Raw genomic sequence first — 57,671 nt, 5'->3', positions numbered from 1 at the left:
TGGGGCGAAGATTTCTCTGGTGCCGACAACACGGTCATGGTACACATGCGCCGACTCCGAGAAAAAATCGAACCGAACCCGTCCCAACCGACCTACATCAAGACGGTCAAAGGGCTCGGCTACAAGTTCGAGGCATAGGAGGCGCTCACACGTGAAATGGAAACTGACCGGCAACTATTTGGTATCGATCCTGGCCATCGTCGCCATCGTCGTCATCTTGAACGTCATCATCCTCGTGACACTCCTCATCAATCAGCGGACCGGGATTGATGACGTCGAGAGCAGCTCCGGCGAGACGTTCACGCGCACGTTCAACCAATATATGACGCTCGAGGACGGTGAACCGGTCGTCAGTCCGGACGGGGTGCGCGCGCTCGAGGCGAACAACGCGTTCCTGCAAGTGCTCGACGAGTCGGGCCGTGTCGTCAGTGACATCGATGCGCCGACGACGGCACCGGACGCGTACTCGCCGATCGAATTGATTCACATCTACAAATATAAGGACGACGACCTCGTCCTCTATTTCATCGGCGAGTTCGAGGACTACAGCTATCTCGTCGGCTTCCCCGAGGCGACCGAGGGCCGCATCGTCACGATGATCGACCCCCAGTCCGTCCTCGCCTACTTGTCGAAGGCCGGGCTCATCTTGCTCATCGTCGATCTCGCCGTCGCCGCGCTGATCGGACTCGCCTTCACCTCGATTTTGACGAAACCCGTCTATCGATTGACCGAACGGATCGCCCAGTTGAAGGCGCGTGATTTCTCGACCGTCGAACCGAAACGACCCGGCATGTATCGACCCGTCTTCGCCAACTTGAACGACGTGTCCGAGACGTTGACGACGTACGAGTCGGAACGGGAAGAGCTCGAGACACGCCGGAAAGAGTGGATGAGCAACGTCTCGCACGATTTGAAGACACCGCTCGCCTCGATCCAAGGCTACGCCGAACTGCTCGACGATCGTGACCTCGAGGAAGCAGAGCGACGACAATACGCCGAAGTCATCGAACGCCAAGCCTTGTATATGAAAGAACTGATCGACGACTTCAACTTGACGATGCGGCTCCAGCACAGTGACTTCCCGCTCGAAACGATCGAGACCGGACTCGAGCCGTTCGTCCGTGAGCTCGTCATCGACGTGTTGAACGACGCGCGGTTTTCCGAGCGTGACATCTCATTCGCGAGCACGGATGCGGCCACGCGGAACATCGACCGGCACTTCATGAAGCGGGCGTTGCTCAACTTCTTGTATAACGCCCTGCTCCATAACGACGACACGGTCGCGGTCCGTGTCACCGTCGCGCACGACACGATCACGATTCAAGACGATGGCACCGGCATCGATGCGAAGGACCTCCCGTACATCTTTGAGCGCTACTATCGGGGCACGAACACGACCGATGCGCTCGGGAGCGGGCTCGGGATGGCCATTTCCCGGGACATCATCAAAGCGCACGGCGGCGCCGTCACGGTGACGAGTGAACGCGGGTCCGGGACGACGATTCGCATCGAGTTGCCGGCATGACACAATCAATTACAGATTTTACGAGCGGGAAAGCCCATACCGGGCATAGCCCGCCTTTAGGCATGGGATGAAAGTGAGTTCGGATGTGAAAAACATCCGACATTCGGGTATATATATCCCATAGACAAGTACAAGTCTCTAAAACGCCCGTGTCCATCGCTCCTTGAGAATCGTATCCGGTTCGGTCACGAAAACATGTGACCGGTAAAACGATGCCTGTCGTCACGTAAAAGACGCTAAAACATCTGGTGGACACAACTGCAACGACCTGTGGTGGGTGGTAACAGTCTATCAGCCTGAGAACCTATAGGGTCTGTCTCAGGAGGGGTGGTGACACACCCTCAACTGAAGGCTTGAGCAAAACAGAAATGGACTGCGCTCGCACAAGCACTTCAGAATCCCACGGTTTCAATCGTGGGAGTGTCAAAGACAGTTAGCCCGACCAAGGACACGAATCGACTTCTAGGGGATTAGCAAGCAAAGGGAGACCCGGCAGCGACAAAGTCGCAATACGGCTCCCTGCTTGCCCCCAGAAAAGCGAGTCGGGTCTAGGGGGCAAACAAAAACCGCAGACATTTGATATGTCTACGGTCCAGTCAAAAGGATCCGCTCAACGGAGCGAATCCTTCTTTGTCGTTTCATAGTCTTCGATCCACATCTCGAGTTCGTCGATCGGGAGCGGACGCGAGAAGTAATACCCTTGCATCTCGTCACAGCCGAGCGAACGGAGCGTGTCGAGCTGTTCCGGCGTCTCGATGCCTTCGCACACCGTCTTCAGTTCGAGCCCGCGAGCGAGCTCGATGATTGACTGGACGATGACGTTGCCGGTCGGGTCGTTGTCCGTCACTTGGATGAACTGACGATCGATTTTAATCTCGTGAATCGGATAGTGCTTCAAATAGACGAACGCCGAGAAGCCGGTCCCGAAGTCGTCAATCGAGATCGAGAAACCTTGTTCCCGGAAGGCGATGAAGCGTTCGATGACGTGCTGTTGATTCTCCATCCCGACGCTCTCGGTGATCTCGAACGTCAAATAGTTCGGACAGACGTCCATCTCTTTGACGATTTGGCCCAACTTCTCGACGACCCCGTCCGATAGAAAATGACGAGCCGACAAGTTCAGTGCGAGTTGATACATCCGTCCCGAGGCGTGCCACGTTTTCAACTGACGGCATGCCTCGGCGAGTGCCCATTCCTCGAGGGCGATGATGACGCCCGTCGACTCAGCGATCGGGATGAAGTCGAGCGGTGGGATCAACCCGTGTTTCGGATGAATCCAACGCATCAATCCTTCAAATCCATTCAGTTTTCCGGTCGCCGCTTCGATCTTCGGCTGATAGTAGAGTGTGAACTCGTTCAAGGCGAGCCCTTTACGGAGGTTCATCTCAAGCGTCAGGCGTGCCGTCGCTTTCTCGCTCATCTCTTCTTCGTAAAAAGCGATCCCTCCACGCTGCACGTGACGCTCATTGGCCGTGATCCGAGTCGTGTCCATCATCTCGAGCGTCGAACGTGACTTGTCCTCGATCGAGATGAAGGCGCTCATCGTCAAGACGACATCGAGTTCCCCGACCGCGAACGGCTCGTTCGTCACCGTCTCGCAAATCAAATCGGCATATCCTTTGACTTTGATTCGGTCCCCGTAAGGCGTCCATAGCAAGAAACCGGATTGAGAAATCCGCGCCAAGAGCGAGACGTCGACGACTTGCTGGATTCGTTCTGACAGTTCGATGACGATCTCGTCTGCCCGTTGGATACCGATCGCCGTCTCGACGGAGCGGAACTCGTCCGCCCGCAAATAAATCAATGACCCGAGCTGATGCGGTGTCTGCTCCCGGAGCGCGTCCACGCGTTCGATGAAGCCGTTCAAGTTCATGAGTCCGGTCTGTTCATCCGTATAGGCGAGCTTGGCGAGATGGTCGTCGATCTCTTGACGGTCGAGCCGGAGATAAAGGATGGCGATAAAATCGGACAGCGTGCTGACAATCAATTCCTCGATGAACGTCCATTGCCGCGGCTCAAACGTCTCGCAACAGATGACCCCTTTGGCCCGATTGTTCGCATAGATCGGCGCGTCGAGCATCGAGTAGACCCGCTGCCCTTCCACGAAATGTTGCTGGTACAAGTCCTTCACCCACTCATGGGTCCGGACGTTCTCAAACGGCAACACCCGGTTCGTCCGCAGGGCGTCGAAGTAGACCGGTGCGTCCCCACGCATGACCGTCAATGCCGGCTCACTCGGGCCACTCTCTTTCGAATAGGCGACTTGGCAACTGATCGATGCGTACGTCTCGTCAAAGTGCCAAATCGAGACCGTATCGACGTTGAGCATGTCGGAGACGACTTCGCACATGTAATGAAGCGTCTGTCGCACCGCTTCCTCCGTCACGTCGGGCATCCGGACGAGTTCGAACAGTTTCTCTTGATGTTGTCGGTATGTTTGTGATGAATTGTTCCCCTCGTTCATAAGTCCCCTACTCTCGTTCAAACGTTTTGCATTCATGATAGCACGAAAAGATATATAAATAGGTTTCCAAAATTCAACAGAAAGTCAATTTTCGATTCCCCTGTTTCTTTAGTACTTCTTCTTCGTCCACGCCCAAAATTATTGACCTTATTTTCAACGGAATCCACTGATTGAGCCATTTCCACCATTGCTTGCCGTATGTGTAAACCCTACAATAAACTTGTATCGTTTTACCTGTCGATAATTGTCAATTGAAATTGAAGAGAAGGAAGTGACCCCATGTCCCCTAAGTCCGGCCTCATGTACTCATTCGCAGCCATCGCCGCCGTAAGCATCATCGCCCAGGCCGACGAAGTCGCAGCAGCCAGCACACACGTCGTCCGTGCCGGTGACACACTTTGGTCGATCAGCCAAACACATAACGTGTCGGTCGCCCAGTTGAAAGCAAGCAACAACTTAAGCTCTGACCGTCTCGCCATCGGCCAAACGCTCAAATTGAGCGGGAGCGCCCCGAGCACATTAAAACCCGCCGCTACAACGGCGACGTCAAGTTCGACGCAAGTGACGACAGACGCCTTGAACATGCGCCTCGCCGCAGGCACATGGCATAAAGTGCTCGTCACGATTCCGAAAGGCCAGGCGCTCAAGCCGATCAAAACGAGCGGTGCCTGGACGAAAGTCAGCTATGGCGGAAAGACCGGGTGGGTACATAACGGCTACTTGACGACCGCATCCGTCAAACCGGCCACACCGAGCACACCGACTCCAGCCACACCGTCTACACCGGTCACATCAAGCGATGCTACCGTGACGACAGCCGACTTGAACCTGCGCCGCGCCGCAGGGACGTGGCACGACGTACTCGTCACCATCCCGAAAGGCCAAGCGCTCACACCGATCAAAACGAGCGGAACTTGGACGAAAGTCAGCTATGCCGGGAAGACCGGTTGGGTACATAACGGCTACTTGACGAATTCATCCGTCAAACCGACTACTCCAACGACGCCGATCCAACCGGTCGCACCGTCGAAGCCGGCCATCAAAGAAGAGAGCATCAACCAGTCTTACGTCACGACGGCGAATTTGAACGTCCGTCAAGGCCCAGGGATCGGTTACGCCCTCGTCACGAACATCCCGAACGGCACGACCGTCAAAGCGACGAAACAAAGCGGCACGTGGGTGTACGTCACGTATAACGGCAAGAGCGGTTACGTCAGCACCGGCTACTTGAAACAGACAACGACGGCACCGAGCGCGCCGGTCACTCCGAACGCCGGAGACGGCGGTGCGGGCAACGAATCGTTCGACTATGTCGTCAATACACCATCGCTCAACGTCCGCGCCTCGGCCTCGACAAGCTCTGCCGTCATCGGCAGCGTCACGGCCGGACAGACGCTCCGGGTCGTCCAAACGTCGAACGGCTGGCATCAAATCTATATCGGCAACACGACCGGTTTCGTCGCGGCGTCATACGTCAAAGCGGTGCCGAAAGGTTCTACGACGGCACCGTCAGGCTCGTCTGACGGACTAGCGAAGAGTCTTGCCGCCATCGCGGTCGCCAAGAAATATGTCGGCACGCCTTACATCTGGGCGTCCTCGAACCCGGCCAACGGTGGGTTCGACTGCTCTGGACTCATCTATTACGCCTACAATCAGGCAGGCTACAGCGTGCCCCGCACGAACGTCGCCACGTATTGGTCCGGGTCTTATTTCGGGACACAGCTCAGCAAGACGTTCGTCCCGAAAGCAGGCGACCTCGTCTTCTTCGAGAACACGTACACGGCCGGCCCGTCACACATGGGCATCATGATCGATTCGGACACGTTCATCCATGCCGGGACGTACGGACTCGGCTACAACACGATCAGCAAAGAGCCATATTGGAAATCACGCGTCATCGGCTACAAACGACCGTGACCTTCGGCGCATTGGAAGACCCGACCTTTGTCGGGTTTTTTTTCGTGGGGCAGGATTTCCCTCGAAAGACTCGAACACGAAAGATAGAATGGGAAGAGAAAGAAGGAGGTGTCCGATGGGAAATAATCGATTCGCTAAAATTCCGTACCGAACTTACACGATGGCCCTTGCCGTCGCTTGTCTCATCGGCGTATTGTTATTCGGGCTCGGACTGAGCTATTACTGGAAAGAAAAGCACGTCGCCGTCGCTGAAACGGTGCGCGACTTGAATCATGCCTCTGACTTGGCCGGGGTCGAGTCGTACCTCGTCTTGCATCACGCAGCCAAACTGTACGAGGCGAACTCCGAGCAACCGACCGCCCTGTTGTCGGCCCCGTACCGTGAACGGGCGCTCCAATACAATATCCAATTGCTCGACGACTTCGAGACCGGGGTCGATGAGCGTGAACGGGACGCCCTGCTCCGTTTCTCTGAACAGCTCGAGGACACGTTGAACGAAGACGGGTCGAGCCGATTCGAGGCTGTACCGTTCGACGTCATCGAGTCGATCAATCGGCGCTGGCTCTACCAAGGTCTCGAGCGGACCGCCCAGGCGAACACCGCCTATGAATTGACCGACGCCGTCATGCGGATGCAGATGGCGTTCGTCGAAGGTGTGACGAACCTGCTCGCCGAGACGCCGGACCGAGACCAGCTCGACTTCGAGGTCTCGACGATCGCGAACGAGGCCCGGCTGATCGAAGACATCGTCGCGACCGATCCGTCGCTGAAAACCAAATCGGTCGAAGACTTGATCGAGAGCGCGCTCGCACTCGGACGGGTGACGGCCGCCAATTCGACGCTCGAGGCCCGTTACGTCAACGGGACGAGCTTTTATGAGGACTCACACGCCGCCCTTCAAACCGTGCGGTCGACGGCAGATGACACGCTCATGGCCGAGCGCGACCGTTACGGTACGCTCGCCATCGCCGCCCTTCTCATCACGATGCTGTTGTCGGCGGGTCTTCTGCTCGCCCTCTGCTACACACGCAAGATGTATGCCCACGACTTGGCACACTTGAAGGCCCGTGCCCTCGCCATCGACCCGAGCACGGAACCGGTCGCGGAATCGTTCCCGCCGAATCATGACTTCCGCGGCATCGAGGACGAACTCCGAGAGATTGCCGTCAGTGTCCACTCGACGGTGCACACGCTCGAGACACAATCGGACGACCTGCTCCGGTATCACGAGCGCTGGTCGTCGCTCTTCTCCGAGACGGGACTCGCCATCGCCTTGATCGATGACACGTACGACTTCATCGAACGAAACGATGTGTTCCGCCAGTTCTTTGGGGAACGCAACTTGTATGAGATCAACCAACTATTCACCGACACGGGACGCCGCCTGTTGCGCGAGGCGCTCGCCGGGGTGACGGAGAACGGGACGAGCGCGCAGTTCATCTTGCACTTGAAAGGTGAGCATGTCCGCTTCTTGAACGTCAAAATCATCCCGCTCAAGCGCGGCGAGACGCTCACGTATTACCTCATCCTCGAAGATGAGACCGAGCGCGTCGAGCGTGAGCGCAAAGTCGACCGGCTCGTCCGCTTCGACCTCGCCACCGAGCTCTATAACGAGTACGGTTTCCTCCGCGCGTGGGAGAAACAAGACATCGACGGCACGTTCCTGTTGATCAAACTGAACGACTTCCACCACCTCGTCGACTGGTATGACCCGACGTATGCCGACCTGCTCATGACCGAGTTCGCCCGACACGTCGAGGAGCGGCTCGAGAAGTACGCGCACCACTTGTTCGGCCGCTACCGTGACGATACGCTCATGCTGTATGTGAAAGGGCTCCGTAACGTCGACGAGACCGAGTTGCTGGAGCTGTTCCCGACCGAGCTGTTGATCAACCAGAAACGCCAGACCGTGCATCTTCAAATCGGGGCGACGCATACGACACCGAACTACAACGACTGCCTGTTCGAGGCGACGAAGGCGCTCCAACACGCCAAAGAGACGCGGACGCCGTTCGTCTGGTACGATTCGAGCATCCTCGCCCAGCTCCAATGGGCCGCCTTGATCGAACAGGCGCTCCCGGAGGCGATCGAACAAGGCCATATCACCGTCGCCTATCAGCCGCAAGTCGAGTTGAAGACGGGCCGTGTCGTCGGGGCCGAGGCGCTCGCACGCTGGCAGCACCCGGACATCGGCTACGTGCCGCCGAACGAGTTCGTCCGCATCGCCGAACGGTCCGATCAAATCCTTTGGTTATCGCATTCGATCCTTGATTTGGTCGTGCAACAGCTCGTTTCCTGGCGCGATACCCCGTTCACGGATATCTCGTTGTCGTACAACTTGTCGGCCCATTCCGTCGACCCGTCGATCGTCACGAAGCTGCGTGACTTGGTCGAGACGTATCCATGGCTCCCGGACCGGTTGAAGATCGAGCTGACCGAGTCGGCCGACATCATGTCACATACGAACGAGCTCGAGCGGCTCGAAGATATCGCCGACCTCGGCTATTGCCTGTCGATCGACGATTTCGGTACCGGCTACGCCTCGTTCGAAGCGATCTGGCACTTGCCGATCCAAGAAGTGAAGATCGACCGCATGTACGTCAGCGGAAAAGCGAAGGACAGCACGTCGTTCCTCCGCGCCGTCTCCCGATTCGCGAGCGAACAAGAACTGACCTCGCTCGCCGAGGGAATCGAGACGAAGCAAGACTTGGACCGCATCCTCGCCGAAGGCGTCGAGCTTGGCCAAGGTTACTACTACGCCCCGGCCCTCGACACGATTGCGTTCGAGGCGTGGGTGAATGAAAAAAGAGGCCGTCTCGCCTAAGCGAGAGCCCCGTTCGACCGGCTGACATATGTCAGCCGGTTTTTCGTTTGAGGAGATTGAAGACGAGCTTCAACGCGATCAACAGTCCGATGACAGGCAAGATGACGGGCAGCGAACCGCGCGGCAACAGCCCGAACACGATGAACACCGTCATCCCGATGGCGAAGAACAGCTTGACGCCCCGCTCATGTCCCTCGAACTTCTCCCAGCGCCAGACGAGAAGCAGTAACGTCAGCGGCGCGAACAAAAACGTCAAGAAGAAGAACGGCATATGCCGTGTGTACCAGGGTTGGGTCATTTCAATCGTACCTCCTCATACAACGCTTCCGTCGCTTCGTTCGACTCCACGTTCACGTAGATCGGCTTGCCGCTCCAGTCGATGCGAACGGCGGCCTCGATGTCCCGGTCGAGGAAGACGAGCACGTCCTCCCCGCCTGTCGTCCGGAAGTGACCGGTCAAGCGTGAGCCGACGGCGGCACCGTTCGTCCGGCGGTCAAGGCTCGGCCGATACGTCAACGTGACGGTTTCGATGTCATCGTACGGAATCGTCTCGCCGTAACTGCCCTCGATGACGAGCGCCGAGTCGGTGAACGTCACCTCGGTCGGTTGGTTGAACCAGAACAAGAGACCTCCGACAAAACCCAAGATGAGCGTCAAGACGAGGACGAGCGGGATGAGCCGTTTTTTGCCGCCGGGACGAAGTTTCCCGCGCTCATCAAAAATATTCCCGTCATACTTTTGGCTGCGCCAAAGCGTGACGACGACGAGCAAGACGATGAGCAGGAAGAACGGCTCGAGCGGGATGTCGAGACCAGACATGTCGATGGCAGCGATGACGAGAAAGATGCTTGCAATGCCGTAACACATGAAGCCAAGCAATCGTGCCACCGCCTTGATGTCGACGCGCGCCTTGTCCTCGCGCTTCATCGTGTTATATCCCGAGATGAGGAAATGCCAGCCCAAGCGATGGACGGCAAATCCGAGCAAGAACAGAATGAGTGCTGCAATCACGAGTCCCCACATAGAGGTGTCCCCCTTTCTACTATAGTGTACGAGAAAAACGGACCGAATGTTTCAAAATCATAAGGCGTGCCAATGACTTGGACGATATCTTATACTGGAGTCAGAACGCTCAAGGAGGAATTCGATGTATCGGACAAAAGCAGACTTTCTACAAGATTGGACCAAGTCCTCGACCGGCACGCTCGACGTGCTTCGCGCCGTCACCGACGAGGCGCTCGGCCAGGAGATCGTTCCCGGTCATAACTCACTCGGCTGGATCGGTTGGCACGTGACGACCGCGCTCGGTTATTTCACGAACTTGCTCGGCTTCCGCTTGTCGGCCCTGAAGAGTTTGACACAACCGACCGACGCGGCACTGATCGCCGATCAATATGCGCGTTATGCCGATGAGATCGCGAAGGCGGCCGAACAGTTCTCGGACGAGTACCTGCTCGAAGAAGTCGACGTCCACGGCGCGAAGCAACCGCGCGGTGCCGTCTTGCGCATGATGATCGACCATCAGACGCACCACCGCGGGCAGATGACGGTACTCCTCCGTCAAGCCGGACTCACGGTCCCTGGCGTCATGGGCCCGACGAAAGAACAGATGAAGGCGTGAAAAAAGGCGAGGCCCCGCGGGGTCTCGCCTTTCGTCACATCGATGACGGCGTATTCGCCTTGTTTTGCATCCGGCCAATCCCTTCGTATTGGACAGTACCCGGGTCGCGTGCATATTTCCACGCGTTACGAGCGTCGATCAACCGTTTTGTCCGCATCCCGTCGAACGCTTCCGGCTTCAAGTTGACGAGCTCGTCCCATTCCGTGACGAGGATGGCGACGTCCGCTCCTTTGAGCGCCGCCTCGACCGTCATCGCCTGTGGATAGTCCCACTTGGCGAGCGGGTCATAGCCGATGATGTCGATTTCACGCAGCGCCAAGTGGCGAGCGAGCGTGACCGACGGTGCGTCACGCATATCGTCCGTACCCGGTTTGAAGGCGAGACCGAGGAAGGCGACCTTGAGGCCGCTCTTGTGCTCGATTTTCGAGGCGACGTAACCCATCTGGGCGTCGTTCGAGTGCATGGCGGCACTGATGACCGGCAAGTCGAGCTCGTTCTCGTGGGCGACGTTCAAGAGCGCGTGCATGTCTTTCGGGAAGCACGATCCCCCGTAACCGAGGCCGGCGTTCAAGAACGAACGTCCGATGCGCGGGTCGAGACCCATCCCGTCGGCAATCGTCGTGATGTCCGCCCCCGCCTTATCGGCGAGACGTGCCAAGTCGTTGATGAAACTGATTTTCGTGGCGAGAAACGCGTTCGAGGCGTACTTGATGAACTCCGCGTCAATCGGCGACGTGCAGACGAGCGGGACACCGAGGCGTCCATAGATGCCCGCGAGTTCCTCGCACATCTCAAGGTTGTCACTGCCGATGACGACACGGTGTGGTTTCAACACGTCGGCGAGCGCGCGCCCTTCTTGGAGAAACTCGGGGACGACGGCGAACGTGTGGGCCGGGTACATGATCGACAACATGTCGGTCGTCCCCGGTGGCACGGTGCTGCGGATGATGATCTTATGTTTCGACTTCACCTCGGACAAGGCCGCGTCGACGAACGTCAAGTCACAGCTGCCGTCGCTCTTGCTCGGCGTACCGACCGCAAGGATGAGGTAGTCGACCGTTTCTGTGTCGGCGATCGAGTCTGTGAACGTGATCGAGCCGGGATAGTCACGTAACACGTCTGCCATGCCCGGCTCGTGGAACGGGACGTCCCCGCTCATGAGACGAAGCAGTCTCGGTTGATCTTTCTCGACACCGATGACCTCATGCCCCGCTTTCGCCAGTCCGCACAGGGTGGCCAGTCCGACATAGCCAAGGCCGATGATTCCAAATTTCACGATAGTTCCTCCTTCAATAGTCTTCTCCTAACAGTAACGAAAAGCGGCGAGCAAGGGAAGGCTCTAACACTCTGTGAATATTCTCTGCTATAATGAGTCAAAATGAGGCTAGAAAGGAATAACCGCATGGGATTGCTCGCTTTCTTTTTGATTTCGCTGTTCGTGTTCTACTGGTTTCCTATTCGAGGTGGACTCAAGACTTTCCTGCTTATCTTGATCATGATCAGCGGTTGGCTGTCGATTTTCGAGCTCGTCGCGATCATCGAAGCCCGTCCATGGGTCGCTGCCCCGGTCCTCGCGCTCATCGGTTTGTTCGTTTGGAAGTGGCGCAAAGACAGACAAAAGAAACAAAACAAGCAACAAGGCATTTGACAGCGACGTCGAGTGCTTTTTTCAGTTGCCACATAACTTTTTTAAGAATGATGGGAAAGTATTTTTTTGATGCTATCATACTTGCATCGCACCGTTTTTTTGAAAATAAGGGGAGACTATTATGACTTTTTACGGGCTCGACATCGCACCTTGGATCGAACCACTGGCCCAGTTCGTGTTTTGGTATCCGTTCTTCATGGCGCTGTTTTGGATCTCGGGCGCCCTCTTGTTCAGCTTGACGCGAGAGAAAGAGGAAGAACTCGACTTGAGCGAGCGGGAATGGCCGCTCATCAGCATCTTGATTCCTTGTTATAACGAAGAAGAGACGATCGCCGAGACGATCGAGTACTTGGACCGCCTCACGTATCCGAACTTTGAGATTATCGCCGTCAACGATGGCAGCCGCGATAAGACCGGCGACATCCTCGTCGGGCTCGCCGACGAGTACGAGCGTTTGCGCGTCATCGACTGTCACGAGAACCGGGGCAAGGCGAACGCGTTACATATGGCCGCCCACGCCGCCCGCTCCGAGTATTTGCTATGCGTCGACTCGGACGCTTTCCTGAGCGAAGAGGCACCGTACTATCTCGTCCGTCACTTCTTGAACCGCGGCGAACGCGTCGGGGCCGTCACCGGCAACCCGCGCATCCGTAACCGCGACACGCTCCTCAGCCGGATGCAACTCGTCGAATACTCGTCGATCATCGGCTCGATTAAACGCACACAGCGCGTCATGGGGAAAATCATGACCGTCTCCGGCGTCATCGTCATGTTCCGGAAGAAAGCATTGCTGTCGGTCGGGCTCTGGGACCGCGACATGATCACGGAAGACATCGCCGTCTCGTGGAAGCTCCAGAAGAACTTCTGGGACATCCGCTACGAGCCGCGCGCCCTCTGTTGGATGCTCGTCCCCGAGTCGATCTCCGGCATTTGGAAACAGCGCGTACGCTGGTCGCAAGGCGGGCAGGAAGTCGTCTTGCGTCACTTCGACATCTTCAAAGACTGGCGCCAGCGTCGGATTTGGCCCGTCTATATCGAGCAGGTCGTCAGCGTCCTTTGGGCGTACGCCTGGCTCATCGTCACGGTGTACTTGTTCGTGACGGCCGACACGATGCAAGATCTATTGATTTGGTTCACCTATAACTCGTTCGCGCTCGTTCTCGTCAGCCACGTCCAGTTGATCATCTCGCTCTGGAACGACGCCCGTTACGATAAAGTGTTCAAATATTACGTCTGGGCCGCTTGGTATCCGGTCATCTACTGGATGCTCAACACGTTCGTCGTCATCGCGGCGACGCCGAAAGCGATCAAGGCCCGTGTGAAAGGAGGCTATGCGACATGGAGTTCACCAGACCGGGGGACACGGAGAAGCAGCCTGTAAGTGAGTTATATGATTACGAGCAAGAGATTCTCGTCAAGACGAAACAGAACGTGTTCCGCAAAGGGATCGAGCTGTTGCTCACGGCCGTGTTCTGGTTGTACACGTTCATCGTCACGTGGTTCTTCTTGAGCGCCGTCCTGAACGTGAACGACCGCTATATCGCCATCCTCAAGACCGCCTTGAACGTCACGAACGCCGACATCCGCGAGCTGCTCTTCTTCGGGCTCGTCTCCTCGTTCGTCGCCGCTCTCCTCCTGTTCATTTGGCGGACGTACAATAAACGGAAATATGGACCGCTCAACCGGCGTCAGATGCCGAAAGATACGACGCTCGACGATTGGCTCGCCCTCGACTTGATGGAGCCCGAGGACATCCATCGCCTCCAGTCCGATAAAGTCATCGTCTTCGAGAAAAACCCGGTGAAAGAGTTGAAATGATGCGCTACTTCAAATGGATATTCGCGCTCCTATTGATTGGGGGCATCGCCTGGAAAGTATATGATGTGTCCTCGACGACACATGAAGAAGTACCCGACGCGGCGCTCCTCCCCAAAGACAACGTCTGTCTCGGTCTCAATTACCACCGAGTCAAACAGCCGAACGCGTGGAACAAGCTCGTCGAGTCCGTGACCGGCGCCTCCGAACTGGTTCGCTATAACGTCTACGCCGACGAGTTCGAGCAGCAGATGACGTGGCTCCAAGACGAAGGCGTCCATTTCGCGACGCAAACTGACCTATCACGTTACCTTGCCGGCGAACCGATCCCAGACAAATGTGTCTGGCTCTCGTTCGATGACGTCGACCATACCGTCTACGAGAACGCGTTCCCGATTTTACGAGACAAACAAATCCCGTTCACCCTGTTCATCATCACCGGCCACGTCGGCGAGGCGTTCCAAAACTTGGACCTCGCCCCGTGGACCGAGCTGAAGGATATGCAGGACAGTGGACTCGCCGACTTCGGGACGCATACGCACGACATGCATTATGTCGAAGACGGAGGCGCCGTGTTCTTGCCGGAAGACAGGCAAGATGAACTGCGGCAAGATTTAGAGACGAGTGTCGCCGCCATCGAGTCAGAGCTCGGGACGCGCGTCACGACGATCGCCTATCCGTTCGGCAACACGAACGATGCGGTCACCGAAACGGTACAAGACCTCGGTCTCGAGCAGGCGTTCATCTTGAGCCCGAACCCGATCACGCCGGACAACGACCCGTTTTACATGAATCGGTATTTGCTCGACACCGAGCTGTTCGAGTTCTTCGTCAAACCGTATTTCGAGAATTGATGATGCAACCCCTCGTCGCGGACGAGGGGTTGTTTTAGTTCTCGGGGAGTTCGACTTGATCACCGACCTCGATCGTTCCATCCATGACGTGTTCCATCTCGTCTAAACTGAACGCGTCCACGAGCTGGATGCCGTCGACGTACACCGTCGGCACGTAGGCGACGCCGAAGTCACGCGTGAACAGGCGCGAGTTTTGGATGCCAATGTCGACATGGTTCGCAAGCAACTCGTCCGCGTTGAGGTTGAACTCGGCCGCGAGTTCTCGGGCGTAGTCTTCCGTCCCGAACCCGTCAGACCCGGAGTCGAGTCCGATGGCGCGCTGCACCTCATAGTAGCGGTCCGGGATGAGCCGTTCCACGTTATAATCCACGTTCGCGAGCAATTGCGACTGTTCGTTCAACAGGACGAGCGGCTGTCCTTTGAACGTTGCCTCGCTCGTGTCAATCCAGCGCTCCTCGATTTCCGGCAGTATTTCTTCCATCCATTTCTTGCACCACGGACAACTGTAGTCGAAGACGAACACAATCTCGTGTTTTCCTTCTCCGAGCGCGACCTTGTCCTCGAGCGGGAGCTCGTACTTTGTGTATGTATGCAACTTCGCCGACTCGACGGCCTCGCTTTGGCTGCAGGCAGAGAGCATTAGGATGAGTCCGACGAATAGTAGATAAAATCGTTTCATGTATAAACCTCCTTATGTTCAATTATTCACATTTTTAGTTATACCATGTCTGGCCGATAGGCTCGAGTGACGTTATCGTGAAGTTCTTCAAAAGAAACGACACAAAAGAAAACGAAAGGACCCTATGGCCCGCTCGTTTCATTTATAAGGTGTATTATCATTCATTCCCCATAAACGTCTCCATCGTCGCCGCCGTATCCGAAGAGATGCCGTCCTTCTTCACGACTTTCCCGACCGTCTGCAGGATGATCTTCCAGTCATTGAAAAACGTGATGTTGTCGACGTATTTCACGTCGAGCGCGAAACGGTCAGGCCACGACAGTCGGTTCCGTCCGTTCACTTGCGCGAGCCCGGTCAGTCCAGGACGGACGTCATGTCGTCGGCGCTGCTCCTCGTTATAACGTGGTAAATACTCGACGAGCAACGGGCGCGGTCCGACGATGGCGATGTCGCCCTTGACGATATTGAGCAGACTCGGCAGCTCATCGAGACTGAGCGACCGGAGCGTCTGCCCGAACGGGGTCAAACGGACCTCGTCCGGCAGCAGCTCGCCGTGCTCATCCCGCTCATCGGTCATCGTCCGAAACTTCACCATCTCGAAGATGACGCCGTCTTTCCCGGGACGTTTCTGTTTGAACAGCACCGGTCCCCCGAGCTTCCACTTGATGAGACCCGCGACCGTCACGAGGACGGGACTCAATACGACGAGCGCGGCCGAAGCGAGCACCACGTCTTGTGGTCGTTTGACGTACGTCTCATACATCCCCATCACACTTCCCCCTTTCCGAATCGCTTGCTTGGGATCATCGACCGGACCAAGTCTTTCTCGAATGCATCGACCGTGAACACCCACATGAAGATGGCGTAGGCGAGGACGAGTCCCATTCCTTTGAAGACGAAGCCGAGCAACGTGTCAGCTGGAAACAGATATTGGACGATGAAGCCGAGTCCGAGAACGAACAGTAATCCCGGGGCGAGCTTCACATGACACTCTCGGAAAAATCGGAACACGTCGAGCTTCAACACTTTCGCGTAGATGATGTTCATGAACAGCGTATTGCCGCTCAAGTATCCAATCATGACCGACAGCGCCGCTCCCGTCGCCCCGAACGGACCGCTCAGGAATGCCGAGAAGATCAAGGCGATCACCGCCGACAATACCATCCCGTACGCCCGGTAGCGGACCTGGTTCGTCGCGACGAGATGGATGTTGGCAATCTCTTGCGGTAGCGTAATGATCCCCATCGCGATCAACAAGGCCGCGACGACATACGACTCTTTGAAGTCGTCCCCGACCCAGAAGTGGATGAACTCCGCGCCCATCGCGATGAACACCATCGTGATGAGCCCGATGACGTACAGTTGGATGCGACCGACCCGAATCATCAAGTTCTCGATATCTTTCAAACCGCCCGAGTGGTTGAGCCGGGTCACTTTTGGCAAAAACAGCGAGTTGACGGCCGTGGCGATCAACAGGACGTATCCTTCAATGACCATCCCGATCGAGAAGATAGCGACGGCGACACCACTCGCGAAGATGACGAGCACGGTCGGCATGATGTGCATCAAGAAGTTCTGTGTCGCGGACACGGTCGTCTGCCATGAGGCGAAGACGAAAATCTCACGATACATCCCTTTTCCCGACGCGGTGAAGTCGATTTCCGTGTCCGTTCCTTTCCAGACGTACAGCAACTTAAACAAGTTGATCAGCAAAATCATCGCCGCGTTGACGACAACGAGGGCATAGACCCCATAACCCATAACGAGCGCTCCAATCGTGAAGCTGACGATTAGAATTTTCTCGAGGAAGAGCAGCGTGTTCAGCTGGATGAAACGCTCGTTGACGATAAAGACAGCGTCGATTGGTTTGGCGAGCAGCGTGATCAAGATGTAGAAACCGACAATCGGATACATAATTTTCAACTTCTCCATGTCAGTCGCGCTCAAATTGCCGTAAATGACGTCGAGCAGGAAGTAGAGGACAACGAGGACAACCGTCAATAAGAGCGTCAAGAAGAAGAACAGTTTATAGGCGATGCCGAGAAAACGAATCTCTCCAGCACGGTCACCGTGCGTCCGATAGTTGCTGAGGAAACGGGCGACGACGACCTCGAGCCCGAGGTTGAACGCGAAGATGGCGATAATCGAGAACGACAGGACGTATAACCCATAGTCCCCTTGCCCGATTTTGCTGATCATCCACGGCGTATAGAGGAGCCCCGAGATGATATTGAACCCGATTGATCCGTACGAGACCAAGGCGCCGTATTTGATTTGATTCGAACTCGCCTGTTCCGGTTCGATGGCATATTTGGTCGCCATGGTAGAGCCTCCTCATTGATACGTATAGTAGTAGGCGTCCTTGCCTTGACGCGATTCGCGGCGGTTCAAGACGATGCCGAGAATCTTCGCCCCGGTCATAAGCAGCTGGTCACGTGCTTTGACGACCTCATCCCGGTCGGCCGATTCACAGCTGAGGACGAGAATCGCCCCGTCGACTTCCTGGGCAATAATCCGACTGTCCGCCACTTGCATAATCGGCGGTGCGTCGAGCAGGATGATATCAAAGTCGTCCTTCACATGATCGAGCATCTCTCGGAACGCCGGGGCCGCCAGTAACTCCGACGGGTTCGGCGGGACGACGCCCGCGACCATAACGTATAAGTTGTCGAGCTGGGTCGGCTGGATGGCCGCCTCGGCCGTCGAGCGTTTGGCGAGCACGTTCGAGAGCCCGATCCGTGAGTCGATATGGAAGATTTGATGGATCGTCGGGCGTCGCATGTCACAGTCGACGAGCAGGACGCGCTTGCCGAGTTGCGAATAGACGACGGCCAAGTTGCTCGCGGTCGTCGACTTGCCTTCCCCCATCGACGTCGAGGTGATGAGCAGCGTCTGCAACTTCGAGCCGAGCGACGTGAACTCGAGGTTCGTCCGGAGCGTCCGATATTGCTCCGAGATCGGTGACTTCGGTTCATAAATGGTGATCAAGTTTTTCGTCATCCGGTTATGATAGTTTTCGTTGCGTTTTCGGAACATACGGTTCACCCTCCTTTACGACTTTTGGTTCCTGCGGCTTCCGTTTCTCAGGTTTCGCGATTTGGCGATCAAACAACGGGATTGACGCGATGACCGGGATGCCAAGGATGGCTTCGGCCTCGGCCTCGGAACGGATCTGTTTGTTGAACAAGTAACGCATGAGCACGATACCGCTGCTCAAGATGAAGCCGACCAAGACACCGAGTGCCGTGTTTCGTGGGATATTCGGTTCGACCGGTTCGGCCGGGATGAACGCCGGCGATAAGATTTGCGTATTGTCGATATTCATTAATTTTGGTACTTCGTTCGAGAAGACGCGTCCGAGCTCGTTGGCAATGGTGGACGCGAGCGCTGCCGAGTCAGCCGTCGCCCGGATGGTGATGACTTGCGAGTTTTCCTCGCTCTCGATGACAATCTGGTCCTCGAGTTTCTCCGGGGCGCTGGCGATATTCTCGCGCACCTCGTTCAAGATGATCGGACTCTTCATGATGATTCGATACGTATTGACGAGCCCTTGGGACGATTGGATTTGCGTACTGTCGAGCGTCTCCGTCCCCGTTTGTTTCGGCACGACAAGGATCTGGGTCGATGCCTCGTACGTCGGCGGGATGACGTAGCGGCTGAGCGAATAGGCGATGCCCCCGACTAGGACCATGGTGAACAGGATGACCCATTTCTTCGTTTTCAGGATGAACCAAATATCGCGAATCGATGCGTTGATGTCTTTCACGGCAACCTAACCTCCTTCATTGGTGCGACTCAAAGTTGTATGCGTTGTTGGATAATGACCATTTCCCCGTCCCGCTTCCCGTCAAATACAAACAGGAAGGAGATGCCTATCATTTTTTTGAAAGATTTGTCTACGTCGTAACGACAGGCGGAACGGGCTGTTTCGCTTGTTCGGCCCGGTGCCGGCTATAGGCGACGACAAAGACGAGCAAGATCAACAGATAGGCGATGGCGCGGAGCCGCAGCGCGGTCCCGATATTATCGTTCGTGATGGCGATCAAGCCGTTCCAGACGAACGCCTGCGTCAAGATGAACTGTTGCACTTTCGTGACGTAGGCGCGTCGTGACCAAAGGAACAACAAGATGAGCGTCATCGGCAACGCCTCGATGAAGAAGACGAGCAAGATGGTGAGGCCGCGTACGTCCCATGGGAGCGGGCCGACGAGGTTGCCGAGGTAACTGTGTACATAATTGACTAAGAAACCGAAGTAGTTTGATGCGTCGAGCCGGATGCCCATCTGACTGCCCCCGGCGAGGAAGCCGATCCCGTCGGAGCGATACTGGAGCGCCGATCGGAGCGTCTTGTCGACGATCGGGACTTGGACATCCATGAAGAACGTATAGATGACGCCGAAGATGACGAGCGCGAGCGTCAGGATGACGAACGGTCCGGCGACTTTGCGCACCGCTTGCAGCGTCAGCCATAGGACGGTCGCCATGACGAACGACAGGAGCGCGTACGTCCGGAACTCGCCGAGCAACCAGACGGTCGGAATCAAGAGCAGGAAGTACGTCCAGTTCTTCTCGAACAACCAGCGGATGGCGAGATACGTCGCTGCGATATAGAGCATGTAAATCCAGACGTCCCGGTAAATCGATGTTGTGATATTGATGAACAGGCTGATATAGGCGATGAAGCAAAACAGGGCGTACAGATAGGCGTAGTGGCGGATGCGTTCTTCCTTTTCCCCGAGCTCTGCCGTCGCGAGCTGGATAGCGACGAGTTTCAAGGCGAAGTGGATAAGGAGCGCCATGCCGACGAAATTGAACAGCCGGATGGCGAACACGCTCTCGGTGCCAATCAACTGCATCAGCTTGCCGATGACCCATGGATAGATGGACGTCCGGATCCACGACAAGTCGTAAAACACGTTCATCGCCTGTTCCCAGTAGAAGACGCCGTCATCCCCTTCCCCGAACAAATGGTACGACACGCCGTTCCCGGTCGCGTAAATCGCGAGCGCGTAAAAGACGGTCGTCGCGAGCAGATAATAGAACAGCACCAAGTACTTGACGACGCCGACCTCGGTATCGAGTTTCATGCGTCTCCCTCCTCTCTTCAAGCGATCGGTCGATCAAAACTTTCGTAGATGCGTCGCATCTCCGTCTTCGAACGGTCGACGTCGAACGCCTTGACCGACTCACTGTTATGGAGCCCCATCTGGTGGGACAAATCGAAATCGAGTTGCATCGTCCGGATGGCCCGGGCAAATCCGGCCACGTCTTCCGGCGAACATTTATAACCGGTCACCCCGTCAATCGAATAGTCATTGATGCCGTGCACGTTCGACGTGATGAGCGGGAGTCCGGCCGCCATCGCCTCGAGCGCGGCCATGCCGAGCCCTTCCCGTTTCGACGGAAAGACGAAGCAGTCCGACGCCTTCATCACTTCGATGACGTCGTCCCGGAAACCGAGCAAGGTCACTTGCCGCTCGAGTCCGAGTTCCCGGATAAGCCGCTCGAGGTGGTCCTTGTTGTCACCCGTCCCGGCGATCAAATAGCGGAGCGTCGGTTCATGCAGTGAGGCGATGGCGCGGATGATCGTCTCGTGGTTCTTGTTCTCATTCAACTCGCCGACCGACAACAAGACGAAGTCGGTGTCGCTGTCGATGCCGAGCGTTCGACGTTTGGCGGGACGGTCGATGATGACCGCCTCGATCCGTTTCGTGTCGACGCCGATTCCAGGGATGCGGAACGTGTGCGACGTCTTGAACGTCTGCGCCCGCGAGAAGTCCTCTTCGTTGATGGTGACGATCGTGTCGGTCATGCGGGCGAGCGTCCGTTCGACCGGATAATACAGCATCCAGTTGAGCGACGGGCTGCCTTTGAAAAAGTGGAAGCCGTGCGCCGTGTACATGCATGGGGTGTGCGTCTGGCGCGCGACGAGCCGGCCGACGACCCCGCCGATCGGCGAGTGGCAGTGGATGAAGTGATAGCGGTTCGCCGTCATGACGGCTTTCAACTGTTGATAGGCGCGGACGTGGCCGTTCATCTTCTTGATGTCGCGCTCAAAATCGATTTGGAACAGTGTGACGCCGTTCGCTTCTAAGTCCTGTTTGATGCGGGCGATCTTCTCCGGCGAATACATGCTGCCCCATTCAAAGTTCGTGGCGACATCGACTTGATACCCCATCTCTTGGAGCATGCGGATATTGTCGCGGTTGAAGCTCTCGATCATCGAGACGACCGAGGCGACCATGAGCACTCGTTTCATCGTTTTCTCCTCCTCACACGCGTTTCCGAAGATAGTCGACCCCATGTAACATCAAGACGAGCGGGACAGTCCGTTCATGTTTACAAAGCTGGAAGAACGTCCGCCACTTCACATCGAAATGCTCGAGCTCCATCTGCGAATAGGCCTGTTTATATTCGTCCTGGCGGAGCACTTGTTTGAGCGACTCAGCCTGGGCGAACAGCGACTTCGGTGCCGCGAGTTCATTCAAGCCGATGCCGATCATGCTGAGGGCGATGCGGTTGTAGAGGGCCTGCATATACTCCTCGCCGAGGTGGTGCGTCTCGATGTAACGCATCAAGATGTGGAAGAATTGTAGCCGCGATGTGACGAGATCCCGTTTATACGCACTCGACATCGAACCCGCGTCCGTCTTCCGGTAATGGTAGACCGGGTAGTCGACATAGACGAAACGCTGACAGTTCTCGAGCGCCTCGATTTGGAAGTAGAGGTCGTTGAACGTACCGTACGGACCGGACCCGAACGTTAGGTGTTTGACGAGATCACGGTGATAGAGCGTGAAACAGTTCGAATTGAGGGCGTCGACGTTTTCCGGGTGGGCGAGCTCTTCCCCGACCAATCCGAACAAGCGACGATGGACGTGGCGCTTCGTCTCGTCCGCATCGAACGACAAAAAGTCCGCATCAAAGATTTTCTTCGGTAGCGATCGGCCCTTGTACTCCCGGACGTATGTGCCCATGACCGCATCGGCCCGTTCCCGTTCGGCATGCTCGACGAGGACACGAACCGCATCGAGGTCGAGCCAATCATCGCTGTCGATGAACATGATGTACTCCCCCGTGGCCATGCCAAGCCCCCGGGTGCGGCTAAAAGCGCAGCCCCGGTTCGTTTGGTCCAGCACTTGGACACGCGGGTCATGAATATATTCCATCAAGATATCGTGGCTGTCGTCGGTACTGCCGTCGTTGATACAGATGATCTCGACGTGCGGATACGTCTGTTGCGTCAAGCTGTCGAGACACTGACGGACGTAGGCGCTCGCGTTGTAGACCGGGACGACGAGACTGACGAGCGGGGTGAGGCTTGGCATGTGGGTCACTCCTTCTAGGTTGTCGTTTCATGATGTGAGTGAGAAATGGGGATGATTCTATCCTCGTTGTTCCCGTAAGCTCTTTCTGGTAACTCACAAACGGAATGAGCCGTGGATAATCTTTTCGTGAATTATAAAAAACGAAAAAAGCCGACCCTTCGGTCAGCTTCGCATGTCACTGAAGTTGTTCTTGCCGCAAGTTGCGGAAGATGTTCTCGAACAAACGCTCCTTCACTCGGTCCGACACGTACGAATTGTGCGGGGTGAGCGTCACCCACTCGAAGTTATAGAGCGCGTGATCCGACGGGAGCGGCTCAGTCTCAAAGACGTCCAAGGCGACCCCGAAGAACTTGCCGTCCTCGAGTGCCGCGATGAGCGCCTCTTCATCGATGATCGACCCGCGCGCCACATTCAATAGGACGGCATCTTCCTTCATCGCCGCAATCGCCTCAGCATCGATCACATGATACGTGTCGTCGGTGAGCGGCAAGGCGATGACGACGACGTCGCTCTCTGCCAACACGTCGTGCAACTCATCCATCAACACGTAACGGTCGACGAACGGCACCTGTTTCTCACGATGACCGACACCGATAATCGTCATATCGAACGCACGGAGACGAGTCGCGATTGCCTCCCCGACGTGACCGAGGCCGAGCAAAGCGACGGTCTTCCCAGTCAGTTCACGTAAACGACGTTCCTTCTCCCAATGCCGGTTCGCCTGTTTCTCTCGGAACGCCGCCCCCTGTTTCATAAAGTCAAGCAGCTGCCAGACGACCCATTCGGCCATCGGAACGGCATATGTGTCACCGGCATTGTAGACACGGATGCCTCGATCCTCGAGCTCGTCGAGCGGGAGACGGTCGAGTCCGGCACTGACGGCTTGGACGAACCGTAGCTGTTTAAAATCGTCGACGTGACAATATTGGAACACGTTGTTACAAATCAAGCCCTCGACTTCTGAGACGTCGATGTCTGTGACATCCGCCTCTTCACGGAGCGTCGTCACTGTATAGCCAAGTTGTTCGAGTTTTGCGAGTTGTTCAGGAGTCAACCGCACTCCTGTCGACAGCAAATTCAAGATAAGATCCCCTTCCGGTTCTGGATTTCCGTCGCGATGGCATCGACGGTCGAGACGAGGCTCAACCGGTTCAATTCCAACCACTCCGGTGTCGCGTGTTCGAGCTGTTGCTCGTACGCTCTAATTTTCCATACCCCTTCTTGGAACATTTGTGCCTGTCTGGCGTCAAATTTTCCGGTCGACCCGATGTTGCAAAAGCTGCGCGACAAGATGGCGAGCGCCGAGCCGAGTCGGACGTGCTCCCCGAGCACCTTCTCGGCCGGAAGTTTCCCTTCCCCGATGCGGGCGATGCCGCCGAAGCCATACGGGATGCCGACCGCCTGCATTTGACGCGTGACCGTCTCGACCGTCCCGTCGGCGAGCGGCTCGAATAGGAAGCTCTGCCCGTAACTCAGATGCAGGTCGTTCAAGCCGATATGGATGTAGTCAATACCCGTTAATTTGAGCACGTCCGGCATACAGGCGACGGCCTCTTTCGTCTCACACAACAGACAGACATCGGCCCGTTTGTCGACGAGCTCGATGAACGTCGCGACTTCGTCGACCGTCTTATAATATGGCAACATGACGACGTCGGCCCCGCGATTGATGACTTCATTGATCTCATAGCGCGAGCCTTGGAAAATCGGATTGACGCGGACGAGCAGCTCCGCATGCTTCAAGACCGCGCGCAACCGGCTCACGTCGCGAATCGCATGGCGTGAGATGACCGTATCGAGATGGCCTTGCCGTTCCTCTTTCCCGTTCAATTCCAAATCGACGAACACCCAGTCGACCCCGTTTTGTTCCGCGAGCAGCGCGATCTCCGGCTGGTTCGTGATATACATCAGTTTCAAAGTCATGGCGAGCACTCCTCCCATCAGTAGATTACCTTAGGAAAATAGCCCGTCCGAAAAACAACAAAACGGAAATGCGGATAATGCTTTTGGATTGTAAATGGGAAGTTTACAGATTTTTGAACAAATCCCTTTATAGAAAGTCACACCTCTTCCCTTCGAATATGCTTTGACATCAAATCATGTTCGCAACTTCCTTTTTGTTTTGTTTCAAATGCGGGGAATCGGAAATAAGTAACGTACAGAACCATATTTTCGACAGTTTTCGGCAAAAAAGGGGTGACCAATCATGGAATGGATTGTGATATTTGGTGCAGGCGGTCACGCACAAGTCATCATCGATATTCTTGAATTGATGGGACTCTACCGGATCGCAGGAATTTATGACGACAACCCAGCCTTAATCGGGAAGTTCATCGCCGGGTACCCCGTGCTCGGTCTCGTCCATTCCAACGTCGTCGCCCAGAAAGGCATCATCGGAATCGGCGACAACGTCCAGCGCGAGTCACTCGCGCGTGCCATCCGCGAACGGACACCAAACTTTGAATTCGTCAGCGCCATCCACCCGAGCGCCGTCATCGGCAAGAACGTGACGCTCGGTGAAGGGACGGCCGTCATGGCCGGCAGCGTCATCAATCCGAACGCCGTCATCGGTCCGCACAGCATCATCAACACGATGGCATCGGTCGATCACGACTGTGTGCTCGAACCGTTCGCCTCAATCGCCCCGGGTGCCCATCTCGGCGGCAACGTCCATGTCGGCGCCCGCACGTTCATCGGCATGAGTGCGACGGTCATCCACAACGTCCATATCGGCCACGACACGGTCATCGGTGCCGGTGCCACGGTCGTGAAAGACATCCCGAACCACGTCGTCGCCTACGGCTCCCCGGCCAAACCGATTAGGGGTCGGATCATGAACGAACGATACTTGTGAACACAAAAACGAGGTCTCCCCGCGTCGGGTGACCTCGTTTTTTTCATTTCAGCTCGCGATGCAGCTCACGGTCGGTGATATAGTCCGGTTCAAGTTTCAAAATAATCCGCTCGAAATAGCGTTGGAGCAGGTACATCCCGACGACGAGAACGGCGAGTGTTAGGAAAATGGATGGTCCCGGTAAACCAAAATCGTACCATCCCAAGATTAAGTAAAGAATCGCTAAACCGGACAACGTCATCCAGAACGGCAACCGGACGAGCCGTTGATACGTCGCATTATCGTTGAACGAGGCTCGAATCGTGCCGAACCGCCACTCGCGGACGAGGAGCGGAATGACGCCAAGAAAACCGAAACCAAGCAAGAGATATTCAGATTGGTCGACCTTATCGATCAGTGTCCCGGTGATGATGAACGATGCGACTGCTAAAATGATGGCCCAGCGCTGACTTTGTTTCGCATAGTCGACGAGGCGGCGGATATGTTGTTCACGTCTCATCAAAACCCCTCCTATTCTACATTACATGTATACGGATAAAAGTAAGAATATGTTCCAATTCTCAATCATTTTGTATATTACAGGTTTATGATTGACATCCTCATACAAAATTGAGAAAATCCGAATTAGCGTGTTTTTCGCTGCCCTCATTCTATTTTTCTAACGTCTATAAATCATTTCTTTATCACGCTTCAATCATTCCCTATTCCATCCGATGTACATCATGGAACCATCACGAACCACATCACAATTATCTAGGAGACTTCAATGCGCAACTTCTTCCCACTTTTCCTCTCCTGTCTGCTCTTGCTCTCAGCATGTTCGGAGGAAAAACCTAAAGCACCGCCTCAAGACTATGAGAGCGAGTTTCCAGTCGAAGCCTTTATCCGAACCCATCTTCTTATTGAAACCGGACTACTTCGTACTAACATCACAGATCGTCAAAACGAATTTTTGTCCGAATCGCTTGGCCTGTACTTACTTTTTTTAGTCGAACGTGATCGAGAAAGAGAATTCGCCGATCAAGTCGTCGTCCTGACCGAGTATTTTTTGGACGAATCGAATCTAGTCGCCTGGCGCCTCGAGCAAAAGGATGAAGCGATACTCACCAGTCCTGTGAACGCTTGGATTGATGATGCCCGGATAATCCATGCACTCTATTTAGCTGCTAAGTCATTCGATGAGCCGACTTATGCGGAACTCGCAAACAACATTTCCGAATCGCTGACAACGATTGCCACAGAAGAGGGTCTTCCTGTCGATTACGTTGATTTGAAGACAAAGGAATCGAGTGACATCCTTACACTCAGCTATTTAGATGAGGCCGCGCTCAAGTTGATGCCTGCTTCGTCCAACCTTTATTCCAATAGTAAGAACCTGCTTGTTGAAGCACCCACAGATGGGCCATTCTTTGCAAAAGCATATTCGATTCAAAATCAAACTTATACATTTGATGATGAAATCAATATGATTGATCAACTGTACGTCGCTTTGAGATATGAACAGTTCAATCTCGCCACAGACCGTTTCTATACCTTCTTTAAAGAATCATTTGAGATGGGGCCGATTTATGGTCGCTATAATCGTAGCAACAGAACACCGACTGTCACCTACGAATCACAAGCTGTTTATGCGCTCGCTGTCTTTTATCTGCTTGAACGTGGTGAAGACGAGTTTGCGGAGGTCGTGATGGAGCGGCTTCGAGACTTAGCTGTTCAAGATGAATCCTCCGAATATAACGGTGGGTTTATTGATGTGATGACGCAACATACTCACTCATTTGATAATTTGTTGCCTTTATTAGCCGAAGGGAGACTTCTCGATGGATACATCGTTCCGTAAGACGAGCCTGGTCAGCATACATGTATGTGTGTTTATGATCTTACTTGTTTTATTTGTTCAATATATGCCGGAAATGGGTCAAGTTCACACTGAAAGTATCATGTTACTTGCATTCGCAATCGTGTTGAGCCTGTTCACGGGATTACGGGCCGGCTTGTTCACTTCACTCGTCATCCTCTTTTGTTTAGGGAGCCTTTATTTTTGGAATCTCTTTTTCCGTCCTGAAGACCAGTCGTTGTTGTTTTCAGAAGCCACCCTTCTTTACTATGGTTTCTGTCTCCTAGCACTCGTAATCTCAAGTGGTTCGCTTCATGAACGAGTAAAAGAAATCAGTGATTTGAATCAAACGTTAAGCGAACAAGTACGTCGCCTCGTTGCAATCGACACGGAAACCGGACTCGACAATCAAGACAGATTTGTCCTCGAGTTACAGCTTGAAATCGATCGGACGAGACGCCACGGTGAAGCGTTTACGGTCTTCTTATACAAAATCGACTATTTGATGGAGTTTAAAAAGTTGTATGGGCAACGAGAATATGAAAACTTCCTGAACTATTTTAGTAAGCAATTATATAACTCGACACGTACGACCGATAAAAAATTTCGTCTATCGGTAGAAGAGTTTGCTTTGATTCTACCGCATGCTTCTGAAGAACATATGTTCATTCTGACAAATCGATTCCGCGATATGTTGGGCGACTATAAAACCGATTCCGGAAAAATCGTTACGTTTACCAATCATATTGCACACTATACGGTCACAAAAGAAACTGACATTGAGTCTCCAACAGAGATACTCAATTTGATTGGAAACGAGTTGAAGAGCTATGCGTTATAAGTGCCTTACGATTTTTTTGCTACTCCTACTGTTTCCGACACCGATTGATGCGGCAAAACCTACACATGTTGTGATTGTTTACAGTTCTTCACAGGTAGAGACTCCGCCCGACGTCTATAAGTTAGAAGCGCTCGTGTCTCGCTTCTCTGATGAAATCAAGTTGATTCGGGACATCGATTTAGGGACTGATGCACTGTCAGAGGTGAGCCACATTTTTTATTATGGCGCCTCCACTTCGACACTACCTAAGTCAACCCGTGAGTTACTGAATCATTCGTCGATCCCATTATATGCAATCGGCCAAAATGCGAATCAACTATCTCCATTCAAAGGACTCGAGATGACTCGAGTCGCCGGAGTCTCCAAATTTCTTCATGCTCGAACGGACCAAAGCCTTTCATTTGAATTCGCTGATGTAGTGACGACTGTAAAACCAGAGGCTTCATCGATTACCCATGCGAGTGTTGTTCGTAACGATAAAGTACTACCCGTTCTCATCCAGGCAAAAGACAATTTTTACGCGGGAATTGAAAATCTATTAAACCGACCTTCCCTCTTCATTGCGGACAGTCTATTCGATTTCTTCGACGTCGAAGCCTCTCTTGGCCACGTCGGCTACATACGCCTTGAAGATATCAATCCGAGCTCAGACCCTGAACTCGTCAAGGAAGTCGGCACGTATTTATTAGATCGAGAGATTCCGATTATACTCGCTGTTATACCGGTTTATACCGATGCCGCGAATGGAGACACCGTCCGGTTTACGGACCGTCCCGAATTAATCGACACACTACGCGAACTTGAAGCGCGTGGGGCTACTGTAATCGCACACGGCTATACGCATCAATATCGTTCGTCAGAAACTGGTGAGGGCTTCGAGTTTTGGGACGTAGAAAACAATCAACCCGTTCTATCTCCGCCGGATGAAATGCCACCAAAATTAAAAGGGCGTGAGTCGTTCGCAAGCGAATCTGCGTATACGTCGTACTTGAATACGTTATTGGAAAAAGAGACGACGTACATTCACTCGAAGCTATCAAATTCAATTCATGAACTCGTCTCACTAGGTCTTCATCCATTAGGTTTTGAAGCACCACACTACGCAATGTCTCATTCAGGTTACGCATTAACGTCCGAATACTTCACGAATGTGTTCGGTCAAGTGCAATGGAGCAACTCCAATTGGGAAGTCTTAGGGAGTACACCTTACGTTTCAAAACCGTCTCTCCTTCAAGGTATGACGCTCTATCCAGAAACGATTGGTTACGTCCGTACCGATATTCCTCGACCCGTTGATGAAATGAGACGTGCTCTCGAGGAGACACTCATCGTCCGTGAATCGATGATTGGCGCATTCTATCACCCTTATATTGGAACAGAGTATTTACCGGAAGTCGTGGCGTTAATGGAGTCCGTACCTGGATTTACATGGTTTGATTTACGAACGAGCGACGAGCGTGTCCGAACTGATGAAGTTTCCGTTCAGTCGGAAGACGGAGTGCTCGTGCTAAAAGACAACCGCAGTAACATTCTGAATCGACTCAGTCTGTTAATGCCTCAATCATTTTTAGAGCAGGCACTAACTGCACTAGCAGTGATAACCTTGCTCTTCGTCATCGCATTTTTGACGTACACCCTCTTTTTACGCGCTCAACGTAAAAAACGACTTTTCAAGGAGCGTGGATAAACAATGGCAAATGGTCTATTTCTCTTTTCGCTAATTATGATTTGGACAATGCTGCTGTATCATATGTTTTTAATGCAAGGCGGATTTTGGCACTTCATGACCTATCAGGCACCGATAACGGATTGGTCCAAAAATATGAACGATTTACCGAAAGTATCTGTCCTGATTCCGGCCCATAACGAAGAAGTAGTCGTCGCGGCGACGCTTCGTGCCATGTCACGCATCGAGTACCCAAAAGACAAACTCGAAATTCTACTTATCAATGACAATTCCTCCGATCGCACAGGCGAAATTGCTCAAACATTTGCGGATAAGTTTCCGTTCATTCACGTGGTGAAGACAACCCCTGCTTTCGCAGGGAAAGGAAAATCGTCCGCTCTCAATTTCGGTCTATCTCAATCAAACGGTGATGTACTCGTCGTATATGACGCGGACAACACGCCAGAAAAAGATGGCGTCTATCATTTAGTGATGGGATTACTTAACGATCCGAAAGCAGGTGCTGTCGTCGGGAAGTTTCGGGTGATTAATGCTTATGAGACGCTGCTCACTCGACTGATCAACATTGAAACGATTTGCTTTCAGTGGATGGCACAAGCGGGTCGGTGGAAATGGTTCAAAATCGCTACTATTCCTGGTACGAACTTCGCTATTCGACGTTCGATTATCGAGGAACTTGGGGGATGGGATGAACAAGCCCTTGCTGAAGATACCGAGTTAACAATTCGTGTATATGAACTTGGCTGGCATATTCGCTTTTTCCCTGCCGCAGTGACGTGGGAACAGGAGCCCCAAACGTTAAAGGTTTGGTGGAAGCAACGAACACGATGGGCTCGCGGCAACCAATACGTCGTGCTGAAGTTTATGCGCCAACTGTTCTCGTTAAAACGTAAAAAAATTGTGTTCGATATTTTCTATTTCTTTTTTACGTATTTTTTATTTTTCTTCGGGGTCATCCTATCGAACAGTCTATTTGTCATCAATTTATTCGTCGACATCGGTCTTAAAGTCGGCAATATCACACTCGTGCTGTGGATTCTCGCTTTCTTACTATTCGTGACAGAAGTTTTTGTAACACTCAGTATCGAACGCTCCGAATTTAACTCACAAAACTTTTTCACCGTCATCCTGATGTACTTCACGTACAGTCAATTATGGATTATACTCGTCATTTATTCACTCTACTTAGAAATCAAACGTGTGTTATTCAAACAAGAAGTTAAATGGTATAAAACAGACCGTTTTGGTTGAAAGGAAAAACGACATGAAATTCTCAATCTCAATTTTACTAAGTAGTATACTGCTCTTTACCGCGTTTTCACTACCTGTTCATGCAACTGGCGATCTCACTTCTCCGCTACCGATCAAATCCGCCGACTCCATTAGTGAACGTGCCTTGACGATGAGCGATGACATTTTACCGGGAGAAACATCATCTCGCACGTATACGTACACCGTGTTACGTGCTGAGCCTGCAAGTAAATCCAAGTTCCTCTCTTTGGATTGGTCACACTCTGAATTACTCATTCCGCCTTCAGCAGTCACAATTGAAATCGATGGGGAACCAATCCGTTCGATTGCATTGTCAAAAAAATCTGCTGAAGATCGTGTGACGATTCCACTCAGGGATGAGCATTTGACAAAAGGGACTCACGAAATCACCGTTCGCTTTACCGGGATTCTGCGTGGACGAATGTGTGACACAGGTAATACTTCCGGGAGTTGGTTCACGGTTCGATCTTCCAGCTTTGTTTCGATTGGCAACAAAACCAACTTATCCTTGAAGGAATACTCGAGTACGTTTACTCAAACGTTCAACAAAACATTGACTCTCGTGCTGCCAGACCATCCTGACGCAGCTTCTTACGAAGCTGCCCTATTACTATATCGTCAATTAAAAAATGATGCGTCCGACTCAGATAACGTATTGATTCGATACGAGCGACAACTAAAATCATTCACAGGCAACTATATTTTCATCGGGGAACAGGACGGCTTTACCGGTCCCGTCGCCACACTCATTGACGATCTCGACACATCTTTAGAAGATGACGAGATGTTGTTGCAACGCGTGAACTTGGTCGAAAAAGGCAATTCCGTGGACGCCCTGTTCGTCCTAGCGAACAACTCAGAGTCGTTTGAAGGAAAATTAGATCATCTCCTCTTAGAAAGACACCGCCAACAATTTGATGGTGAAAAACTAATTTTGTCGAGTACACCTTCCCCACAGGCAGCGGAAGATGTCGTATCGCTCCGTACGCTCGGTGCATCAGATTTAATCCTGAGTGGTGCGCAAACGAAGAGTACAAACTATTTTTATCCACTCCCAGTCATCGATACGACATCGAGTGTAGAAATCGATGTCACATACAAACTGTCAGAGAGCCTAGCAGTAAAAGAAGATGGGCAACCATCCGCTGAATTGATTGCTTGGATTAACAATGTCCCACATTCGATTCCATTGGATAACGATCCGGACGACATGGGTTTTTATCACCATAAGATTCGTGTCGCTCCATCTACTTTGGAACGCGCCACTTTCCTTGATGTCTCCTTTGAGGCAAGAGGTCTTCGCTCTGAAGCCCCTTGTACGGATAATGATGTCGATCGCTGGATTTATGTGTCATCGGATAGTCAAGTGACGCTCCCAACAAGTAACGGGAATACAAACAACGAAGTCTTTTTGAATATGGCGAGTCTATTTGCTACTGAAAAAGGTGTGGTGCTCGTCGTGCCGGATGATGACAGTTCGGCAACGCTGAAAAACGTCGCAACGGTCATCAGCGGTCTGCCTGTCACCCCGCTCACCCATCAGGTCGAAGTTGTACGGGCATCGGAATTGGACGAATCGATTCTTGAAGAGCGGTCCGTAATGTTTGTCGGGAATCCAGAAGACGCAGCTATCTTGAAAGAGAAACAAGAAGATTGGATTGTTTCAGGCGACAAAGGTATTGATCTAACACAGTATGGCTTTACCCCTGAGACATCAGCAGAGTATGCGTGGATTCAACCCTCTCCGTGGAATACCAATCGAGCGCTAGTTGTCATAGCAACCACGGACTCGATCGACTCGTCTCTCATGCAAACATTGGCGTTCCCGAATGAGACGTTCAGCGTAGCTGTTAAAAATCAAAACGGTGCCATCTTTACAAACAGTTCGACAATCTCGGATCAGGCAGATTCAATAAATACTGATGTTGCCGAAATCCGGACTACGAATTCAATTTGGTACTTTGTCGGATTCGCTACCCTGATTGCTCTGACTGTCGGTTTGTTACTCATGATGCGTCGTAGAAAAAAATCAAGCTAAGCCTAAACGAGTGAGATTCTTCACTCGTTTTTATATTGCCTACATTTAATCCTTCCTTCTATATTTGTGTCCAATAAAAGAAATCTGAAAATTCCTAAATGTAAGCGTTGACATTTTATTTCGCTGCATGCTACATTTCAAGTATCAAATAACAACTGAACGGTCTCCTGCGCAGGAATGTTACCTTTAGTGGGCATAACCTGACTCGAGTCAGATGGCTTACGTGATTTCACGTATCTCATCTGACACGGGTCAGGTTTTTTATTTGACGCAAACCTAAAAATCCAATGGAAAAGGAAGGGAACGGACATGAAATATGAACAGCTCGCACGCGACATTATCCAACACGTCGGCGGCAAAGAGAACGTCAACAGCGTCGTCCACTGTATCACCCGTTTGCGTTTCAAACTGAAAGACGAAAGCAAGGCCAACACGGAAGCCATCAAAAACATGGACGGTGTCGTCACCGTCATGAAGAGTGGCGGCCAATACCAGGTCGTTATCGGCAACCACGTCCCGGACGTGTATAAAGCGGTCGTTGAAGTCGGCGGCTTCCAAAACCAGTCACCTGTTGAAGAAGAGGACGGCCCAAAAGGATCATTGTTCAGTCGGTTCATCGATATCATCTCTAGCATCTTCACCCCTGTCCTCGGCGTCTTGGCCGCGACCGGCATGATCAAAGGGTTCAACGCCCTCTTCGTCGCCGTCGGTTGGCTCGACGCGACATCCGGCACGTATCAGTTATTGAACGCCATCGGCGACTCGTTGTTCTACTTCTTCCCGATCTTCCTCGGCTATACGGCCATTAAGAAGTTCGGCGGCAGTCCGTTTATCGGGATGGCCATCGGGGCGGCGCTCGTCTATCCGACGCTGTCGACGCTCACGGCCGGTGACCCGCTCTACACAGTCTTCGCCGGCACCATGTTCGAGTCACCGATTCACATCACGTTCCTCGGTGTGCCGGTCATCTTGATGACGTATTCGACATCGGTCATCCCGATCATCATCGCGGCGTTCTTCGCAGCGAAGCTAGAGAACTTCTTAAAGACGGTCATTCCGGACGTCGTCAAAATGTTCATCGTCCCGCTTCTTACATTACTTATCATCGTCCCGCTCACGTTCATCTTGATTGGACCGATCGCGACATGGGCTGGTATGTTGCTCGGTAGCGCCACAGTCGCCGTCTACAACTTGAGCCCACTCGTCGCCGGTCTCTTCCTCGGTGGCTTATGGCAAGTGTTCGTCATCTTCGGTTTGCACTGGGGACTCGTCCCGGTCGCCATCAACAACTTAACGTCACTCGGCTCGGACCCTGTACTCGCACTCGTCTTCGCGGCTTCATTCGCGCAAATCGGTGCCGTACTCGCAGTCTTCCTTCGCATTAAAAATCAAAAGATCAAAACGCTCTCTATCCCGGCCTTCATTTCAGGCATCTTCGGCGTCACCGAGCCGGCCATTTACGGGGTCACGCTCCCTCTTAAAAAACCGTTCATCATGAGCTGTATCGGTGGTGCCGTCGGTGGCGGAATCATGGGCATCATGGGTACACAAGTGTATATGATCGGTGGACTCGGCGTCTTCGGTTACCCGTCGAACATCTCACCGGAAGGGCTCACGACCGGCTTCTACGGATCACTCATCGGGACGGCCGTCGCCTTCGTCGTCGGTTTCGTCTTGACGTACTTGTTCGGTGGTGTCAATAAAGCGGTCGCCGCAACGCCACAACCAGAAGTCACACCGGTCGCAGAAGAAGTATCAGCGACCAAAGTCGGCCAAGAGCAAATCCTCAGCCCACTTGCCGGCAACGTCGTCAACTTGAAAGACATCTCGGACGTCGCCTTTTCATCCGGCTCACTCGGCCAAGGCGTCGCCATCGAACCGACGGAAGGCAAGCTTGTCGCTCCGGTCGCTGGCACGGTGTCCGCCCTCTTCCCGACGCATCACGCTATCGGTATCACGACCGAGACGGGGGCCGAGGTGCTCATCCATATCGGCATGGACACGGTTCAATTGGAAGGCAAACACTTCAAGGCACACGTCACGCAAGGCGAGTTCGTGGAGAAAGGTCAGCTGTTGATCGAGTTCGACCTCGACGCGATCAAACGCTCTGGCCGTGCCCTCACGACACCGGTCATCGTCACGAACCGGAAAGTGATTTCACCGAACAAAGCATCACACGTCCAAACGGGCGAACCGATTTTCGTCATCAACGAATAAATGTGGGAGGGCTCGTCCCTCCCCTACTTTAGAAAGGATGGATTTGATGAGTTTTCCAAACGGATTTTTATGGGGCGGCGCCATCGCCGCGAACCAAGCAGAAGGTGCGTACTTAGAAGGTGGGAAAGGTTTGACGACGGTCGACTTGTTGCCGACCGGGAAGAAGCGGTTCGACGTCATGTTCGGAGACTTGCCGTCACTCGAGCCGGTGCCGGGCGAGTTTTATCCGTCACACGAAGCAATCGACTTCTATCACCGCTACAAAGAAGATATCGCGCTGTTCGCCGAGATGGGCTTCAAGGCGCTCCGCCTGTCGATCTCATGGGCCCGTATCTTCCCGAACGGTGACGACGCCGAGCCGAACGAGGCCGGTCTTCAGTTTTATGACGACGTCTTCGACGAACTGTTGAAGCACGGTATCGAGCCGGTCGTCACGATCGCCCACTTCGACGTGCCGGTCAGCCTCATCCAAAACTACGGTAGTTGGCGCGACCGTCGTGTCGTCGACTTCTTCGAGACGTACGCGACGACGCTGTTCACCCGCTATAACGGCAAAGTGAAATATTGGATGACGTTCAACGAGATCAATATGCTGTTGCATTTGCCGTTCATCGGCGCCGGTCTCGTCTTTGCGGACGGTGAGGACAAGCAGCAAGTGAAATATCAGGCGGCGCATCATCAGCTCGTCGCGAGCGCGAAAGCGGTCAAGGCAGCGCACGCCATCAATCCTGACATGCAAGTCGGCTGCATGCTCGCGGCTGGCCAGACGTACGCCTACTCGTGCAACCCGGACGACGTCTTGGACGCGATGGACAAGGACCGTGAATCGTTCTTCTTTATCGATGTGCAGTCGCGTGGCGAATACCCAGGCTATGCCAAACGTTTCCTCGACGAAAACGGTATCACGCTCGAGATGGAAGACGGCGACCTCGAGTTGTTGAAACAGCATACGGTCGACTATATCGGCTTCAGCTATTATGCGAGCCGGACGACGAGCACGGACCCGGAGATCAACGCATCGACCGAAGGCAACATCTTCAGCTCGCTCGAGAACCCGTTCCTCGAAAAGTCGGAGTGGGGCTGGACGATCGACCCGACCGGCTTCCGTATCACGGCGAATCAGCTGTACGACCGCTACCAGAAGCCGTTGTTCGTCGTCGAGAATGGACTCGGTGCCGTCGACGCACCGGACTCAAACGGCTACGTCGAAGACGATTACCGCATCGACTATATGGCGAAGCATATTGAACAGATGCATGAGGCCATCAAGGACGGCGTCGAAATTCTTGGCTATACGAGCTGGGGCCCGATCGACTTGGTCAGCGCCTCGACCGGCGAGATGAAGAAACGTTACGGCTTCATCTACGTCGACAAAGACAATGAAGGTAACGGGTCCCTCACCCGCTCGAAGAAGAAGAGCTTTGATTGGTATAAGCAAGTTATCACGACGAATGGCGAAAAAGTGACCCCTCCCCTCAAAACCACATAACCATGCGAATCGAACCGGTCCCGTTGACTGGTTCGATTTTTTGTTAAAAAGATTTTCACCGTAACCGCTTGCATAAAAATATTTTTCATATTATGATTCAGGTGAAAATAATTTTAAGGAGGATTTATCTCATGTCACGTCTATTCGAACGGGCACAACAATTCGGGAAATCATTTATGTTGCCCATCGCTGTCTTACCTGCAGCGGGACTACTGCTCGGGATTGGAGGTGCGCTCTCGAACCCGAACACGGTCCAGGCGTATCCATTCCTCGACATCACTTGGCTTCAGCATCTATTCACCATCATGGCCGCTGCCGGGTCGATCGTCTTCGCCAACTTGGCTGTCCTCTTCGCGATCGGGGTCGCGGTCGGGCTCGCCAAGTCGGATAAAGGGACGGCCGGACTCGCCGCCATGCTCGGCTATCTGATCATGAACGCCACCATCAACGCCATGCTTCAAATCACGGGTGAGTTGATGGAGACGGATCTCGCCAGTGCAGGCCAAGGGATGGCGCTCGGGATTCAAACGCTCGAGACCGGTGTCTTCGGCGGGATTTTAATCGGGATTGTGACGGCACTCTTGCATAACCGTTACAACAAACAAGTGCTCCCGCAGTTCCTCGGCTTCTTCAGCGGATCGCGCTTCGTGCCGATCATCACGTCGTTCGTCGCCATCGGTGTTGGGATTGCGCTTTACTTCATCTGGCCGACGGTCCAAAGCGGAATCTTCTCGCTTGGCGGACTCGTCGACAAGACAGGCTACATCGGGACGTTCATCTACGGCTTCGTGCTCCGGATGCTCGGACCGTTCGGGTTGCACCACATCTTCTACATCCCGTTTTGGACGACCGGCCTCGGGGGCTCAATGGTCATCGACGGGACGTTGATTGAAGGGACGCAGAAGATCTTCTTCGCCCAGCTCGCTGACCCGAGTACGACGCAGTTCTATGAAGGTACGGCCCGCTTCATGTCAGGTCGTTTCATCACGATGATGTTCGGTCTGCTCGGTGCCGCGCTCGCCATGTACCACTGCGCGAAACAGGAACAAAAGAAAGTCGTCTTCGGTCTCTTGTTCTCGGCGGCGCTCACGTCGTTCTTGACGGGGATCACCGAGCCGCTCGAGTTCGCCTTCTTGTTCGTGGCACCGGTCCTCTACTTGGTCCACGCCATCTTTGACGGGCTCGCCTTCATGATGGCCCATATCTTCGAGATCACGATTGGTCAAACGTTCTCGGGTGGGTTCATCGACTTTATCTTATTCGGGGTTTTACAGGGAAATGACAAGACGAACTGGATGCTCGTGCCGGTGATCGGTGCCTTCTGGTTCTTGCTCTACTACGTGACGTTCCGCTTCCTCATCACGAAATTCAACTTCATGACGCCGGGACGCTCAGACGAGACAGCTGTGAAAGCAGCCGACGTCGACGCATCAGACCGCACGACGGCCATCATCGCCGCGCTCGGTGGCGATGCCAATATCGACACGGTCGACTGCTGTGCGACACGCCTCCGCGTTACCGTCAACGACCACCAACACGTCCGCGAGGATTTGTTGAAGGCAACGGGCGCCCACGGGGTCGTGCAAAAAGGAAATGGGATTCAAGTAATTTACGGTCCTTCTGTTACAATTATTAAGAATGAAGTCCAAGAGGCGTTAGGCCGGGGCGAATAACGAATTGTGTTGGAGGGAACAGCCGTGTGGGAACAAATGAAAGACGTCTATCCAGAGATGACGGACAGTGAGAAAAAGATTGCCGATTACCTCATGACGAATATGAACGACGCCATCGAGTTGACGATCACCGAGTTGGCGCAAGCCATCCAGACGTCACCTGGGACCGTAACCCGGTTCTGCAAGACGATTGGGGTAGGGAGTTATTCGGCACTGAAGCTCATGATGCAAAAGACATTGACGGAAACGAACTTACCCCAGACGGCGACGTCACTCGAACCGATGCAACGGTCGTATATCGAATTGATTCAGACGACCGCTCACTTGATCGACCAAGAGGAACTCCTCGCTATCTGCGATCATATCCGACGTTGCCGCTCGGTCCATTTATATGGGCTCGGTAACGCCGGGCTCGTCGCTCAAGAGATGGAATATCGCTTACGGCGGATGGGACTGCTCGCCACTACGGCGTTCGATAGCCATAGTATGGTCATGGACGCCTCGATTGCGACGAAAGACGACTTGATTATCGCCTTCTCGAACAGCGGTGAGAGCCGTGAGGTCGTCCAAGCCGTCCAGCTCGCCAAAGAATCGGGCTGCACGACCATCGCTTTCGTCGGCTATCAGCACTCCCCGCTCGCCGAGCTCGTCGACCATCGACTGTTGACGGCCGGTGCGTCGGGCGAGGCGTTCTTGATCAACACACAGCTCCCGCTCCTGTTCACGGCGGACGCGGTAACGAAGACGTTGATGGAAACGAATGAAGACTTAAAAGCGCATTATCTAAAAACACTCAAAGCGCTCGACCGATTAAAAGAAAGAAGTGATTAATGATGACCGATTTACCAAGCGGATTGATCGTCTCCTGCCAAGCACTCGAAGATGAACCGCTCCATAGCGACTACATCATGGGCCGGATGGCCATCGCAGCCGTTCAAGGCGGGGCCAAAGGCATCCGTGCCAACTCGGCGAAAGACATCCGTGAAATCAAACAGCAAGTGAACGTCCCGATCATCGGGATTGTCAAACGCGACTATGCGGACAGCGACGTATTCATCACGGCGACGATGAAAGAAGTCGAAGAATTGATTGAAGTCGGTGTCGACGTCATCGCCCTCGATGCGACGCACCGCCTGCGCCCCGGCAACATGACGCTCCAAGAACTCGTCCACGCCATCCGTTCGATTTATCCGAATCAACTCCTCATGGCCGACTGTGCGACGCTTGAGGATTGTATCGAAGCGGATCGACTCGGCTTCGACTACATCTCGACGACGCTCCACGGCTATACGGCCGAGACGAACGGCTCGCTCCTCTTCCACGACGACTTCAAGTTCTTGAAAGACGTGCTCGACCACGTCACGCAACCGGTCGTCGCCGAAGGCAACATTCTAACGCCTGAGATGGCGAAACGATGCATGGACCTCGGCACACACGCCGTCGTCGTCGGCGGAGCCATCACGCGGCCGCAACAGATTACGGCGCGGTTTGAAGAGGCGATGTCTTCTTCGTTCACACCGAAATAAGCAAAACGTGCTTCGCTCCAACCAAATGGAGTGAAGCACGTTTTTTATTGAAAGTCAGCTACAGCCGTCACTGGATAGTCAGCCATCTCCCACGTATGATCTTTCTGAAGCGTCGCATCGGACACTAAGAAATAATCGTATCCGACCTCCCCTACTCGATTCGGGACGGGATCGTTCCACGTCGTGTCCAAGTGATACCAAGCGCCGTCGAGCTTCACGAGATTCCATGCGTGTAATCCGGTCTGGACCTCACCAGAGATATACTTCGCTTCCACCCCCGCGGCTTCCAACAACAGGAGTGTCGTCAACGCGTACCCTTCGCACACGCCTTCCCCATTAAACAAGATGGAGTACGGCGTATATGGACTCGCCTGGCTGTCTATGTTGTAGGCCGTGTTCAAGACGACGTAATCGTTTATGTATTTCACTTTCTCAAAATCGTTCAACCCGACCGGCATTTCCGCGACGACTTGGTCGACCTTCGCTTCAATCTGCTTCGCTTCCTCGATGTTCATATCGTAAGCCAACTCGACGTCCAGCTCGACATAGCCGCCATGATCGCGATACTCCGTCTCGTCGCCTCGTGACAACCGGAACACGTAAATGTGGTTCGCCTCCAGCCAATCCCACGCCTCGTCCATCGTCTGTTCAAAATCTCGACCCTTGCCGATATAACTGATGCTGAACGTTTCATCAAATTGACTCATGTGGTAAGCGAGCGCCTGACCGAGTTCCTCTGATGATGCCACTTGCGCCGGCAACTCGAACGTCTCGTCAAGGATGGTGGCCGACGAACTCGCCACTTGTGTTGAACCGGGCCAATCCATCGTTTGCGCCTCATGATAGGCCGCATACCCGCCGACTAGGCAAATGCTTAACATCATTAACGCCAACACGCTCCGCCCCGTCACAGTCACCGAAGACAAGATGGCCGAGCGTTTGCTCTTGATCAATCGATTCAACTCATCGCTGACCAGTTGCTCCAAGTCAGTCCGGTTCATCTTCACTCGTGGATGGACTTGAAACACGACTTTTCGATAGACCGGATCGAGGAGCTCGGACTGTCGGGCTGGGTGATGTTCCGCCTGTTTCAATTCATCGTGCATGGTACGAAGTTCTCGCCGTAATGCCCGATGGACGAGTCTAGCAACACGTCCTGCTCGGAACAAGAGAACGGCCACGCCCCCACTTAATCCAATCATCAATATGTACATCATCATTATCATATCTGTCGCTCCCCACACTTGATTACCGATTAGAATATTTTACCTCCCTATCAATCTCTATAAGTATATAATAACTTTATAAACAGAATATGGAAGGTGATACTTGATGAACATAAATACATATTTGAAAGAATACGCCCATACCCTACTCGGTGAAGGCACGCACATCGCACCGAGTGTACCCGATAAAAAATTGAACGGTGCCATTAAGAATTACGCAGAAGACGCGCTCCCAGAGCACGTCATCGTCTTGTACGATTCGACACTCTTTAAGAGCGGGAAAGAAGGCATGCTGTTTTTAGGTGACCGCTTCTACTTCAAGCCGTTGCTTGAAAAACCGATTTGCGTCTACTACAAAGATTTACAGCGCATTGATTTAGACCGTGAAGTCACCTATAAAAACGACAAGCGAAAAGAAAAACTCCATGTCGTCATGCACACTGAGCAATACGAGTATAGTCTGTCGGACAAACTTGCGACGTATAACGTTGATGGCGTCGCCGAACTATTGAACGGGATTGCCGCCTTGAAAGACAAGGAAGACGAGCTCGTCAACGTCTCGCAGGTCACTCCGCTCGCCGACTTGCCGGAAGCATATAAGCTCACGTATTTGAAAGTGTTGGCCAACTTCACCTTCGTCGATGACAATCAAATCGATGCGCAAGAATATAGCGAACTCATGTCGCTCGTCACCCGAATTCACCTCAGCTCAGACTATCGCCTGCAGCTTCGTGGTTATTTGAGCAATCCAGATGAACACGCACCGACACTTACGTTGATAGACGAGTTACGCGATTTGTCGACGACCATCGACTTTTCTATCGTCGAAAAATCGTTATTTAAAGACCTGCTCTATCTCTTCAAATTGAAACGCCCGCTCTCAGCTTGGTTCGAGAACAAGTTCCTTCAAGAGTTGAAAGAGGTTCTATCCATCTCGCGCGAAGAAATCGAACTCATCTCAAGCGCCATCCAAAGCGACGAGGATATTTTGACGTTCCGCAAAAACGACTCAGAGATTGCCAAGTCGATGAAAGACTTGGCGGCCAAAGCGGCTGCGGTCGGCGTTCCGCTCACAGCCATCTATTTATCAGGATCTGTCGTCGGCTTGAGCGCGGCCGGATTGACGTCCGGTCTCGCCTCCCTCGGGATGGGCGGTCTCCTCGGCTTCTCGAGCATGTTCACCGGTATCGGCGTGTTGGTCGTTATCGGCGTCGGCACGTACCAAGGCCTGAAGAAAATCACGGGTATGAAAGATATCGAGAACAACAAACAACGTGAATTCATGCTGCAGGCCATCATCCGCAACACGCAACAGACGCTTAACTGCCTGCTCGAGGACATCAATGAAATCTCGAATCGACTCGTCGTGGCCATCCAACACGGGAACGCCAACTCGGAGAAAATCAACCAACTCTCGAATATGTTGCAGATGCTCAGTCAGAGTGCCCAGTTCAGTGCCGACAAACAAGTCCACTCCCAAAAAGAACAAATCATCACGCAACTGCCTCCGAAACTTAGCACGGTCCGATTGGACGAGCTGACGTCGAAACCGACGTATCAGAAACTACGCGACTACGCCTACTCATGCTACACGCCGCAACCGATTCAACTCGACGATTTGACGTTCAGCACCGAGGAAGAGCTCGTCTTGAAAGAGACACTCTCGCTCGAAGAGTTGGAACAGTTACACGAGTCGTTCCAAGCGATTGGCTACTTCGAGATGTCTGGCGGTGGGCTAGCTGAAGTGACCGGTGGAGCGAAGCGTCTCGTGAAGAACGTCTTCGGTGACAAATGAACCGGTCCGATCAAGACATGATTGATCAAGCAAAGGCGTTGCTCGTCCAGCAACATCAAGCCGCACAGGCCGAGCAACGCTTAGGTGAGGTCCATACACACTTGAATCAACTTGAAGACACGCAGGACGCTCAATCGGTAGCGCTCGACAATTTGTTCGAGGACATGATGCGACTCATGAATGGACAGGTTCCGCAGACAGAAGCACCTCAGTTGGCACCGTTGATCATCCCGACGTTTGACGACCTCGAGCCCGTGCAAGTCTCGGATGTCTCTTGGGATATCTACTTGTCCGAACTCGATACGTACGCGACGCGGCATGACATGAAGGGACTCGACGACCCGTTCGCCCATCTGTTGACCGCACGACAACGACATGATTTGGCGACCACATTTAAAGAAGAGTTCTTGCTGAAGGAGGCGGAATGTGACCGCTACGATTACATGATTGCCTCTTTCAGCGGCTTAGTCGCAGGCCTCACCGATAGCTTTTTCGTCGGCTCTCCCGCAGACAGTAAACTTCGGACTTGGTCGGATGAAAAGGTCGACAACGTCGTCATCAAGTTCTCGAACCTCGTCTGGAAACAAGACAAGAAGAACGGGGCCCGCCTCCGCAAACAACCGGATTCGATTGCGAGCGCCATCGGTTTTTTGGAGCGCCGCTTTAAAGTGAACTATGACGCGCGCTACGCGAGTGACTTGAAGATGGGCGACGCGACGCTCAACATGCGCCCGTCAGACCACCATTTGAAATCGCTCGCCCACGCTCCCGACATCATCGGCTTGTTCTTCTCGATTTTAGATCAGTTCACGGGCAAGGCGAGTTTTATCTCGGACGGTCGCCTGCTTCGACTCGAGCCGAAAGAAGACGGTACGCAACGGCTACAAGGTGGGAATCTATTAGCCAAACTGTTCGCTGGGTTTGCCAACTGGTTCGGCCATCTCCTGTCGGACGTATCAGGATCGAGTGGTGTGCGCGGTCACGACAACGGTCGTCGCGGCGCCGGCATCCCGCTCCCGTTTTTCGAGCTGTTCCAATTCGTCGACTTCGGACAAGTGTCGCATAACGGACAGACGCTCTCTTTCGCTGACTTCTCGACAAAAGTGTTCGAGAGCGGATATGATGCCCGTCACGGTGTCGCGATGGCAGTCCCCGTCGTCTTTAACGAACTCGTCATTCGCCTACTCTGGGGTTTGAAGAGTCTGTTCTATCATAAGAACGGATGGCTCGCCTCGATTCCCATCGGCAATAAGCCGACACTTCGGAAGATGCTGCTCGTCGGTCACGGTGCCTTGTGTCTGACCGACGGGATGGATGCCTACATCCGAAGTGGCAACGTCCCGATTTTATTTGCGACACGCTTGAACTACGTCGCCTGGAGTCGCTTTGCTTTCGCCTCGATGCAAGAGCTGAAGCATGTACTCGGCAAAGACGTATACGACTGGAAAGCGGTCGATGCTCACCTTGAGCAAGAATGGAAGAAACTTAACGGCGAATATTGATGATAAAGGAGTTCTTATGACTTACTCACTCGACACCATCTTACAACTCGAAAACTCGACGGAGTTCAACCGGCTCCATCAACAGTTCCACCAGTTCAATCCGCTCAAAGTACTCCGCGTCGATCAGTACGAGATTCGTCACTCGAACGTCCTCGCCTGGTTGTTCGATCCGAACGAGAATCATCGACTCGGTAGCTTCTTTTTACGTAAAGTATTGATGAACTTAATCACGAAGCCGGAAAATGAAGAAAAAATTGTCGGCATCGACTATTTACCATTCCTTCACGCCCCACTCTCGGACATCACGGTCCATCGCGAGTGGTGGACCGGGAATGGCGCCATCGACTTGTTAATTGATATTCCATCACTGAACTTGATGCTACTCATCGAAAACAAGTTTCATTCAAGCGAATCAGCGGGGCAACTCAGTCATTACTTTGACCACGTTCACGAGACGTTCCCGAATCGGAACATCTTGCCGGTCTATTTGACACTCTCGAGTGATGCCCCGTCCCACGACGACTACTGGTTCCTCGACTACGAGGACGTCCGTTTAATGATCACGCAGGAACTTGAATTGAACCGTGGCACGATTGCCGACAACATTTACGATTTTCTAACGTATTACATCGCGCTCCTCGAGGAACGCCTCGTCGATGACGAAGACACGATGAACACGGCACTCGAGCTGTATCAAGACTATGCCTCCGCGATTCATCTACTGTATGCGAACGCCAATCCGGCGAAACATAAACAAATCGAGCTCCGGCAAGCGGTCAAAATACTCGAAACGTTCGATATGGAGACGAAACGACATCTCCTGCTCATCTATAATCGCAAGCGACAAACCATCGACTACATCTTTAAGACCGGCGGTAATATCGTCCATCAAGCGTTTCTCGAGTTTGTGAATGAACAGGCGATTACAACCTACTCCGCGCACACTCGCGTACCGAACTTTGTCATGAACGATTGGTTGCCTCACTTAGAACAGATGGATCAGTTGAATCGTTACTGGCTCAACTACGGACTGATCATCTGGTTCGAACGAAAAGGCAGCAAACGTCTCAAACTCTATGTGGAGGTCGGACCGATTGACTACTCCGAACGTCTCCCGCTTCTTGAAGCACTCGAAGCGAGGAACATCTCGTTTTGGAAGTCTGGGAAACAGGAAGGCAAGAAGTTCACTCGCATCTATACCGAGACGATTGAAGTTTCCGATTGGACGAATGCAACAGTCTTGAAAGATGCAATGACATCACTGATTGACAATTCGTCGTTCCGCTTGTTCAGTACGGCGGTAACCGACGTATTGACTGATTTGTATACTGTCAAAGCGTAACGCAAAAGGCCATCGAACTTGTCTCAGACAAGTTCGATGGCCTTTATTTCATTCCACCCTAGCCCATTGCACCAGCTGGGACTGCTATAGCATCGCAGATTCTCTTTTGAATAGTATAAGTTACATTTGAAACTTTCTTGATTATTTAAAGTACGTAATTGCTTCCATCGAAGGAATTGTAATTGTATGTCCCGCAATTGATTCGTAGGTCTTATCTCCAGTCATCTTTCCTTGCACCGTAATATTATCACCTTCGAACACATCTTCCATTCCCGATGAGCTAACATAATCTATATAGATCACTTCATTATTTCCAACGTCTATCCGTAAATAAGTTTCATATTTTAAATCCTCATTTTCACTCTCTTTAATTTCCATGACTTCTCCAGTAAATTGAGCATGTTGACCATTAAATTTTTCAGCATTTTTTGAAATCTCTTTATATGGGAGTACCGAATAAGATTCATTAATTTCTTTCAAAGTATATCCGTTGTCTAACTTCACTCCTTCGTCATAGAAGAAAATTTGATTTTCTGATCCACGATTATAGAATGAATAATAACTTGATTCTGTCTCAATTTTTCCAGCAGGATAAATCTCTAAAAATTTCTCTTCTGTTTTTATTTGTTTATAAAAATTAGTATTTTTACTTTCTGACATAGGTACATTTAAAATAAGATAATACTCTGCTTTCGGAAGTTTATACGAATCAAATTCATCATCTGTGAATTCGTAAAAAATCTTCCCTTTGTAAGACTCTGTTTCAACTTCTTTTCTAAGTTGATTCATATATTCAGAATAAAGATTATATTCTTTCCCCAAATCATTAGGGAAATGCGGATTTAAAAAGATAGAAACGGCCGTCCCATCGGGTAAACCAGTTTCATATTCGACTATTAGTTTATTTTCAGTTTTGTCATACTCAAATTTAGATAATTTATAGTCAAAAGTTGTCTCGCCTATTTCTACAACTTCTCTTTCCTCTTCATCATATGTACCTGAAACCTGTTTTTCTGCACATCCACTTAGAAATAGAACACTGCAAAACATTACTATAAACACTTTCTTCAACATTATTTCCCCCAATACAATATTTTTACATTATAGGTATTTAACCCACCAAAACCTACATTGACCACATTACCATTTTTCCAATAGTAAAATATATAAAAATAAATAATTAATAAAAAAACATTGTATGTAATCATTATCAAAAAATGGACCTGACGACGCTACTGCGTCATCAGGTCCATTTCTTTACTCCACCCCAAACCGATAAACCGTCCTCGAGTGATACAATTCCTCTGGTTTCAGTTCGATCGATGTGGCGATGTCTGGATGATTCGGTGCGTCCGGGAACGCCTGTGCTTCTAAACAAATCGCACTATGCTTCTGCCGTCCCTCAAGCGTGACCGGTGTCTCTTCACTGAGGAAGTTCGCCGTATAGACGACCATGACCGGTTGGTTCGTCTCGACATCCATGACGCGTCCGCTCACCGGGTCATGCAGCCGGGTCACCCCGTCCTTCAAGAGGAACGGGTGATCCAGTCCTCCAGCCTGTACAATCGCCTCTTCTTCCGACGTAATCGCTTCACCGACTGGCTTCCCGTCACGGAAGTCGAACGGTGTCGCCTCCACCTCGAGCAACTCGCCCGTCGGCAGGGACTCCTTATCGAGCTTCGCCACGTGCTCGGCCGGTAGCGTCAACACGTGATCGTGAATCGTCGGCCGTCCGCCGAGATTGAAATAGTTGTGATGGTTCAAGTTGACCCACGTCCGTTCGTCCGTCTGGGCCGTCATCGTGACGACGAGCTCGTTGTCGTCCGTCAACTCGTAGACGACCTTGAACGTGACGTTGCCAGGATACCCTTCTTCCCCATCTGGGCTTACATACGTAAAGTAAATCGCCTGTCCCTCGACGTCCATGTCCCAATGCCGGGCCGTGATGCCGTCGTCTCCGCCGTGGATATGATGGGGGGCCTCGCTTGGGGTCAAGGCCACACCATCAATCTCCGCATTGCGGATCCGTCCGGCAATTCGTCCGACGACAGAACCGAGATAAACCGGGTTCTCGAGGTATTGCTCGGGACTCCCATATTTCAAAATGACAGAGTCCATATTCCCGTCACGGTCCGGTGCCGTCAACTCGGTCATGGCACACCCGTACGAAATGGCCGACAAACGCATGCCGTTCTTGTTTTCAATCGTTGCTTCTCTCAACTGGCTCACCTACTTCGATTAGATTCTCAACTATGCTACTTGTTCCCTCCCTTTCCGTTGGATAATCCCATCAAAAAAACCGCCACAATCTCGTGGCGGTCGAATCGCTTATTGTTGGCTACTGTTGCGAAGAATGAGTTCTGTCGGCAATACGACTTTCTTGCCGATTTTCCGTCCGTTCAATCGTTCTAGCAACAGCTCAACGCTCGTCTCTCCCATCATCTCCGTATGGACATGAATCGTCGACAAGGCCGGATAGACGTACTTCGAGACACTAATATCGTTGATGCTGATTATCGAGACGTCGTGCGGGACCCGGACCCCTTTTTCATGAAGGGCACGCAGGGCACCAATCGCCAACGTATCGCTCGCAATCAGCAATGCTTTTGGCACCTCGTCTTCGGTAATCATCGCATTCATCATCCGATATCCGTCGTCCGCCAAAAACTTGCCGACCATCATCCATTCCGGCAAGAAGACGTCGTGATTTTTCATGAACTGGACATACGTCTGTTCCCGCGCATCCGCAAAAATCTCGGACCCGTCGCGTGACGTCTCTCGTCCACCGATATAACCGATGTCCGTCACCCCTTGATGCCAAAAGTGATGGAGAATCTTTAGCGTCGCCTTCGAAAAATCCGTCACGACAGAATCATAGCGCTCGTCTTCAGGCGTGTAGTCGACGAACACGATAGCGTCCGCTGCTTTTTTCAACGACTCGATTTCTTGATGGCTGTACTTTCCGACCGCAATAATCCCTTCTACATTCGCTTGGCTGACGTCTTCCAACTGTTGATACGTGTATTTTTGAACGTCGAGGCCTTGTTGGCGACAGGCATTTTCAATCCCATGACGAATCGCCATATAGTAAAGATCGTTCAATTCTTCTTCTTCCGTGAACCAGTGAACCAAAGCTACTTTTTGGACGCGTGTCCGTTTGGTACCCTTCTTTTGATAATCCATTTGTTCGGCAATCTCAAATATACGTTGTTTCGTCTCTGCCGTCACTGACAGAGATGGGTCCAAATTGAGTACACGCGAGACGGTCGCGATGGACACGTTCGCTCGTTTCGCTATGTCTTTAATCGTAGCCATGTGCTTCTCCCCTATACTAGTCCGTCGTCACCTGGTATACCGTTGTCGCCCGATACGTCTCTCCGGGAGACAAGATGGCGCTTGAGGTAGTGACTTCATTGATTTCATTTGGTAACCGTTGTGCTTCGAGACAAATCGCCCCATATTGTGGAATGATGGTTTCTTCTACTGTAATGGTGCCATCCAATTGATTGCCGCTATAGACGACGAGGACCGGTAAGTCCGTTCGCATCGTTAATCGTCGCCCGGTGTCGCGGTCAAGCAGTGTCGCTTGAGGCGACTCGTCTGTCTCATTCAAAAAGAAAGGATGATCATACCCGCCTTGCGCGTGCTCTAATTGTTCATCTAGTCGATGAAAACCGGATCCGAGCAGACGAGGCGAACGAAAATCGAATAAGGTACCTTCGACCGGGATTCTTTCACCTGTCGGAATCGAGTCTGGTCGAATCGGCGCGAACGCGTCAGCCGCGATACTCAGTTCTTGCGCCGCCACCGTTTCACCGATTTTTCCAAGTTGGAAATACGTGTGGTTCGTCAGATTGCAGACGGTCGGTTCGGTCGTCGTCGCTTCATATGAAATGACGAGCTCCCCTTCATCCGTCAGCTCATACGTCACTTGAACGGTGAGTTCACCTGGGTAGCCTTCCTCAAGATGTGGGCTCGTCCGCTTCAAGACGAGTGCTTGCTCGCGTTGTTCAACCTGCCAGATGTGGCGGTCAAATCCGCGCACCCCACCGTGAAGGTGATTCGCGCCATCATTTTTTGCCAAGCGATACATCTCATTCTCAATCCGGAACGTCCCATCTGCGATTCGACCGGCGTGACGCCCGATAATTGCTCCAAAATATGGCGAGTGCTCGACATACTCTTCGATTGTGTCAAAACCGAGGACGATATTCGATTGTTGACCGTCACGTTCCGGTACCATCCAACTCCGAATGATTCCGCCGTAGTTCAATACGGAAACAGTGTGATTGTTTTGGTTAGATATAGTATATTCGAAAATTGGTTCATTGTTCAAATGCCCGAACAGACGCCGCATCCCGCAACCCTCCTTGTGTGTGCATCGAGTCGATGAAACGTTTCACGCCCTCGTATCCCGTTTCATCTTGTTTATATACGCCGCAATCTTCTAAACCTTTCAAGAACTTCCGACCGACTTGTTCGTAAACGAGCGTCTCGACGTCATGCATAGGCATTTGTTTTAATGAATCCGCCCACGCTTGATGCATCGGTTCGACCGATGCCGGGCGTCCCTCCACATAGCGGATGACTTCTCGTAACTCTGCTTTCAAACGTGCCGGTAAGACCGCGAGTCCCATCACTTCAATCAATCCAATGTTCTCTCGTTTAATGTGATGGACGTCCTCATGTGGATGGAACAGCCCCATCGGATGGTCTGCGGTCGTCCGATTGTTCCGGAGAACGAGATCGAGCTCGAACGCATCCCCTCGGCGACGCGCAATCGGCGTGATCGTGTTATGTGGTTGATCCGTTTCGGCGAGAATGTCGAGAGATTCATCCGAATAGTTCCGCCAATGAGCGAGCACGAGCGTGGCCGCTTGAATCAATTGCTCCTTCTCCAGCCCTCGCAGACGGATGACCGATAAAGGCCATTTTAAATACGTCGCCTCAATCGAAGGGAACGCTTTGAGTTCCAACGGGAATAATTCCTCGGCCCGGGCCATCGCAAAATCGTAACGTCCTCCTTGATAATGGTCATGCGACAAGATGGATCCTCCGACAATCGGCAAGTCGGCGTTCGACCCGGCGAAATAATGCGGGAGCTTGTCGACGAAATCCAACAAGCGCTCGAATGCGCCTTCATCGATGACCATGTCCCGATGCTCTTCTGACAACAAGATGCAGTGCTCGTTGTAATAGACATACGGCGAGTATTGGAAATACCACGGTTGTCCGCCCAAGCGGATCGGGACAACGCGGTGATTCGTACGTGCAGGGTGGTCCAATCGGCCAGCGTATCCCTCATTCTCGACACATAGGAGACACTTCGGATAGTCGACCGACCCTGCAGTCGGTTGCAACAATTTTTGTCGCGCGATTTCAGCTGGATCTTTCTCCGGCTTTGACATATTGATGGTGATATCGAGTTCTCCATATGACGTCGCGACTTGATACGAGATGTTTTTGGCGATTCGTGCCGTCTGAATATAGTTCGATGCTTGAGACAAGTGATAGAAGTAATCGGTCGCTTTCGTCGGCTCATCAAAGTATTTAAGTTGGAACATGTACTCCAAATCAGACGGTTTTGGTAAAAACACATCCATCACTTTAGCAGCCAAAATCTCTTTCGTTTCCAAGAAGTCCTCAATCAGGTTCTGCCGCACCGCTTCCTCTGTGATGTGATTCAGCAGCTCAGGAATGCTCCCGTCGCTACGTGGGACCTCAGCCCACGTGACTCCTAATAAATCGAATAGGCGGTTGCGACAATAGACGATGTCACGACTTGTGATTAACTCTTGACGCTTCGCCTCATCAATCAATCCTTCGATATACGTATTCATCAAGACGTCACGCCTCCCTTATAGCCGTTCGGATGCGCCCGGTGCCAATCCCAAGCGTCTTGAATGATCCGTTTCACGTCAGTGCGCGATGGTTCCCATCCGAGGATGCGTTTCGCTTTCGCCGATGACGCGATGAGACGCGGCGGGTCACCTGGCCGACGCTCTTGTTCCACGGCCGGAATTGCATGACCGGTAACCGCCCGCGCTTCTTCAATCATCTCTTGGACAGAGAAACCGCTGTTCGAACCGAGGTTAAACACTTCGCTCACCCCACCTTCTTTCAAATAGTCGAGCGCCAAGACGTGCGCCTGAATCAAGTCCTCCACATGAATGTAATCCCGGATGCATGTCCCATCCACCGTCGGATAATCCGTCCCAAAAATGGAGATCGCCTCACGCTGACCGTTCGCGACTTGAAGAACGAGTGGCAACAAGTGCGTCTCTGGATGGTGATCCTCACCGATGACACCGCCTACGCGCGCACCGGCCACGTTGAAGTAACGGAGCGAGACAAATCGTAACCCATGCGCCGCCTCTGTCCACTGAATCATTCGCTCCATCGCGAGCTTCGTCTCCCCATAAGTCGAAGTCGGTCTCGTCTCGGCTTCCTCCGTAATCGGCATCACGTCTTGTTCACCGTATGTCGCAGCCGTCGACGAGAAAACGAGTCGTTTCACGTCATGGGCCACCATCACCTCGAGCAAGCACTGCGTTCCATGGACGTTGTTGTCATAATATTTGAGCGGATTGGTCATCGACTCGCCGACGAGCGAGTTGGCAGCGAAATGGACGACTTGATCAATCGTTTCTGTCGCGAACACATCGCTCAAGAAGTTGCGGTCTCGGATATCGCCTTCATAAAACCGCGCCTGCGGATGAACCGATTCCCAATGTCCCGTCTCCAAATTATCAATCACGACGACATCCTCGCCGCGATCCAATAATTGATACACAGCATGTGACCCGATATAACCGGCTCCACCAACGACTAATGTTGTCATCACACTTCCTCCTTCATCCCAAGTTTCATTTCATGTGCTCCTTCACCGATCGAGGCCACATAGAACGTCGGGGCATACCCGATCTCTTCCGAATACCGTTCGGATACCATCTGACGAAACGAATCAATCGCCTCATCGCGGACGAGCGCAATCGCACATCCTCCAAAACCGGCACCGGTCATCCGGGCCCCGATGGCCCCGTTCGCCCAAGCGGCCTCGACGAGCGTATCGAGCTCTTTGCCCGTCACTTCGTAGTCATCCCGTAGCGAGACATGTGACGCATTCATGAGACGGCCGAAATCCTCGAGTCGATTCTCTTTTAACGCCACGAGCGCCTGGAGCGTCCGATTGTTCTCATAGACTGCGTGTCGAGCCCGTTTGACGAGCGTCTCGTCTTGAAGCAGAGAGACGTTCAACTCGAACGTGTCCGGTGTCACATCACCGAGCGACTGAATCGATAGCGTACGTTGCAACTGCTCGAGCGCCGTCTCACACTCGGCCCGACGTTCATTGTATTTCGAGTCGGCCAGCTCCCGTCGCTTGTTCGTATTCATGATGACGATTGAGAGACCATCCAAGTCGATGGGTGCATATTCACACGCGAGCGTGTCGCAATCGAGGAGCATCGCGTGACCCCGCTTGCCCATGCCGATGGCGAACTGATCCATAATCCCACTGTTGACACCAATGTACTCGTTCTCGGCCCGTTGCCCCAGCTTCACGAGCTCAAGTGGTTCAAGGTCGAGTCGCTCGATCACATTCAGTCCAAACGCCGTCGCCAGCTCGATTGACGCAGATGAAGACAATCCGGCACCGTTCGGAATGTTTCCGAAGAACCACATGTCGATGCCCGTGGTGATGGCCTGAGTCCGTTCCTGCAACAAATGAAGCATCGCTTTCGGATAGTTCGCCCAGTCATCTTCTTCCCGGAACGCCAAATCGCCTAGTCGACGTTCAATCACCCCTGTTTCAGGAAAGTTCTCTGAATAGAAGCGGACGACATCGTCTTCACGCTTACGCATCAAGACGTACGTTCCGAACGTAATCGCAGCCGGAAAGACATGCCCCCCGTTGTAGTCCGTATGCTCGCCGATTAAATTGATTCGACCAGGTGCGAAAAAGAGATGCGTCGGTTCTGTCTCGAACGTTTGTTTATACGACGCGATCATTTGTTTTTGATTCATAGTAATCCTCCTCGGACGATTGAGTAAACGCTTTCACAACTCCATTCTCGTCATTATTTTACTAAAAGTCAATGTAATTTTACTAATTGAATTTGTCTAAATCGTTTATTATAGCCATTAAGAGCGTTCGTATTGCGACATAACTTCCTCGATGGCAATAATTTAATTGCTTATATTAAATGAAATAAAAATAACAGTTAATTTTTTTAGTAAAAAATATGTTGCATTATTCATTAAAATTCGTTAAGTTTTATTTGAAAGCGGTTACACCATTATTGGAGGAGGATTCATATGAACATGAAAAAAATTGGAGCAGCGGCTTCAACGGGGTTGTTGGTCTTCTCTCTCGCAGCTTGTAGCGGGGGCGATTCTTCAAGTGATAGCGGGAAAACACAAATCAAGTTCATCAACGGTTTCACCGGCGGGGACGGTGCCTTCATGACGAAAATCGTGGATGGGTTCAACTCTAGCCAGGACGAGTTCGAGGTCGTCCAGTCGCAAGAGAAGGATCACTATACGAAATTCAAGTCAGGGAATTACGATTTGGTCGTCATCCATGAGACGAGCCTTGAGACGTATCAAAAAGATCAATTGATTCAAGACGCCGGCCCTTATATGGAAACAGCCGGACTAGCAGAAGATGACTTCAACGCGGCAGGTATCCAGTCAGGTACGGTCGAAGACAAACTGTTCGGGGTACCGCTCGACATTCACCCGCTCACGATGTTCTATAACGAAGAACTCGTCAGCGAAGCTCCGACGGATTACGAGCAACTGAAGGCACTCGGCGAAACGCTTCAAAGTGAGAACGAGAACCTGTATGCGTTTGGTCTCCCATCGACCGGATTGACGACGTTCTACTTCACGGCCGCCGCCGCGCAAAACGGCATCGACCTCGCAAAAGACGGGTATCTCGACTTCACGCAGAGCGACTATGCCGATGCGCTCATGCAGTATCATGACATGGTCTTTAAAGACAACACGTCACCTGAAAAACTCGGCCTCGACGGTGAGTTCCAGGCGTTCATGAAGTCAGCGGATGAAGGGGCCAAACAAACGGCCGTCACGATGACCGGTCCTTGGTACTATCAAGCCGTGAAAGAGAAGTACGCGGACAACCTCGGCATCGGTGCCATGCCGACACTATTCGAAACGGCAGCGACGACAGGTAACGCCCATACGATCTCGGTCGCCGCTTCGGTCGAGGACGAAGAAGTGAAAGACGGCATCTCTGAGTTCTTGAAGTATCTCTACACACCAGAAAACTTGGCGAACTGGGCTGAATCTGGCCAGACACCATCACACCTTGCGACACTCGACTTGATCACGGAAGACCCAGAGAAATATGAGTTGGCTGCGAAGAACCAAGAGCAGCTCGACACGTATGTGGCCGCACCGCGCGTCTATCAATTCGATGAGCAAATGCGTTACATGAACGAAGTCGTCTTCACGAAGTTGACGAGTGAACCAAATCTTACAAAAGATGCGCTCATGAGTGAGCTTGAAAAAGCGACGAAAGCCGCTAAACAGATTGCAGATACTCAATAAGCTGAAGGACACGAGGTCAGTGCAGGGTATCCTGCACTGATTTCTTATGAAGGAGGGTCTTCCCCGTGCATATGACGAACAAATCAAAATGGCTTGGGTTCATCTTCGTTGTCCCATTCCTGGTAAGCTTCCTAGTCTTTTGGTTAATCCCGCTCTTATACGGCATCTGGATCAGTCTTCACGACTTCCGGTTGTCGGTCGGAAACAACGGCTTCATCGGCTTAAAAAACTACGTCGACATCTTGACACCCGACACGATTTATAATCGAACGTTCATGACCTCGCTCAAAAACACCCTCATGTTCATCGTGCTGAGCGTACCGCCGCTCATCTTGATTAGTCTCGGTCTCGCCTTATTGATTGAGCACTTACCAAAAAAATTGAAGACGTTCTTCCGGACCGTCTTTTTCTTGTCCTACTCGATTTCAGTCACCGCCGTATCGGCCATCTACTTGTGGCTCTTCGGCGCGAATGGTGGGTATATCAACAATATTTTGATGAAGGCCGGACTCATCTCGTCACCAATCAACTGGACGGGCGACCAACCGTATGCATGGCTCGTCATCGTCATCGCGACCATCTGGTGGACGATCGGCTTCAACATGCTGTTGTTCGTCAACGCGCTCGACGAAGTCGACGGCACGCTTTACGAGGCCGCTGACTTGGACGGGGCCTCGGCTTGGAACAAATTCCGTTTCATCACGTTGCCAGAGATTCGAAACATCTCGATTTTCGTCATGATCACGACCGTCATCGCCTCATTTAACTTATACGGGCAATCGCTCCTCATCACACGAGGCGGACCTGAACAGTCGACGAGCTCACTCATCATGGGCATCAACACGACCGTCTTCGGCAATAACCAACTCGGTGTTGGGTCGGCGATGGCGCTCCTCATGGGGGTCATCATGATGCTCATCACCGGCATCCAATATTGGATCTCGTATAAGAGTGACAAAGACGACCTCGCGAAACCGAGTCGCAAAGAGCGGAAACGTTTGAAACGGGCCGTCAACGCCGGACCGACGAACGTCAATCAGCATCCTGCTGCCACAATCGATAAAAAGGAGCGAAAAATCACATGAGACAGAAACGAATCAAATCAGGCATTCTTGTTGCGGTCGCCTCTGTACTCGCCGTGCTCTTTCTCTTCCCGCTCGTTTGGATGGTGTTTACATCCTTTAAGACGCTGAGCGAATCACTCGCGAGTGCCTCGCTTTTCCCACGTCAATGGACGCTTGAGAACTATGCCAGCATCTTCTCGGCCTCAGCCGACTCGAACATGGTCCAGTGGACGATCAACACGGCGATCGTCACGTTAATCGGTACCGTGCTCGTCATCTTCGTCGACGTCCTCGCAGCTTATGCGCTGGCTCGCCTCAACATCCCGTTCAAGAAAGTCATTCTCGGCATCGTCGTCGTCGCCTTGACCGTCCCGGGAATCGTCACGTTGTTCCCCGCCTTCTATCTGTTCAAGAGCGCGGACCTACTCGACACGTATGCTCCTCTCATTTTGCCTTACTCGGCTGGGACGCTAGGCGTGTTCTTGATTTACAACTTCTTGCGCTCGTTCCCGAAAGAACTCGAAGAAGCGGCTTATCTCGATGGCGCGTCGCAATGGCAAGTCTTGACGCAAGTCATCTTCCCCTCGATTAAACCCGTCGTCACGACGCTCGGGGTGGTCACGTTCCTTGCCATCTATAACGACTTCCTCTGGCCATCACTCGTCACGAACAGCGACGAGATGAAGACGCTCACGCTCGGGGTCGCCACGCTCGTGCAAGGCTCGAACTTCGTGAACCCGGCGGCCATGATGGCCTCGACCGTCGTCGCGACCGTACCGGCACTGATTATCTTCCTCTGGGCGAACAAATACTTCGTCAAAGGTGTCACCAATTCTGGAATCAAGTGAGGCGATACTGATGCAAGCGACACATCTTCCGATTCAAACCGTGAAACGGACGGATCTTCATCTGCGTGATCCGTTCGTTTTTTCGGATGAATCGACACAGACCTATTACTTATTCGGAACGACGTTCGCCGACGGCGTCGGCGACATCGAACCCGGCTTCCACGTCTACACGAGCAATAATCTCGAGGACTGGACCGGACCTTATCTCGCCT

Annotated in this window: 50 protein-coding genes (2 of these 50 running past the window's edge); 27 read left to right on the top strand and 23 right to left on the bottom strand. The window is 52.5% G+C overall.

Annotated features, from left to right (window positions below):
* On the top strand, window positions 1-138 hold the 3' end of the coding sequence (locus KNP60_RS02410; RefSeq protein WP_214796841.1) for a response regulator transcription factor. The gene continues 555 nt to the left of window position 1, outside the view; only the last 138 of its 693 coding nucleotides appear in the window; its start codon lies off the left edge, out of view; the stop codon is at window positions 136-138.
* Window positions 139-151: 13 nt separating this feature from the next.
* Window positions 152-1,525: a sensor histidine kinase gene (locus tag KNP60_RS02405; RefSeq protein ID WP_214796840.1), complete on the top strand. Its 1,374-nt coding sequence runs from the start codon at window positions 152-154 to the stop codon at window positions 1,523-1,525.
* A 610-nt stretch (window positions 1,526-2,135) separates the two neighbouring features.
* Here KNP60_RS02405 and KNP60_RS02400 read toward each other — a convergent pair.
* Window positions 2,136-3,989: a sensor domain-containing phosphodiesterase gene (locus KNP60_RS02400; RefSeq protein ID WP_214754134.1), complete on the bottom strand. Its 1,854-nt coding sequence runs from the start codon at window positions 3,987-3,989 to the stop codon at window positions 2,136-2,138.
* A 279-nt stretch (window positions 3,990-4,268) separates the two neighbouring features.
* On the opposite strand from KNP60_RS02400, the gene KNP60_RS02395 reads away from it, so the two are divergent.
* Both KNP60_RS02395 and KNP60_RS02390 read left to right on the top strand, forming a co-directional pair.
* A complete protein-coding gene (locus KNP60_RS02395; protein WP_251131296.1) occupies window positions 4,269-5,906 on the top strand; it encodes a C40 family peptidase in 1,638 nt (545 codons plus the stop codon).
* Window positions 5,907-6,021: 115 nt separating this feature from the next.
* Window positions 6,022-8,730, top strand: a complete 2,709-nt coding sequence (locus KNP60_RS02390; RefSeq protein ID WP_214796839.1) for an EAL domain-containing protein — start codon at window positions 6,022-6,024, stop codon at window positions 8,728-8,730.
* A gap of 31 nt (window positions 8,731-8,761) precedes the next feature.
* On the opposite strand, the gene KNP60_RS02385 is transcribed toward KNP60_RS02390, so the two are convergent.
* Both KNP60_RS02385 and KNP60_RS02380 read right to left on the bottom strand, forming a co-directional pair.
* Window positions 8,762-9,028 carry a hypothetical protein gene (locus tag KNP60_RS02385; RefSeq protein ID WP_058764467.1) on the bottom strand — a complete coding sequence of 89 codons (267 nt, stop codon included), beginning with the start codon at window positions 9,026-9,028 and terminating at the stop codon, window positions 8,762-8,764.
* Entirely contained in the window at window positions 9,025-9,753 is a 729-nt protein-coding gene (locus tag KNP60_RS02380) for a DUF3784 domain-containing protein (protein ID WP_214796838.1), read from the bottom strand. The genes KNP60_RS02385 and KNP60_RS02380 overlap by 4 nt, the downstream gene beginning before the upstream one ends.
* 124 nt (window positions 9,754-9,877) lie before the next feature.
* On the opposite strand from KNP60_RS02380, the gene KNP60_RS02375 reads away from it, so the two are divergent.
* A complete protein-coding gene (locus KNP60_RS02375) occupies window positions 9,878-10,351 on the top strand; it encodes a DinB family protein (protein ID WP_058764471.1) in 474 nt (157 codons plus the stop codon).
* Between the two features lie 34 nt (window positions 10,352-10,385).
* On the opposite strand, the gene KNP60_RS02370 is transcribed toward KNP60_RS02375, so the two are convergent.
* Window positions 10,386-11,627 carry a UDP-glucose dehydrogenase family protein gene (locus tag KNP60_RS02370; RefSeq protein ID WP_214796837.1) on the bottom strand — a complete coding sequence of 414 codons (1,242 nt, stop codon included), beginning with the start codon at window positions 11,625-11,627 and terminating at the stop codon, window positions 10,386-10,388.
* Between the two features lie 126 nt (window positions 11,628-11,753).
* Here KNP60_RS02370 and KNP60_RS02365 point away from each other — a divergent pair, with 126 nt between their 5' ends.
* The 4 genes from KNP60_RS02365 to KNP60_RS02350 all read left to right on the top strand — a co-directional run bounded on the left by KNP60_RS02365 (window position 11,754) and on the right by KNP60_RS02350 (window position 14,668).
* Window positions 11,754-11,999, top strand: a complete 246-nt coding sequence (locus KNP60_RS02365; RefSeq protein WP_214796836.1) for a hypothetical protein — start codon at window positions 11,754-11,756, stop codon at window positions 11,997-11,999.
* Between the two features lie 121 nt (window positions 12,000-12,120).
* The gene (gene pgaC, locus KNP60_RS02360; RefSeq protein ID WP_214796835.1) at window positions 12,121-13,380 is read left to right on the top strand and encodes a poly-beta-1,6-N-acetyl-D-glucosamine synthase; all 1,260 of its coding nucleotides are present in this window, start codon (window positions 12,121-12,123) and stop codon (window positions 13,378-13,380) included.
* Window positions 13,338-13,817: a poly-beta-1,6-N-acetyl-D-glucosamine biosynthesis protein PgaD gene (pgaD, locus tag KNP60_RS02355; RefSeq protein WP_214706676.1), complete on the top strand. Its 480-nt coding sequence runs from the start codon at window positions 13,338-13,340 to the stop codon at window positions 13,815-13,817. The genes pgaC and pgaD overlap by 43 nt, the downstream gene beginning before the upstream one ends.
* Complete coding sequence (locus tag KNP60_RS02350; RefSeq protein WP_214796834.1) at window positions 13,817-14,668, top strand: polysaccharide deacetylase family protein; 852 nt, start codon at window positions 13,817-13,819, stop codon at window positions 14,666-14,668. Before pgaD ends, KNP60_RS02350 begins: the two co-directional genes overlap by 1 nt.
* Before the next feature lie 34 nt (window positions 14,669-14,702).
* Here KNP60_RS02350 and KNP60_RS02345 read toward each other — a convergent pair whose 3' ends face one another.
* The 10 genes from KNP60_RS02345 to KNP60_RS02300 all read right to left on the bottom strand — a co-directional run bounded on the left by KNP60_RS02345 (window position 14,703) and on the right by KNP60_RS02300 (window position 24,598).
* Window positions 14,703-15,347, bottom strand: coding sequence for a thioredoxin domain-containing protein (locus KNP60_RS02345; RefSeq protein ID WP_214796833.1), 645 nt, complete (start codon window positions 15,345-15,347; stop codon window positions 14,703-14,705).
* A gap of 157 nt (window positions 15,348-15,504) precedes the next feature.
* Entirely contained in the window at window positions 15,505-16,116 is a 612-nt protein-coding gene (locus KNP60_RS02340) for a sugar transferase (RefSeq protein ID WP_285800869.1), read from the bottom strand.
* Window positions 16,116-17,669: a lipopolysaccharide biosynthesis protein gene (locus KNP60_RS02335; RefSeq protein ID WP_214796832.1), complete on the bottom strand. Its 1,554-nt coding sequence runs from the start codon at window positions 17,667-17,669 to the stop codon at window positions 16,116-16,118. The genes KNP60_RS02340 and KNP60_RS02335 overlap by 1 nt, the downstream gene beginning before the upstream one ends.
* A gap of 12 nt (window positions 17,670-17,681) precedes the next feature.
* Complete coding sequence (locus KNP60_RS02330) at window positions 17,682-18,383, bottom strand: CpsD/CapB family tyrosine-protein kinase (RefSeq protein WP_214796831.1); 702 nt, start codon at window positions 18,381-18,383, stop codon at window positions 17,682-17,684.
* Complete coding sequence (locus tag KNP60_RS02325; RefSeq protein ID WP_214710848.1) at window positions 18,352-19,113, bottom strand: YveK family protein; 762 nt, start codon at window positions 19,111-19,113, stop codon at window positions 18,352-18,354. Before KNP60_RS02325 ends, KNP60_RS02330 begins: the two co-directional genes overlap by 32 nt.
* Window positions 19,114-19,243: 130 nt before the next feature.
* Window positions 19,244-20,434 carry a hypothetical protein gene (locus KNP60_RS02320; protein ID WP_214796830.1) on the bottom strand — a complete coding sequence of 397 codons (1,191 nt, stop codon included), beginning with the start codon at window positions 20,432-20,434 and terminating at the stop codon, window positions 19,244-19,246.
* Between the two features lie 17 nt (window positions 20,435-20,451).
* Complete coding sequence (locus KNP60_RS02315) at window positions 20,452-21,606, bottom strand: glycosyltransferase family 4 protein (RefSeq protein WP_214796829.1); 1,155 nt, start codon at window positions 21,604-21,606, stop codon at window positions 20,452-20,454.
* A 13-nt stretch (window positions 21,607-21,619) separates the two neighbouring features.
* Window positions 21,620-22,675 carry a glycosyltransferase family 2 protein gene (locus KNP60_RS02310; RefSeq protein WP_214792415.1) on the bottom strand — a complete coding sequence of 352 codons (1,056 nt, stop codon included), beginning with the start codon at window positions 22,673-22,675 and terminating at the stop codon, window positions 21,620-21,622.
* Between the two features lie 175 nt (window positions 22,676-22,850).
* Window positions 22,851-23,756, bottom strand: a complete 906-nt coding sequence (locus KNP60_RS02305) for an NAD(P)-dependent oxidoreductase (RefSeq protein WP_214796828.1) — start codon at window positions 23,754-23,756, stop codon at window positions 22,851-22,853.
* Window positions 23,753-24,598, bottom strand: coding sequence for an aldolase/citrate lyase family protein (locus KNP60_RS02300; protein ID WP_214796827.1), 846 nt, complete (start codon window positions 24,596-24,598; stop codon window positions 23,753-23,755). The genes KNP60_RS02305 and KNP60_RS02300 overlap by 4 nt, the downstream gene beginning before the upstream one ends.
* A 283-nt stretch (window positions 24,599-24,881) precedes the next feature.
* Between KNP60_RS02300 and KNP60_RS02295 the strand changes: the two genes are divergently transcribed.
* Window positions 24,882-25,529 carry an acetyltransferase gene (locus KNP60_RS02295; protein WP_214796826.1) on the top strand — a complete coding sequence of 216 codons (648 nt, stop codon included), beginning with the start codon at window positions 24,882-24,884 and terminating at the stop codon, window positions 25,527-25,529.
* Window positions 25,530-25,572: 43 nt separating this feature from the next.
* Here KNP60_RS02295 and KNP60_RS02290 read toward each other — a convergent pair whose 3' ends face one another.
* Entirely contained in the window at window positions 25,573-26,028 is a 456-nt protein-coding gene (locus tag KNP60_RS02290; protein WP_214796825.1) for a hypothetical protein, read from the bottom strand.
* Between the two features lie 267 nt (window positions 26,029-26,295).
* Between KNP60_RS02290 and KNP60_RS02285 the strand changes: the two genes are divergently transcribed.
* From KNP60_RS02285 to KNP60_RS02240, 10 genes are all read left to right on the top strand, one after another.
* Window positions 26,296-27,369 (top strand): hypothetical protein, encoded by a 1,074-nt coding sequence (locus tag KNP60_RS02285; protein WP_214796824.1) that lies wholly within the window; start codon window positions 26,296-26,298, stop codon window positions 27,367-27,369.
* Window positions 27,350-28,207, top strand: a complete 858-nt coding sequence (locus KNP60_RS02280; RefSeq protein ID WP_214796823.1) for a GGDEF domain-containing protein — start codon at window positions 27,350-27,352, stop codon at window positions 28,205-28,207. The genes KNP60_RS02285 and KNP60_RS02280 overlap by 20 nt, the downstream gene beginning before the upstream one ends.
* Entirely contained in the window at window positions 28,197-29,894 is a 1,698-nt protein-coding gene (locus KNP60_RS02275; protein ID WP_214796822.1) for a DUF2334 domain-containing protein, read from the top strand. Before KNP60_RS02280 ends, KNP60_RS02275 begins: the two co-directional genes overlap by 11 nt.
* A 3-nt stretch (window positions 29,895-29,897) precedes the next feature.
* Window positions 29,898-31,145, top strand: a complete 1,248-nt coding sequence (locus KNP60_RS02270) for a glycosyltransferase family 2 protein (RefSeq protein ID WP_214796821.1) — start codon at window positions 29,898-29,900, stop codon at window positions 31,143-31,145.
* Window positions 31,146-31,158: 13 nt separating this feature from the next.
* Complete coding sequence (locus KNP60_RS02265) at window positions 31,159-33,204, top strand: cellulose biosynthesis cyclic di-GMP-binding regulatory protein BcsB (RefSeq protein ID WP_214796820.1); 2,046 nt, start codon at window positions 31,159-31,161, stop codon at window positions 33,202-33,204.
* Between the two features lie 309 nt (window positions 33,205-33,513).
* Window positions 33,514-35,421, top strand: a complete 1,908-nt coding sequence (locus KNP60_RS02260; RefSeq protein WP_214796819.1) for a beta-glucoside-specific PTS transporter subunit IIABC — start codon at window positions 33,514-33,516, stop codon at window positions 35,419-35,421.
* Between the two features lie 37 nt (window positions 35,422-35,458).
* Complete coding sequence (locus KNP60_RS02255; protein WP_214796818.1) at window positions 35,459-36,910, top strand: 6-phospho-beta-glucosidase; 1,452 nt, start codon at window positions 35,459-35,461, stop codon at window positions 36,908-36,910.
* Window positions 36,911-37,041: 131 nt separating this feature from the next.
* The gene (locus KNP60_RS02250) at window positions 37,042-38,583 is read left to right on the top strand and encodes a maltose/glucose-specific PTS transporter subunit IIC (RefSeq protein ID WP_214796817.1); all 1,542 of its coding nucleotides are present in this window, start codon (window positions 37,042-37,044) and stop codon (window positions 38,581-38,583) included.
* Between the two features lie 24 nt (window positions 38,584-38,607).
* Complete coding sequence (locus KNP60_RS02245; protein WP_131438329.1) at window positions 38,608-39,414, top strand: MurR/RpiR family transcriptional regulator; 807 nt, start codon at window positions 38,608-38,610, stop codon at window positions 39,412-39,414.
* A 2-nt stretch (window positions 39,415-39,416) separates the two neighbouring features.
* Window positions 39,417-40,109: an N-acetylmannosamine-6-phosphate 2-epimerase gene (locus KNP60_RS02240; RefSeq protein ID WP_214796816.1), complete on the top strand. Its 693-nt coding sequence runs from the start codon at window positions 39,417-39,419 to the stop codon at window positions 40,107-40,109.
* Between the two features lie 44 nt (window positions 40,110-40,153).
* Here KNP60_RS02240 and KNP60_RS02235 read toward each other — a convergent pair whose 3' ends face one another.
* Window positions 40,154-41,335, bottom strand: coding sequence for a transglutaminase domain-containing protein (locus KNP60_RS02235; RefSeq protein ID WP_214796815.1), 1,182 nt, complete (start codon window positions 41,333-41,335; stop codon window positions 40,154-40,156).
* Between the two features lie 106 nt (window positions 41,336-41,441).
* On the opposite strand from KNP60_RS02235, the gene KNP60_RS02230 reads away from it, so the two are divergent.
* From KNP60_RS02230 to KNP60_RS02220, 3 genes are read left to right on the top strand one after another with little or no spacing between them, the layout of a single operon-like run.
* Window positions 41,442-43,130, top strand: coding sequence for a hypothetical protein (locus KNP60_RS02230; RefSeq protein WP_214796814.1), 1,689 nt, complete (start codon window positions 41,442-41,444; stop codon window positions 43,128-43,130).
* 17 nt (window positions 43,131-43,147) lie between these two features.
* Entirely contained in the window at window positions 43,148-44,632 is a 1,485-nt protein-coding gene (locus tag KNP60_RS02225; RefSeq protein ID WP_214796813.1) for a hypothetical protein, read from the top strand.
* 16 nt (window positions 44,633-44,648) lie between these two features.
* Window positions 44,649-45,974, top strand: a complete 1,326-nt coding sequence (locus tag KNP60_RS02220) for a PDDEXK-like family protein (RefSeq protein ID WP_214796812.1) — start codon at window positions 44,649-44,651, stop codon at window positions 45,972-45,974.
* Between the two features lie 141 nt (window positions 45,975-46,115).
* Here KNP60_RS02220 and KNP60_RS02215 read toward each other — a convergent pair whose 3' ends face one another.
* From KNP60_RS02215 to KNP60_RS02185, 7 genes are all read right to left on the bottom strand, one after another.
* Window positions 46,116-47,045 carry a hypothetical protein gene (locus KNP60_RS02215; protein WP_214796811.1) on the bottom strand — a complete coding sequence of 310 codons (930 nt, stop codon included), beginning with the start codon at window positions 47,043-47,045 and terminating at the stop codon, window positions 46,116-46,118.
* Window positions 47,046-47,231: 186 nt separating this feature from the next.
* Window positions 47,232-48,203, bottom strand: a complete 972-nt coding sequence (locus KNP60_RS02210; RefSeq protein ID WP_353048627.1) for an aldose epimerase family protein — start codon at window positions 48,201-48,203, stop codon at window positions 47,232-47,234.
* A 99-nt stretch (window positions 48,204-48,302) separates the two neighbouring features.
* Window positions 48,303-49,289, bottom strand: coding sequence for a LacI family DNA-binding transcriptional regulator (locus tag KNP60_RS02205; protein ID WP_214796809.1), 987 nt, complete (start codon window positions 49,287-49,289; stop codon window positions 48,303-48,305).
* Between the two features lie 16 nt (window positions 49,290-49,305).
* A complete protein-coding gene (locus KNP60_RS02200) occupies window positions 49,306-50,331 on the bottom strand; it encodes an aldose epimerase family protein (RefSeq protein WP_214796808.1) in 1,026 nt (341 codons plus the stop codon).
* The gene (locus tag KNP60_RS02195) at window positions 50,300-51,814 is read right to left on the bottom strand and encodes a UDP-glucose--hexose-1-phosphate uridylyltransferase (protein WP_214796807.1); all 1,515 of its coding nucleotides are present in this window, start codon (window positions 51,812-51,814) and stop codon (window positions 50,300-50,302) included. Before KNP60_RS02195 ends, KNP60_RS02200 begins: the two co-directional genes overlap by 32 nt.
* The gene (galE, locus tag KNP60_RS02190; protein ID WP_214796806.1) at window positions 51,814-52,815 is read right to left on the bottom strand and encodes a UDP-glucose 4-epimerase GalE; all 1,002 of its coding nucleotides are present in this window, start codon (window positions 52,813-52,815) and stop codon (window positions 51,814-51,816) included. The genes KNP60_RS02195 and galE overlap by 1 nt, the downstream gene beginning before the upstream one ends.
* On the bottom strand, window positions 52,815-53,999 hold the full coding sequence (locus KNP60_RS02185; RefSeq protein ID WP_214714287.1) for a galactokinase: 1,185 nt from the start codon (window positions 53,997-53,999) through the stop codon (window positions 52,815-52,817). Before KNP60_RS02185 ends, galE begins: the two co-directional genes overlap by 1 nt.
* A gap of 291 nt (window positions 54,000-54,290) precedes the next feature.
* Between KNP60_RS02185 and KNP60_RS02180 the strand changes: the two genes are divergently transcribed.
* From KNP60_RS02180 to KNP60_RS02165, 4 genes are all read left to right on the top strand, one after another.
* Window positions 54,291-55,547: a type 2 periplasmic-binding domain-containing protein gene (locus KNP60_RS02180; RefSeq protein ID WP_214714289.1), complete on the top strand. Its 1,257-nt coding sequence runs from the start codon at window positions 54,291-54,293 to the stop codon at window positions 55,545-55,547.
* Between the two features lie 71 nt (window positions 55,548-55,618).
* Window positions 55,619-56,632: a carbohydrate ABC transporter permease gene (locus tag KNP60_RS02175; protein WP_138860266.1), complete on the top strand. Its 1,014-nt coding sequence runs from the start codon at window positions 55,619-55,621 to the stop codon at window positions 56,630-56,632.
* Window positions 56,629-57,459: a carbohydrate ABC transporter permease gene (locus KNP60_RS02170; RefSeq protein ID WP_214714294.1), complete on the top strand. Its 831-nt coding sequence runs from the start codon at window positions 56,629-56,631 to the stop codon at window positions 57,457-57,459. The genes KNP60_RS02175 and KNP60_RS02170 overlap by 4 nt, the downstream gene beginning before the upstream one ends.
* A 10-nt stretch (window positions 57,460-57,469) precedes the next feature.
* A protein-coding gene (locus tag KNP60_RS02165; protein ID WP_214796805.1) for a glycoside hydrolase family 43 protein crosses the window boundary here: on the top strand, window positions 57,470-57,671 show its 5' portion. 725 nt of this gene lie beyond the right edge of the window; the window shows 202 of its 927 coding nt (coding positions 1-202); its start codon is at window positions 57,470-57,472; its stop codon lies beyond the right edge, outside the window.

The organism is Exiguobacterium sp. s5 (genome assembly GCF_018618075.1).
Taxonomy (GTDB): Bacteria; Bacillota; Bacilli; order Exiguobacteriales; family Exiguobacteriaceae; genus Exiguobacterium; species Exiguobacterium mexicanum_A.
This window is presented reverse-complemented; position numbering and strand designations above follow the sequence as displayed.

Bases quoted from the DNA above. Each gene is read 5' to 3' on its own strand.
- KNP60_RS02255 (WP_214796818.1), top strand. From the start codon at position 35,459: ATGGATTTGATGAGTTTTCCAAACGGATTTTTATGGGGCGGCGCCATC.
- KNP60_RS02300 (WP_214796827.1), bottom strand. From the start codon at position 24,598: ATGACTTTGAAACTGATGTATATCACGAACCAGCCGGAGATCGCGCTG.
- KNP60_RS02335 (WP_214796832.1), bottom strand. From the start codon at position 17,669: ATGGCGACCAAATATGCCATCGAACCGGAACAGGCGAGTTCGAATCAA.
- KNP60_RS02175 (WP_138860266.1), top strand. From the start codon at position 55,619: ATGACGAACAAATCAAAATGGCTTGGGTTCATCTTCGTTGTCCCATTC.
- KNP60_RS02365 (WP_214796836.1), top strand. From the start codon at position 11,754: ATGGGATTGCTCGCTTTCTTTTTGATTTCGCTGTTCGTGTTCTACTGG.
- KNP60_RS02380 (WP_214796838.1), bottom strand. From the start codon at position 9,753: ATGTGGGGACTCGTGATTGCAGCACTCATTCTGTTCTTGCTCGGATTT.
- KNP60_RS02235 (WP_214796815.1), bottom strand. From the start codon at position 41,335: ATGATAATGATGATGTACATATTGATGATTGGATTAAGTGGGGGCGTG.
- KNP60_RS02400 (WP_214754134.1), bottom strand. From the start codon at position 3,989: ATGAACGAGGGGAACAATTCATCACAAACATACCGACAACATCAAGAG.
- KNP60_RS02180 (WP_214714289.1), top strand. From the start codon at position 54,291: ATGAACATGAAAAAAATTGGAGCAGCGGCTTCAACGGGGTTGTTGGTC.
- KNP60_RS02385 (WP_058764467.1), bottom strand. From the start codon at position 9,028: ATGACCCAACCCTGGTACACACGGCATATGCCGTTCTTCTTCTTGACG.
- KNP60_RS02290 (WP_214796825.1), bottom strand. From the start codon at position 26,028: ATGAGACGTGAACAACATATCCGCCGCCTCGTCGACTATGCGAAACAA.
- KNP60_RS02340 (WP_285800869.1), bottom strand. From the start codon at position 16,116: ATGGGGATGTATGAGACGTACGTCAAACGACCACAAGACGTGGTGCTC.
- pgaD (WP_214706676.1), top strand. From the start codon at position 13,338: ATGGAGTTCACCAGACCGGGGGACACGGAGAAGCAGCCTGTAAGTGAG.
- KNP60_RS02280 (WP_214796823.1), top strand. From the start codon at position 27,350: ATGGATACATCGTTCCGTAAGACGAGCCTGGTCAGCATACATGTATGT.
- pgaC (WP_214796835.1), top strand. From the start codon at position 12,121: ATGACTTTTTACGGGCTCGACATCGCACCTTGGATCGAACCACTGGCC.
- KNP60_RS02250 (WP_214796817.1), top strand. From the start codon at position 37,042: ATGTCACGTCTATTCGAACGGGCACAACAATTCGGGAAATCATTTATG.
- KNP60_RS02395 (WP_251131296.1), top strand. From the start codon at position 4,269: ATGTCCCCTAAGTCCGGCCTCATGTACTCATTCGCAGCCATCGCCGCC.
- KNP60_RS02275 (WP_214796822.1), top strand. From the start codon at position 28,197: ATGCGTTATAAGTGCCTTACGATTTTTTTGCTACTCCTACTGTTTCCG.
- KNP60_RS02390 (WP_214796839.1), top strand. From the start codon at position 6,022: ATGGGAAATAATCGATTCGCTAAAATTCCGTACCGAACTTACACGATG.
- KNP60_RS02265 (WP_214796820.1), top strand. From the start codon at position 31,159: ATGAAATTCTCAATCTCAATTTTACTAAGTAGTATACTGCTCTTTACC.
- KNP60_RS02260 (WP_214796819.1), top strand. From the start codon at position 33,514: ATGAAATATGAACAGCTCGCACGCGACATTATCCAACACGTCGGCGGC.
- KNP60_RS02310 (WP_214792415.1), bottom strand. From the start codon at position 22,675: ATGCCAAGCCTCACCCCGCTCGTCAGTCTCGTCGTCCCGGTCTACAAC.
- KNP60_RS02285 (WP_214796824.1), top strand. From the start codon at position 26,296: ATGCGCAACTTCTTCCCACTTTTCCTCTCCTGTCTGCTCTTGCTCTCA.
- KNP60_RS02170 (WP_214714294.1), top strand. From the start codon at position 56,629: ATGAGACAGAAACGAATCAAATCAGGCATTCTTGTTGCGGTCGCCTCT.
- galE (WP_214796806.1), bottom strand. From the start codon at position 52,815: ATGACAACATTAGTCGTTGGTGGAGCCGGTTATATCGGGTCACATGCT.
- KNP60_RS02270 (WP_214796821.1), top strand. From the start codon at position 29,898: ATGGCAAATGGTCTATTTCTCTTTTCGCTAATTATGATTTGGACAATG.
- KNP60_RS02320 (WP_214796830.1), bottom strand. From the start codon at position 20,434: ATGAAACTCGATACCGAGGTCGGCGTCGTCAAGTACTTGGTGCTGTTC.
- KNP60_RS02315 (WP_214796829.1), bottom strand. From the start codon at position 21,606: ATGAAACGAGTGCTCATGGTCGCCTCGGTCGTCTCGATGATCGAGAGC.
- KNP60_RS02230 (WP_214796814.1), top strand. From the start codon at position 41,442: ATGAACATAAATACATATTTGAAAGAATACGCCCATACCCTACTCGGT.
- KNP60_RS02185 (WP_214714287.1), bottom strand. From the start codon at position 53,999: ATGAATCAAAAACAAATGATCGCGTCGTATAAACAAACGTTCGAGACA.
- KNP60_RS02195 (WP_214796807.1), bottom strand. From the start codon at position 51,814: ATGAATACGTATATCGAAGGATTGATTGATGAGGCGAAGCGTCAAGAG.
- KNP60_RS02240 (WP_214796816.1), top strand. From the start codon at position 39,417: ATGACCGATTTACCAAGCGGATTGATCGTCTCCTGCCAAGCACTCGAA.
- KNP60_RS02295 (WP_214796826.1), top strand. From the start codon at position 24,882: ATGGAATGGATTGTGATATTTGGTGCAGGCGGTCACGCACAAGTCATC.
- KNP60_RS02205 (WP_214796809.1), bottom strand. From the start codon at position 49,289: ATGGCTACGATTAAAGACATAGCGAAACGAGCGAACGTGTCCATCGCG.
- KNP60_RS02375 (WP_058764471.1), top strand. From the start codon at position 9,878: ATGTATCGGACAAAAGCAGACTTTCTACAAGATTGGACCAAGTCCTCG.
- KNP60_RS02200 (WP_214796808.1), bottom strand. From the start codon at position 50,331: ATGCGGCGTCTGTTCGGGCATTTGAACAATGAACCAATTTTCGAATAT.
- KNP60_RS02345 (WP_214796833.1), bottom strand. From the start codon at position 15,347: ATGAAACGATTTTATCTACTATTCGTCGGACTCATCCTAATGCTCTCT.
- KNP60_RS02350 (WP_214796834.1), top strand. From the start codon at position 13,817: ATGCGCTACTTCAAATGGATATTCGCGCTCCTATTGATTGGGGGCATC.
- KNP60_RS02330 (WP_214796831.1), bottom strand. From the start codon at position 18,383: ATGTTCCGAAAACGCAACGAAAACTATCATAACCGGATGACGAAAAAC.
- KNP60_RS02220 (WP_214796812.1), top strand. From the start codon at position 44,649: ATGACTTACTCACTCGACACCATCTTACAACTCGAAAACTCGACGGAG.
- KNP60_RS02225 (WP_214796813.1), top strand. From the start codon at position 43,148: ATGATTGATCAAGCAAAGGCGTTGCTCGTCCAGCAACATCAAGCCGCA.